Source organism: Shewanella sp. M-Br (assembly GCF_036245925.1).
GTDB lineage: Bacteria > Pseudomonadota > Gammaproteobacteria > Enterobacterales > Shewanellaceae > Shewanella > Shewanella oncorhynchi.
In genome coordinates this window covers 1-57298 of record NZ_BJBV01000028.1, presented here as the reverse complement: position 1 = coordinate 57298, position 57298 = coordinate 1, and the positions used below count along the sequence as shown (strand labels likewise).

The 57298-nt window shown below is 46.1% G+C and carries 60 protein-coding genes and 1 riboswitch (1 of these 61 cut by a window edge); of the genes, 29 read left to right on the top strand and 31 right to left on the bottom strand.

All coding sequences use genetic code 11. The features are described from left to right. The 4 genes from AAA952_RS19930 to AAA952_RS19915 all read left to right on the top strand — a co-directional run. On the top strand, positions 1-160 hold the final stretch of the coding sequence (locus AAA952_RS19930) for an anaerobic C4-dicarboxylate transporter (RefSeq protein ID WP_105251110.1). It extends 1184 nt beyond the left edge of the window; only the last 160 of its 1344 coding nucleotides appear in the window; the start codon falls outside the window, past its left edge; its stop codon occupies positions 158-160. Between the two features lie 234 nt (positions 161-394). Then, positions 395-1015, top strand: a complete 621-nt coding sequence (locus AAA952_RS19925) for a CHAP domain-containing protein (protein ID WP_445190391.1) — start codon at positions 395-397, stop codon at positions 1013-1015. A gap of 12 nt (positions 1016-1027) precedes the next feature. Next, positions 1028-1618: a hypothetical protein gene (locus AAA952_RS19920; RefSeq protein WP_338259075.1), complete on the top strand. Its 591-nt coding sequence runs from the start codon at positions 1028-1030 to the stop codon at positions 1616-1618. A gap of 37 nt (positions 1619-1655) precedes the next feature. Next, positions 1656-2168 carry a M23 family metallopeptidase gene (locus tag AAA952_RS19915; protein WP_168826445.1) on the top strand — a complete coding sequence of 171 codons (513 nt, stop codon included), beginning with the start codon at positions 1656-1658 and terminating at the stop codon, positions 2166-2168. Positions 2169-2187: 19 nt separating this feature from the next. Here AAA952_RS19915 and AAA952_RS19910 read toward each other — a convergent pair whose 3' ends face one another. Further along, positions 2188-2379, bottom strand: coding sequence for a DUF2986 domain-containing protein (locus tag AAA952_RS19910; RefSeq protein ID WP_113941341.1), 192 nt, complete (start codon positions 2377-2379; stop codon positions 2188-2190). Positions 2380-2803: 424 nt separating this feature from the next. On the opposite strand from AAA952_RS19910, the gene AAA952_RS19905 reads away from it, so the two are divergent. Then, positions 2804-4981: a TonB-dependent receptor gene (locus AAA952_RS19905; RefSeq protein ID WP_338259072.1), complete on the top strand. Its 2178-nt coding sequence runs from the start codon at positions 2804-2806 to the stop codon at positions 4979-4981. A gap of 72 nt (positions 4982-5053) precedes the next feature. Here the strand turns inward: AAA952_RS19905 and AAA952_RS19900 are convergent, their stop codons facing one another. Then, positions 5054-5221: a YqaE/Pmp3 family membrane protein gene (locus AAA952_RS19900; RefSeq protein WP_006079767.1), complete on the bottom strand. Its 168-nt coding sequence runs from the start codon at positions 5219-5221 to the stop codon at positions 5054-5056. A gap of 259 nt (positions 5222-5480) precedes the next feature. Here AAA952_RS19900 and AAA952_RS19895 point away from each other — a divergent pair, with 259 nt between their 5' ends. Next, positions 5481-6650, top strand: coding sequence for a GGDEF domain-containing protein (locus AAA952_RS19895; protein WP_338259066.1), 1170 nt, complete (start codon positions 5481-5483; stop codon positions 6648-6650). Positions 6651-6676: 26 nt separating this feature from the next. Here the strand turns inward: AAA952_RS19895 and AAA952_RS19890 are convergent, their stop codons facing one another. Genes AAA952_RS19890 through AAA952_RS19875 form a run of 4 tightly spaced genes read right to left on the bottom strand, consistent with a single transcriptional unit; the run spans position 6677 to position 9968 of the window. Further along, entirely contained in the window at positions 6677-7369 is a 693-nt protein-coding gene (locus AAA952_RS19890; protein WP_338259064.1) for a TIGR01621 family pseudouridine synthase, read from the bottom strand. 33 nt (positions 7370-7402) lie between these two features. Next, positions 7403-8659: a sensor histidine kinase gene (locus AAA952_RS19885; protein WP_105251097.1), complete on the bottom strand. Its 1257-nt coding sequence runs from the start codon at positions 8657-8659 to the stop codon at positions 7403-7405. Between the two features lie 49 nt (positions 8660-8708). Next, the gene (locus AAA952_RS19880) at positions 8709-9386 is read right to left on the bottom strand and encodes a response regulator transcription factor (RefSeq protein WP_006079763.1); all 678 of its coding nucleotides are present in this window, start codon (positions 9384-9386) and stop codon (positions 8709-8711) included. 60 nt (positions 9387-9446) lie between these two features. After that, a complete protein-coding gene (locus AAA952_RS19875) occupies positions 9447-9968 on the bottom strand; it encodes a hypothetical protein (RefSeq protein WP_131524044.1) in 522 nt (173 codons plus the stop codon). 484 nt (positions 9969-10452) lie between these two features. Here AAA952_RS19875 and AAA952_RS19870 point away from each other — a divergent pair, with 484 nt between their 5' ends. Continuing rightward, complete coding sequence (locus tag AAA952_RS19870) at positions 10453-10614, top strand: hypothetical protein (RefSeq protein WP_263147846.1); 162 nt, start codon at positions 10453-10455, stop codon at positions 10612-10614. Positions 10615-10628: 14 nt separating this feature from the next. Here the strand turns inward: AAA952_RS19870 and AAA952_RS19865 are convergent, their stop codons facing one another. The 7 genes from AAA952_RS19865 to moaA all read right to left on the bottom strand — a co-directional run bounded on the left by AAA952_RS19865 (position 10629) and on the right by moaA (position 15573). After that, positions 10629-11732, bottom strand: coding sequence for an ABC transporter ATP-binding protein (locus AAA952_RS19865; RefSeq protein WP_173497784.1), 1104 nt, complete (start codon positions 11730-11732; stop codon positions 10629-10631). Continuing rightward, positions 11713-12393 (bottom strand): molybdate ABC transporter permease subunit, encoded by a 681-nt coding sequence (modB, locus tag AAA952_RS19860; protein ID WP_105251087.1) that lies wholly within the window; start codon positions 12391-12393, stop codon positions 11713-11715. The genes AAA952_RS19865 and modB overlap by 20 nt, the downstream gene beginning before the upstream one ends. Next, the gene (gene modA, locus AAA952_RS19855; protein WP_338259060.1) at positions 12393-13196 is read right to left on the bottom strand and encodes a molybdate ABC transporter substrate-binding protein; all 804 of its coding nucleotides are present in this window, start codon (positions 13194-13196) and stop codon (positions 12393-12395) included. Before modA ends, modB begins: the two co-directional genes overlap by 1 nt. A 79-nt stretch (positions 13197-13275) precedes the next feature. Beyond that, the gene (gene moaE / locus AAA952_RS19850; protein ID WP_263186295.1) at positions 13276-13743 is read right to left on the bottom strand and encodes a molybdopterin synthase catalytic subunit MoaE; all 468 of its coding nucleotides are present in this window, start codon (positions 13741-13743) and stop codon (positions 13276-13278) included. A gap of 1 nt (position 13744) precedes the next feature. Then, entirely contained in the window at positions 13745-13996 is a 252-nt protein-coding gene (gene moaD, locus AAA952_RS19845) for a molybdopterin synthase sulfur carrier subunit (RefSeq protein ID WP_006079756.1), read from the bottom strand. Positions 13997-14019: 23 nt separating this feature from the next. Beyond that, a complete protein-coding gene (gene moaC / locus AAA952_RS19840; RefSeq protein WP_006079755.1) occupies positions 14020-14496 on the bottom strand; it encodes a cyclic pyranopterin monophosphate synthase MoaC in 477 nt (158 codons plus the stop codon). Between the two features lie 96 nt (positions 14497-14592). Then, complete coding sequence (moaA, locus tag AAA952_RS19835) at positions 14593-15573, bottom strand: GTP 3',8-cyclase MoaA (protein ID WP_105251082.1); 981 nt, start codon at positions 15571-15573, stop codon at positions 14593-14595. Continuing rightward, a riboswitch (molybdenum cofactor riboswitch) is annotated at positions 15561-15694 on the bottom strand. (Overlaps the previous gene by 13 nt.) Positions 15695-15941: 247 nt before the next feature. Between moaA and AAA952_RS19830 the strand changes: the two genes are divergently transcribed. Both AAA952_RS19830 and AAA952_RS19825 read left to right on the top strand, forming a co-directional pair. After that, positions 15942-17591, top strand: coding sequence for an electron transfer flavoprotein-ubiquinone oxidoreductase (locus AAA952_RS19830; RefSeq protein WP_105251081.1), 1650 nt, complete (start codon positions 15942-15944; stop codon positions 17589-17591). Positions 17592-17939: 348 nt separating this feature from the next. After that, complete coding sequence (locus tag AAA952_RS19825; RefSeq protein ID WP_168826417.1) at positions 17940-19856, top strand: methyl-accepting chemotaxis protein; 1917 nt, start codon at positions 17940-17942, stop codon at positions 19854-19856. Between the two features lie 76 nt (positions 19857-19932). Here the strand turns inward: AAA952_RS19825 and AAA952_RS19820 are convergent, their stop codons facing one another. The 4 genes from AAA952_RS19820 to AAA952_RS19805 all read right to left on the bottom strand — a co-directional run bounded on the left by AAA952_RS19820 (position 19933) and on the right by AAA952_RS19805 (position 23784). Next, complete coding sequence (locus tag AAA952_RS19820) at positions 19933-20289, bottom strand: DUF4870 domain-containing protein (RefSeq protein WP_338259047.1); 357 nt, start codon at positions 20287-20289, stop codon at positions 19933-19935. A gap of 36 nt (positions 20290-20325) precedes the next feature. Next, on the bottom strand, positions 20326-21021 hold the full coding sequence (locus AAA952_RS19815; protein WP_338259045.1) for an MOSC domain-containing protein: 696 nt from the start codon (positions 21019-21021) through the stop codon (positions 20326-20328). A gap of 135 nt (positions 21022-21156) precedes the next feature. Beyond that, positions 21157-22617 carry a sensor domain-containing diguanylate cyclase gene (locus AAA952_RS19810; protein WP_338259044.1) on the bottom strand — a complete coding sequence of 487 codons (1461 nt, stop codon included), beginning with the start codon at positions 22615-22617 and terminating at the stop codon, positions 21157-21159. A gap of 315 nt (positions 22618-22932) precedes the next feature. Next, entirely contained in the window at positions 22933-23784 is an 852-nt protein-coding gene (locus AAA952_RS19805; protein WP_338259042.1) for a PfkB family carbohydrate kinase, read from the bottom strand. 361 nt (positions 23785-24145) lie between these two features. Here AAA952_RS19805 and AAA952_RS19800 point away from each other — a divergent pair, with 361 nt between their 5' ends. Next, a complete protein-coding gene (locus AAA952_RS19800; RefSeq protein ID WP_105251075.1) occupies positions 24146-24328 on the top strand; it encodes a hypothetical protein in 183 nt (60 codons plus the stop codon). A 39-nt stretch (positions 24329-24367) separates the two neighbouring features. Here the strand turns inward: AAA952_RS19800 and AAA952_RS19795 are convergent, their stop codons facing one another. After that, the gene (locus AAA952_RS19795) at positions 24368-24763 is read right to left on the bottom strand and encodes a hypothetical protein (RefSeq protein ID WP_105251074.1); all 396 of its coding nucleotides are present in this window, start codon (positions 24761-24763) and stop codon (positions 24368-24370) included. A 365-nt stretch (positions 24764-25128) separates the two neighbouring features. On the opposite strand from AAA952_RS19795, the gene ovoA reads away from it, so the two are divergent. Continuing rightward, the gene (gene ovoA, locus AAA952_RS19790) at positions 25129-27243 is read left to right on the top strand and encodes a 5-histidylcysteine sulfoxide synthase (RefSeq protein ID WP_338259038.1); all 2115 of its coding nucleotides are present in this window, start codon (positions 25129-25131) and stop codon (positions 27241-27243) included. A 141-nt stretch (positions 27244-27384) separates the two neighbouring features. On the opposite strand, the gene AAA952_RS19785 is transcribed toward ovoA, so the two are convergent. Beyond that, positions 27385-29340 (bottom strand): methyl-accepting chemotaxis protein, encoded by a 1956-nt coding sequence (locus tag AAA952_RS19785; RefSeq protein ID WP_338259035.1) that lies wholly within the window; start codon positions 29338-29340, stop codon positions 27385-27387. A gap of 358 nt (positions 29341-29698) precedes the next feature. On the opposite strand from AAA952_RS19785, the gene ppnP reads away from it, so the two are divergent. The 8 genes from ppnP to glnG all read left to right on the top strand — a co-directional run bounded on the left by ppnP (position 29699) and on the right by glnG (position 37100). After that, positions 29699-30010 carry a pyrimidine/purine nucleoside phosphorylase gene (gene ppnP, locus AAA952_RS19780; protein WP_219254978.1) on the top strand — a complete coding sequence of 104 codons (312 nt, stop codon included), beginning with the start codon at positions 29699-29701 and terminating at the stop codon, positions 30008-30010. Positions 30011-30288: 278 nt separating this feature from the next. Next, positions 30289-30885, top strand: a complete 597-nt coding sequence (locus AAA952_RS19775; protein ID WP_338259030.1) for a TetR/AcrR family transcriptional regulator — start codon at positions 30289-30291, stop codon at positions 30883-30885. A 183-nt stretch (positions 30886-31068) separates the two neighbouring features. Further along, positions 31069-32226, top strand: coding sequence for an iron-containing alcohol dehydrogenase (locus AAA952_RS19770; RefSeq protein ID WP_338259028.1), 1158 nt, complete (start codon positions 31069-31071; stop codon positions 32224-32226). A 59-nt stretch (positions 32227-32285) separates the two neighbouring features. Further along, positions 32286-32978, top strand: a complete 693-nt coding sequence (locus AAA952_RS19765) for a type 1 glutamine amidotransferase domain-containing protein (RefSeq protein WP_219251319.1) — start codon at positions 32286-32288, stop codon at positions 32976-32978. A 133-nt stretch (positions 32979-33111) separates the two neighbouring features. After that, entirely contained in the window at positions 33112-33738 is a 627-nt protein-coding gene (locus tag AAA952_RS19760) for a glutathione S-transferase family protein (RefSeq protein ID WP_131525136.1), read from the top strand. Positions 33739-33942: 204 nt separating this feature from the next. Further along, the gene (locus AAA952_RS19755; RefSeq protein ID WP_338259024.1) at positions 33943-34449 is read left to right on the top strand and encodes a DUF4124 domain-containing protein; all 507 of its coding nucleotides are present in this window, start codon (positions 33943-33945) and stop codon (positions 34447-34449) included. A 153-nt stretch (positions 34450-34602) separates the two neighbouring features. Continuing rightward, complete coding sequence (gene glnL, locus AAA952_RS19750; protein ID WP_105251067.1) at positions 34603-35649, top strand: nitrogen regulation protein NR(II); 1047 nt, start codon at positions 34603-34605, stop codon at positions 35647-35649. A 38-nt stretch (positions 35650-35687) separates the two neighbouring features. Beyond that, positions 35688-37100 carry a nitrogen regulation protein NR(I) gene (glnG, locus tag AAA952_RS19745; protein WP_263164926.1) on the top strand — a complete coding sequence of 471 codons (1413 nt, stop codon included), beginning with the start codon at positions 35688-35690 and terminating at the stop codon, positions 37098-37100. A gap of 145 nt (positions 37101-37245) precedes the next feature. On the opposite strand, the gene AAA952_RS19740 is transcribed toward glnG, so the two are convergent. The 4 genes from AAA952_RS19740 to AAA952_RS19725 form a co-directional block, all read right to left on the bottom strand. Further along, positions 37246-37803 carry a porin family protein gene (locus tag AAA952_RS19740; protein WP_338259020.1) on the bottom strand — a complete coding sequence of 186 codons (558 nt, stop codon included), beginning with the start codon at positions 37801-37803 and terminating at the stop codon, positions 37246-37248. 209 nt (positions 37804-38012) lie between these two features. Then, complete coding sequence (locus AAA952_RS19735; RefSeq protein ID WP_338259017.1) at positions 38013-38465, bottom strand: hypothetical protein; 453 nt, start codon at positions 38463-38465, stop codon at positions 38013-38015. A 14-nt stretch (positions 38466-38479) separates the two neighbouring features. Continuing rightward, positions 38480-39370 carry a cation efflux pump FieF gene (gene fieF, locus AAA952_RS19730; protein WP_212600228.1) on the bottom strand — a complete coding sequence of 297 codons (891 nt, stop codon included), beginning with the start codon at positions 39368-39370 and terminating at the stop codon, positions 38480-38482. A gap of 51 nt (positions 39371-39421) precedes the next feature. Then, entirely contained in the window at positions 39422-39931 is a 510-nt protein-coding gene (locus AAA952_RS19725) for a Spy/CpxP family protein refolding chaperone (RefSeq protein WP_263183898.1), read from the bottom strand. A gap of 284 nt (positions 39932-40215) precedes the next feature. Between AAA952_RS19725 and AAA952_RS19720 the strand changes: the two genes are divergently transcribed. Both AAA952_RS19720 and AAA952_RS19715 read left to right on the top strand, forming a co-directional pair. Further along, the gene (locus AAA952_RS19720; RefSeq protein WP_105251061.1) at positions 40216-40902 is read left to right on the top strand and encodes a response regulator; all 687 of its coding nucleotides are present in this window, start codon (positions 40216-40218) and stop codon (positions 40900-40902) included. Further along, a complete protein-coding gene (locus AAA952_RS19715; RefSeq protein ID WP_445190390.1) occupies positions 40890-42266 on the top strand; it encodes an ATP-binding protein in 1377 nt (458 codons plus the stop codon). The genes AAA952_RS19720 and AAA952_RS19715 overlap by 13 nt, the downstream gene beginning before the upstream one ends. Positions 42267-42363: 97 nt before the next feature. On the opposite strand, the gene acuI is transcribed toward AAA952_RS19715, so the two are convergent. The 4 genes from acuI to AAA952_RS19695 form a co-directional block, all read right to left on the bottom strand. Continuing rightward, the gene (gene acuI / locus AAA952_RS19710) at positions 42364-43344 is read right to left on the bottom strand and encodes an acrylyl-CoA reductase (NADPH) (protein WP_338259012.1); all 981 of its coding nucleotides are present in this window, start codon (positions 43342-43344) and stop codon (positions 42364-42366) included. Between the two features lie 173 nt (positions 43345-43517). Beyond that, the gene (locus AAA952_RS19705) at positions 43518-44036 is read right to left on the bottom strand and encodes an ankyrin repeat domain-containing protein (RefSeq protein WP_105251059.1); all 519 of its coding nucleotides are present in this window, start codon (positions 44034-44036) and stop codon (positions 43518-43520) included. A 177-nt stretch (positions 44037-44213) separates the two neighbouring features. Beyond that, the gene (locus AAA952_RS19700) at positions 44214-45734 is read right to left on the bottom strand and encodes a catalase (RefSeq protein WP_338259009.1); all 1521 of its coding nucleotides are present in this window, start codon (positions 45732-45734) and stop codon (positions 44214-44216) included. Between the two features lie 282 nt (positions 45735-46016). After that, positions 46017-47918, bottom strand: a complete 1902-nt coding sequence (locus AAA952_RS19695) for a sigma-54-dependent Fis family transcriptional regulator (RefSeq protein WP_338259007.1) — start codon at positions 47916-47918, stop codon at positions 46017-46019. A 260-nt stretch (positions 47919-48178) separates the two neighbouring features. On the opposite strand from AAA952_RS19695, the gene exaC reads away from it, so the two are divergent. Then, complete coding sequence (exaC, locus tag AAA952_RS19690) at positions 48179-49699, top strand: acetaldehyde dehydrogenase ExaC (RefSeq protein WP_338259006.1); 1521 nt, start codon at positions 48179-48181, stop codon at positions 49697-49699. 165 nt (positions 49700-49864) lie between these two features. Here exaC and AAA952_RS19685 read toward each other — a convergent pair whose 3' ends face one another. Both AAA952_RS19685 and AAA952_RS19680 read right to left on the bottom strand, forming a co-directional pair. Continuing rightward, positions 49865-50368 (bottom strand): hypothetical protein, encoded by a 504-nt coding sequence (locus tag AAA952_RS19685; protein ID WP_338259004.1) that lies wholly within the window; start codon positions 50366-50368, stop codon positions 49865-49867. Positions 50369-50452: 84 nt separating this feature from the next. After that, on the bottom strand, positions 50453-50917 hold the full coding sequence (locus AAA952_RS19680) for a ribosomal maturation YjgA family protein (RefSeq protein ID WP_198572478.1): 465 nt from the start codon (positions 50915-50917) through the stop codon (positions 50453-50455). A 220-nt stretch (positions 50918-51137) separates the two neighbouring features. On the opposite strand from AAA952_RS19680, the gene AAA952_RS19675 reads away from it, so the two are divergent. The 7 genes from AAA952_RS19675 to AAA952_RS19645 all read left to right on the top strand — a co-directional run bounded on the left by AAA952_RS19675 (position 51138) and on the right by AAA952_RS19645 (position 55753). After that, positions 51138-51725 carry a cytochrome b/b6 domain-containing protein gene (locus AAA952_RS19675; protein WP_338259002.1) on the top strand — a complete coding sequence of 196 codons (588 nt, stop codon included), beginning with the start codon at positions 51138-51140 and terminating at the stop codon, positions 51723-51725. A 53-nt stretch (positions 51726-51778) separates the two neighbouring features. After that, positions 51779-52225: a DUF1924 domain-containing protein gene (locus tag AAA952_RS19670; RefSeq protein WP_338259000.1), complete on the top strand. Its 447-nt coding sequence runs from the start codon at positions 51779-51781 to the stop codon at positions 52223-52225. A 116-nt stretch (positions 52226-52341) separates the two neighbouring features. Further along, positions 52342-52905: a diheme cytochrome c gene (locus AAA952_RS19665; RefSeq protein ID WP_263186283.1), complete on the top strand. Its 564-nt coding sequence runs from the start codon at positions 52342-52344 to the stop codon at positions 52903-52905. Next, complete coding sequence (locus AAA952_RS19660; RefSeq protein WP_338258997.1) at positions 52898-53164, top strand: PepSY domain-containing protein; 267 nt, start codon at positions 52898-52900, stop codon at positions 53162-53164. Before AAA952_RS19665 ends, AAA952_RS19660 begins: the two co-directional genes overlap by 8 nt. Next, the gene (locus tag AAA952_RS19655) at positions 53164-53823 is read left to right on the top strand and encodes a response regulator transcription factor (RefSeq protein ID WP_338258995.1); all 660 of its coding nucleotides are present in this window, start codon (positions 53164-53166) and stop codon (positions 53821-53823) included. The genes AAA952_RS19660 and AAA952_RS19655 overlap by 1 nt, the downstream gene beginning before the upstream one ends. 4 nt (positions 53824-53827) lie before the next feature. Beyond that, positions 53828-55144: a sensor histidine kinase gene (locus AAA952_RS19650; protein ID WP_338258993.1), complete on the top strand. Its 1317-nt coding sequence runs from the start codon at positions 53828-53830 to the stop codon at positions 55142-55144. A 132-nt stretch (positions 55145-55276) separates the two neighbouring features. Beyond that, positions 55277-55753 carry a GNAT family N-acetyltransferase gene (locus tag AAA952_RS19645; RefSeq protein ID WP_338258992.1) on the top strand — a complete coding sequence of 159 codons (477 nt, stop codon included), beginning with the start codon at positions 55277-55279 and terminating at the stop codon, positions 55751-55753. 97 nt (positions 55754-55850) lie between these two features. Here the strand turns inward: AAA952_RS19645 and AAA952_RS19640 are convergent, their stop codons facing one another. Then, positions 55851-56060 carry a hypothetical protein gene (locus AAA952_RS19640; RefSeq protein ID WP_105251048.1) on the bottom strand — a complete coding sequence of 70 codons (210 nt, stop codon included), beginning with the start codon at positions 56058-56060 and terminating at the stop codon, positions 55851-55853. A gap of 409 nt (positions 56061-56469) precedes the next feature. Next, on the bottom strand, positions 56470-56982 hold the full coding sequence (locus AAA952_RS19635) for a DUF1993 domain-containing protein (RefSeq protein WP_063885021.1): 513 nt from the start codon (positions 56980-56982) through the stop codon (positions 56470-56472). Between the last annotated feature and the right edge of the window lie 316 nt (positions 56983-57298).

Genomic DNA, 57298 nt, shown 5'->3' with positions numbered 1-57298 from the left:
ACCAACCTATCCAAGTGATCTAGCCTGTATCGGCTTTGACCGTTCAGGTACGACTAAAATAGGTAAGTTCATTATTAACCACAGCTTTATCATTCCAGGCTTTATCGGTGTAGCGACAGCATCGGCTGTCGGTTATCTACTCGCAACCGCTTTACTCTAACCGCCAAAATAACAAAGGCCGCTGATGCGGCCTTTGTTTTAGATAGCCTTAGATCACACAAAAGTATTAACCTGTGCCAATATAAAACCCATACCCTAGACGCCCATATTCTTCAGAACATAAAATACGCAGCCCGAAAGTGAGATAAGTATCTTACTCAACAACTCTTTTTAGCTTGCCGTACTAAAGATGATTAGACGCTTATCCATTCTATTAGCATTTTTCACGATACTGATGGGGCTCGTATACTGTGCCTACAGTCTGATAACTCGGATTAACTTTAATTCCCACCATCAAGTAGGAGAAGTCATCGACACTCTAAACGGGGTTAATATCTATTATAACGGAGGAGTTAATACCCATTCAGGACGCAACCTATCTATAGATGGTTATAACTTAGGTATTCAATATCAATGTGTTGAATTTGTTAAGCGCTACTTTTACCAACGCTACCAGCATAAAATGCCTGACGCTTTAGGCCATGCTAGAGACTTTTTTGATAACAAGTTAAGCGATGGCATGTGGAATGAAAAACGCGCTATGCGGCAATACACTAATGCGAGTCAGACCAAACCTATGCAGGATGATCTACTCGTGTTTTCTCCATGGATATTTAACCCTTACGGTCACGTTGCAATCATTGCCTCAGTTACCGATAGCAGTATTGAAATTGCCCAGCAAAATCCCGGCCCCTTTGGCCCATCACGCGAACGGTTGGCATTAATTCAACAAAACGGCCTCTGGTATATTGATGCGCCTCGAGTAAAAGGTTGGTTAAGATGGCAGGCCCCGGAAATCACGGCATCCCAGATTGCAGAATCCGCAAATACGCCATTCCCCAGTAAGGTTCACTGAGAAATAACAATAATGTCAGTATTAACTTGGATTAAACAACGCCTTGCGCGCAACAGTGATAGCCTCGAGCAATCTAGGCCACAAACTGAGTTACACACTGTTTTTCATCAAACCCAGATGCCCAATATCAGCTTGCCAATCATACAAACCTATCCACTCGTTGTACCTATGGACAGAGCAGATATTTTTGCTTATCAATTGCATTGCTTGCTGACATACCAAGGGAAAGAGGCCTTAAACACTTTACTTAGCCAGGCAGGCTTTAACACATTGCCCGAGCAAACGGTCAACTTTAACGGTTTTATCGAACATCCAACCCAAGCGACCTGCGTATTACTGAACCAATATGACGATTTTGCGGGTGTGTGCATAACCTTAGTGACCAATGACAAACCCTTGCTAGAAGCATTAATCAGATTCAAATCTGCCCCGCCCAATCCATGGGAAAGCTTTCCTAATATCGATCCCGATACCCTCGGCAGTCTTCAAGGTAATATCGACTTTTGGTGCAGCTATTTTTGGCGCCCCTATTGGCTATCGCTTTCAGAAACCGAGCGCTTACAATATCCTGAAAGTTGGCGGGAATTTAGCGAGTTTCATTAAAACTTAAGGTATGCAAACACTTAATGCAGGATAAAAAATGAAATTGAAATATGTTGGATTAGCACTGACGTTACTGCTACTTGGTGGTTATCTGATCCCTGAGTCACCCGCGATCCCAGTAAAAGGTGCCAGCAGTAAAGATTGGAACAGCCAAACTTTTTGGTATGAACCTTGGGGTCCATCGGGCGTTCACAAGGGGATAGATATTTTCGCCGCCAAAAACACCGCAGTGATTGCGCCAACGCCTATGCTGATCTTGTATCGAGGTGACTTCTTCAAAGGAGGAAATGTGGTGGTTGGTTTAGGTCCGAAATGGCAAATTCATTACTTTGCCCATTTAGCCCAAATTGAATCAGCCACAGGATTGATTGCCTACCAAGGTGACACTTTGGGTACTGTCGGCGATACGGGTAATGCACAAGGTAAACCGCCCCATTTGCACTATTCCATTTTGAGCTTATTGCCTAAACCTTGGCTGATGGATACTTCAACCCAAGGTTATAAAAAGGCCTTTTATCAAAACCCTATCGAGTATTTAACTGCACTATAGGCTTAACGACTTACTTTAATCAGCTTATTGGCAGTGCAATATCAAGCTGAGGTTCTGCGGTTTTTGATGGGGTTTCATGCTCAACTGCCGCAGCTAATGCTTCTCTCTCTGCCTTCGCAATATATTTAGGTTTATTGCTAGATTGCAGTTTGGCATTGGCCTTTTTTGCTTTGCTCTTCAAGGTTTGATTAATCTTCTTTTTACGGTTCATCAGAGTACCAATGCGAGATACGGTATAAAGGGGTGCGATTATAGCCTTCCATCAACACGCCAGACAATCGAAAGCACTAAGGCAAACGCGTAGCCCAATCAAATAATCAAACCTGCGACTAAAGCATAGGTCTCCTAAATCAAAGACAAATGCCAAACAAGGTAATGCCTTACCGACATAAACTCGCACTATATGCATGGCCTTTACGGTAAAACCTCTCGATACCGAGTGCTGTGTCGCAATTTATTCATACTGTCGTCAAATCATGTAATTTCCTGTGTGGCGTGACTAGACAAGCTGTAATTCCTCCCCTAAAATCGCGAATAATAAAAATCGTTATCATTTGCAATACAATTTAATGGAATATTAACCTATGCCAAGGGAGCCGGTGTAACAAACTCATTCGCCCTTAGCAGGAAGTTATATGACATTCAAAACCTCGTTTGTTGCTTTAGCCGTATTCGCAGCGTTAACCCAATCCGCTGCGGCCCAAGATGCCACCGACAACAGTCCAAACAACAAAAATAAAGACATAGAAAAAATCACTGTCACCGCAAGTCGAATGGATAAATCTCCCAGCTCGATCCCCAATACTGTCACTATCATCGACCGCGCCCAATTAGAAGAACAGTTCCGCACCACTAAAGATTTATCGACGATTATCGGTAACTTAGCGCCTAGCTTTTCACCGAGCCGCCAGAAGATGAGTAACACAGGTGAAACCCTGCGTGGTCGTCCGCCATTGATTATGATCGACGGCGTGCCTCAATCGAACCCACTTCGCAGTGGTGGTAGAGAGGGACAAACTATAGATCCTGCCATGATTGAGCGCATCGAAATCATTCACGGCGCCAATGCCATGCACGGTCTCGGAGCCCAAGGCGGCATCATCAACTACATCACTAAAAAGCCAACAGGCGACAGCGAACAGGTTGCTAGTTTCGATGTCACAGTACCTGATTCAATGAAATCCAATGGCTTAAGCTTTGGTGCTAGCTATGCGTTTTCTGGCGAGTCAGAATTTATCGACATGATAGGTTCGGTTAGCTACCGCAATAATGGCGTCTATTACGATGCCAATCATAACGTAGTGGGTGTCGACACGACTCAAGGCGAGTCGATGGATAGTCAGAGTAAAGACTTCTTCATCAAGCTTGGCCATAACTTCGATGAGTCTCGCCTTGAATTAATGGTTAACCATTACAATGCAGACAACAATGGCGATTGGATGCCCGTTGCAGGTGACAAGCCCAATGGTGTACCCACAGGTGCAGTTAAAGAAACTCAGCCATGGGAAGCCGCCAACAACCAAGTGACCACCACAAGTTTGACTTACACCCACGCCAACATTGGTGGCCAGCAACTTAGCCTGCAACTCTTTAATCAAGATTTTAAAGCAGTTTATGGTGGTGGCTGTTTCGATAGCTTCTACGATCCATCCTTCGAAGGCAGCGACCAAGTCATCCAATGCGGTGTCGGCAGTAAAGGTGAAAGCTTGTACTACGAGCAATCGCGTAACTCTTCGGTTAAATGGGGTTTAAAAAGCGCCTTGATCGCTAAGGATATTGCCGGTTCAGGAATTGATGCGGCCTACGGTGTCGACCTTTTCCGCGACACTACTGAGCAAGATTTAGTAAAAACTGGCTTTTCATGGGTTCCCGAAAGTACCTATGACAACGTTGCGCCATACTTGCAGTTAGATTATGACTTAATTGAAAATTTAACCTTATCGACCGGTGTTCGTTACGAACATGCCGAGTTAAGTGTCGATGACTACAAAACCCTATGGGGTGCAGGCAATAAGCAAATTGCGGGCGGTTCAGCCACCTTCGATGAAACCTTATTTAACGTCGGTATCTCTTATAAAATCACTCCTGACATTCGCGTTTATACTAGCTATAACCAAGGTTTTGGCATGCCGGATATCGGCCGAATTCTGCGTGATGGTAAAAGCTTCCCCGGCGACAATCCCAGCATAGATGGCTCACTGGCGCTCACGCCGATCGTCACAGATAACGTTGAAGTCGGCGCCGATTACCAAGGTAAATACTTAAGCGCCAAGCTAGCTTACTATCGTTCCGCTACTGATTTTGGCTCACGTTTGGCCTTAAATAGTGATGGTTTCTACGACGTGAAGCGCGAAAAGAGTGTGATCGATGGTATTGAAGCCAATGTCACCGCCTACATTACCAGCAATGATGATCTCGGCATGAATATCGCCTTCCAGCAGGGGGAATACGATTCAAATGGTGATAGCCAAGTCGATACCGATCTCGATGGTGCAAATATTTCGCCAAATCGTATCAACCTGTTCTGGACCCATAGCTTCGATAATGAAATGTCGACCCGCGTTCAAGCCAATTACTACATGGACCGCGATTTTAAAAACGCGGCGGGCAATAAGTATGCAGAGTTTGATGGCTACACGACAGTCGATGCTTCCTTCTCAATGCCGCTTTACACTGGCACCCTGAGCCTAGGTTTGCAAAATCTATTTAATAAGGATTATTTCAATTATTACTCACAAACCATGGGTACAAATGATCGTTATTTCAAAGGGATGGGGCGTACTGCAACAATAGGCTACACCTTACCTTTCTAAGTGAAAGGCCCATTTTGAAACATAAAAAAGCGCAATTACATTGCGCTTTTTTATTGTGTGGAAGAAAGCAAATTATGCCTTGGTCACGACCCAGAGTGCGTGTAATAAACCAGGGAACCAGAACAGTAAACATAACACGATGTTTATTAGCAGATCTTTACCCGCTCCCGCCTTCAAAAATACAGCAACTGGGGGCAATAAAATCGCAATAATGACTAAAAGTAGTTTATTTGTATCCATAACAGAACATCCTCAAAACGGAGATTGTAGGCAAATCAACAAGATCTAACTTCGCAGGAAGACTCAGAATTTGCAAACCTTTTAGTTTGCAAGGCGTAAATAATCCCAGTAGCAGCCTAAATGAAGGCCCTTACCATTCCCTAAAATGAAAAAGGATATTCAACCCATTATCTGTCCAGAGTAGACTAAGATATCCAGTAAACTCCAACCGAAAATCCCTAAAAGCATCTATAGTTAAAGAAAAATATGAAGTAAAAGAATGATATTTGATCCCCAAGCCTTATTACTCATCAAGTTTATTTGCCTGCTTACTAGCACGGCTGCCGTCGCATGGGGACTCATTGCACAACCGTTAAAAATTGCCACTCAAGCCAGTATGCGCTTTTCTCTGGCGAACTTGTTCGTCCTCCTTGGCATCATACTCAACAGCCAACGCACCGAAGGCTCCAGTTACTTTTTTTGGTTCTGCTCGGATATGGCGATTTTGTTTGGATTCATTCTAGCGCGTTGGGGAACAAAGGCGCTTTTTAGACTCAAGCCCAGCGTAAAATCGGATCTTATTCTTTTAGCACTCACCGCTGGTGTGATGCTCTTGGTTCCACCTAATTTCAGCTCCGAACGCATTTTGGCCATCGTATTCTCAGCCTGCGCCGCGCTCATTTTCGCCATGTTAACTCGAGATAACTATCTTGCCATCAAACGCGATACGGGAAATCGAGTTGCCATCGCTATGGCCATGCCCTTAGTCGCCATGGTGGGTATTTTTATCATTCGTATCTTTATCGCCTTACTCTCTCCCGAAGAAAGTCCGATGTTTATCGCCATGCACACGCAAGAAGCCATACCTGTGCTTTGGTTCTATGTATTTCTGGCCCTATTGATCAATATCGTGATGATAGGTAATGCCATGACGCGGCTTGTCAGTAAAATCCGTATGTTAGCGGAGCGGGACCAACTCACAGGCCTGTGGAATCGCCGTGCTATGCATAAGTTTTTAAACAATATCCATCAACGCTGGCTGCGGGATAAAGTACCTTACAGTATGATTTTATTGGATCTTGATCATTTTAAAGATATCAACGATCAATACGGGCACGATGCGGGCGATCTCGCCCTGCTGACGGCGGCGAGACTGTTTGGGTCGGTATTGCGAGAAAATGACGCCCTATGTCGTCACGGTGGAGAGGAGTTTCTGGTGATTTTACCCGCGACTGATGCACCCGCGGCCAGAGTCGTCGCCGAGAAATTGCATCAAGTACTTAAGGACAATTCATTTATCTGGCAAGGTGTTACGATTAAAATCCATGCAAGTTTAGGTTACGCCACGATTTATCAAGGATGCCAACCTGACAAACTACTCATTCAAGCAGACCAAGCTATGTACCGCGCAAAATCTGAGGGCCGAGACCGTATTTGCCAAGCTTGCTAGGCTTTTGCAACATAACGCTGCAAAGATTAATCTCCTTTCGCCGGCCAAGCCAAAGTATCGGGCTCACGCCATGCAACTAGCGCCTCAGTGACACCTTCAGCACCAAAATGCTCACCTTGAGTCGGCAAATCCCGATAAGCGTAATCATGCCAACCTGTCACGTCATCACCATAGCGAAAATGCAGACAATAGGCATGCAGATAACACCGATCCGCGGCCTCTCCGCCGTATAAATCATCCCCTAAAATGGGTATACCTAAGCTCGCCAAGGCAACTCTTAATTGATGGGTTTTACCTGAGTGGGGTTTAAGCAAATATAAACGCAATCCCTCGCCAACACTCAAGGAGAAAAACTGCGTAATCGCTGGATTCTCTTTAGTCCGCAGTAACTTAAACATGCTACGACGCGACTTTGCCATGTCACCAATCACCCAGCCTTGCTTCTTCTTCGGCTTGCCTTTCGCGAGGGCGAGGTAATATTTCTGCACTTTATGGGCGGTAAACAGCTCAGTAAATTGCTTGGCGGCGACCGCGCTCTTAGCCAGAATCAACAGACCGGACGTGGGTGTATCGAGTCGATGAACAGCAAAAAGCTTAATCCCTAAATCTTGCTCAGCCTGCGCCACCACACCAGCAGTCCCATCCTGACTGTGGAAATGCACTTTGGCTGATTTGGAAATAACAATAAAATCAGCCTCATCGGCTATGATTCGATACATGGAGTACTCGGCGTTGTAATGCGGATCATCGACTTAAAACTGAATAGTGACGACTAAGCCTGGATGATTATCCGTGAGATTAATTTTGGCATTGTGCCGTGAGAGAATCGCTTTGACCATAGATAATCCTAAACCAGTGCCCTGTAAATGCCGGCTAGGGTCGAGGCGCACTAAACGTTCGAACACTCTTTCTTTACTCTCATCTGGAATACCAGGGCCATTATCACGGATCTGAATTTGTGGGCCTGACTGAATAATCTCAATCCGCGCACCTTGGCCAGAATACTTCATCGCATTATCGACAAGATTATATAAAGCTTGGAATAATAAGTATTTATCACCAAAAACCTTATGATCTGTCAGTAACGATAAACTCAAGGTTTGCTCGTTAGATTCAGCCACAGCATCGGCCATATCCAATAAGTCAGTACACAGTTGCGCTAGGCTTAACTCCTGCAAATCGAGTGTCTGCTGACCTTCTTCGATACGCGTGAGCGACAACATGGCATCAAACGTCGCTAAACAATGATCGAGCTCCTCGGTCAAAATGGCGCAACCTTCGCTAATCTCATTGCTCGGCTTACTCGCCAACTCTTCAATACCAATACGGATATGTGACAGTGGAGTACGTAAATCATGGGCGATATTATCGGTCGCACCACGCACTGCCATCAGGTTATTTTCGAGAATATCCAGCACATTATTAAACTGCAGCGCCAACATATCGAACTCATCCTGACGCCAACTCAAGGGTAAGCGGGTGTCATAGTGACCGCGTTCAATCTGTTCACTCAAGCGGTTGTATTGCACTAATCGACGTAAAATCGCCTTAGAAAACAGATAGCCGAGCGCTAAAGTCAACACTACGGTAAGCATGACAGCCGTCGCGGCGGCACTGATAAACTTATCAATTAACGTCGCTAAGTTATCGGTACGGGTCGCAATCAACACAGGGCCGTAGCGGGTCATCACCAGACCGCCAGTAAGAATATGCAGCTTATCTGGGCCACCGGTTAAGATAGGAAAATCCCGCGTTTGCGGCAGCATGGGCATGCCTTCGGGCATAAAGCTCAAGGCACCGACCATATCGTAGCTATTACGCCAAGCGATCAGGGCCGTTTGTGGATCAGCGGCGCGAATTTGAGCGGCAAAACTACGGCGATCAACCGTTAGGGCAAGTTGCTGATAACGTTGGGTCTCTGACTCTAAATATTGAGTCACTTGATACTGCTGCTCAATAATCAGCTGCCGATAGAGGGCAAATAGCAACGCCCCGATGATCACTATCACTAAGGTCGAAAAAACGATTGTGATGCGCCAGGCGCTGCTTTGGTAAGGCTTAATGCCTTTGTCGTAAGCGATAACCCGCTCCCCTCACGGTTTCGATAAGCTCGCCATGGCCTAACTCTTCAAATTTACGGCGTAATTTTGCGATATGCACATCGATGACGTTCGTGCGCGGGTCGAAGTGATAATCCCACACTGCTTCGAACAATAAGGTGCGGCTAATAACTTGATTAGCATGTTCCATGAGATACTTAAGTAACTGAAACTCTTTCGGCTGTAGCATCAACTCCTGCCCGTCTAAAGTGACATTACGGGTCAGTAGCTCCATCTTCAAACCACCAACAACGAGATCAGTTGTCACAGGCACAGATTGGCCACGGTGCATCAGTTTTTCAGCGCGGACTAATAACTCGGAGAAAGCAAACGGCTTAGTCATATAGTCGTCGCCACCTGCCCGCAAGCCTTTTACTCGCTCATCGACATGCGCTAAAGCGGATAAAATCAGCACTGGTGTTTGATTACCCGTTGCCCTTAAGGCGGCCAGCAATTTTAAACCATCGAGCTGAGGTAACATGCGGTCGAGGATCACGAGATCGTACTGACTACTCGTCGCGAGTGACAGACCTTGATGGCCATCGCTCGCCGTTTCGATATTGTGACCCTGCTCAAGAAATCCTTTGACGATGTAATCAATCGTCGTCGCATCATCTTCAACTAAAAGTATTTTCATCTGTATGTTGCGCTCCTCAATCTTAAGCACTCGTGTGAGCACTCGATTGACTTAGATATTTCAATCCCACTTGAGTAAAGGTAACGGTCGTAAATTTTCGACATCAAAGGCCAACTTAAACTTACCCGTATCGTCTAGCAGCTTAAGTTCTAAGTAACTGATACCTAAGTCGTGGTCTAACTTTGCTTCGGTTAAGAAGGCTTTATGATCTTTAGTGGCCTTAATGATTAGACCTGAAAAGGTTTGATCTTTTGCCGCGATCATACGCGTTGCCTCAACCTCACCCAGATCATCGGCGCTTACTTTACTCGCCTTTTGTTTCAGTAACTTACCATCACGGGCACGATATTCAAACCGCGTTATAGAGTTTGCTAAAGGATTAATCAACTCAAATTGATAGACTAATTCACCCTCTTGCTCTTCCATATGAAATTCGGCAATCACACCGGAGAACCCCTTTTCAATCTGCTGCATAACGCTCAACGGCGGTACATAGTCTCCACCCGCAAACATCGAATACATGCTCTGAGCCGCCGTTGCGACACCAGATACCAACATGAATCCTAGCAACCATAGTCTCATGGCCCCTCCATATAAATCAGCTAAGTTTGTATCTTATGAGACAATCAGTTAGAAGTCGATGGACCTATTGCGCCTGTATGCAATTCCAAGCTAATCCCTCACAATTTACCACTGGATATAGCATCACACTGTGTCAGCGTTAACTCAGGTTCGGCCATCAATTGATCTAAAATCCAACGTCAACAGAACCTAAATCGCTGATAAGCCAAACACTCAATCATTTTGTGGCTAATGTGTTAAGTCTACCTAATACCAGCTTAAACACCGATGGAAACAAGATTAAGCTTTGATCATCTGAGGATTTTTAAACATGACATTTTCAGTGATAACCCTCAATTTCGCCATTTAGAATCAAGAGGATTGAATTTTAGCGGGTATTTTAGTCTATCTGTGTCATTAAAAAGTGGGATTGGCAAATAAATCGCCCTCGACTAAAGTCAGATAACTTAGCATCAGGTAACGGTATTTTTAAATCGGAGTGAAAATGAAACCAGTCATGCGATGGATAAGCTTAAGCTTGTTATTAATAGCAGCATTAAGCGCTTATGCCTATGGCAGCGCCACCAGTGCATTGGTGTTCATCATCTTAGGCATGCTATTGGAAGGGACATTTTGGATTGGATTACTCGGTATAAAACGTTATTAAATTACGATATCACGCTATTCCAAAATATGAATTTGTTCGGATTTGAGTGCCACCGTAGTTTGCATCCCCTTAGTAAGAGCAAGCTTTTGGGCAAAATGCAGCGAGACTTCAGTGTTAAGTTGTAATGGGGTGCCAGTGACGTAGCAGATAAGCCGAACAGATTCGCCCATCACCAGCATAGCGTCGATCGTGACATCTAATTTATTAAAACTGCGGCATAAACGCCCTTTGGAAATCGAATTAAAACGAATACCTTGATTGGGGATAACCCAACGGACTCGACTTCCCACAGGGCGATCTTTGCCATAGTCGCAGGCAATTAGCTGCTCACCAAATTTAAGCCAAGTGAGATTTTTAGTGCTGTCTTGAAATACCACTTCACCATCAAAAATATTTCTTAGCCCCATCTGCCTAGCCACAGCTTCATTTCGTGGCCGCGATAACACCTCGAAAGGTGCACCTTGCTGTAGCATCTTGCCTTGGCTGATCAAAATCATCGAATCAGCCAGCAGTAAGGCTTCATTTAAGTCGTGGGTGACCATTATCACTGGGCAAAGTAACTGCTCTTTGAGGCGCGCAAGTTCAAGGTATAAACGCTCGCGAGTTTCCCTGTCCACCGCAGAAAAAGGCTCATCCAGCAACAAAACCGACGGTTCGCGGGCAAGCGCTCTGGCAAGCGCAACGCGCTGGCGCTGGCCGCCCGATAAATGCGCCGGTAATCTATCGGGTAATCCCTGTAGATTGACCCGTTCGAGCCAATCTTTCGCGCGCGGTATGCGCTCAGCCTTGGGAATATGATCAAGCCCAGCAACCACATTCTCTAGGGCGGTAAGGTTAGGAAATAGTCCAAAATGCTGTGGCATATAACCGATATGGCGTTGCTGCGGGCTTAAGGCGATGCGCGCTTTATCATCAAACCAAGGTCGATCGCCAAAGTGGATTTGTCCCGTATCGGGATGATTCAACCCAGCGATCATCCGTAGCAGCGTGGTTTTTCCACCGCCAGACGGCCCTACCACAGCAAGTACTTCACCCGCTTTACAGCGAAAATCGGCGTTGAGTTTAATGTGTTTATGATTTTGGATCTGACACTGCAGATCAGCGATGATTTGCGCCACGCTGACCTCCTAAACGCCGCGATAGACTGGTTGTTAGTGCTAACGCCGTCACGGCAAACAGCAATAAGACTAATGACATAGTGCCAGCAGCATTAAAATCGAATGATTGCACACTGTCATAAATTGCAATCGAAATCGTCTTAGTCTCGCCAGCAATATTGCCGCCCATCATCAGCACAACGCCAAACTCCCCAAGCACATGGGAGAAGCACAGAACTAATGCCGTTAGCACACCCGGCCACACCATAGGCAATTCAATTTTAAGTAGAATTTTAAGTCGACTCATGCCGCAACAAGCGGCTGCGTCGCGAACATCATTAGGTACAGTTTCAAAGGCGCGTTGTATCGGCTGCACTGCGAAGGGAATATTAACTAAAACGGAGGCGATAACCAGACCAGAAAAGTGAAACACGAGTTGCTGACCCATGACTTGCTCAATCCATTGTCCGAGCCAACTTTGACTGCCAAGCCCCACCAGCAAGTAATAACCAATCACAGTTGGCGGCAATACTAAGGGCACCATGATCAGCGCCTCGACCCAAGATTTGCCGACAAATTGACGATAGGCTAATGCCCGTCCAGCCAAAATAGCTAAAGGAATCAACACTAAAACTGTGATGCCACTCAGCTTGACCGATAACCAAAGTGCCTGCCAATCCATCATGGTTGCTCTGGCAATGAAAAACCATAATCGGCCAAAACACGACGAGCACTATCGGCTCTTAAATAATCGTAAAAATGCTGAGCTGTTTCACCCGCCTTGGCCATTAATGCCATACGCTGAAACAGTGGACTATGCATTTTTGCTGGCACTATGGCGTAATCACAATGTTTGGCAAAAGTAGGAGACATAGCTAAAGAGAGCGCAATAATCCCGCCCTGGGTTGAACCACTAATCGCAAACTGCCCTGCTTGGGACACATTTTCCCCGAGGATCAATTTAGGTTGAATCGCATCCCACAACTGCACAAACTGCAATGCTTCTTTGGCCTTTTCGCCATAGGGAGCGTGATCAGGATTAGCAATAGCAAAACGGGTAATTTTTCCTGCAGCGAGTGCGTCGGCTAACCCCTTAAGTTCAGGATCAACGGACAAACGACCTGTTTTAGGTACAACAATAGCGAGTTGCCCTTGGGCATAAAGAACGCCGGCATCGCGGGCAACGCCAGCACTATGCAATTGCTGAATATATTTTTCATCCGCAGATAAAAATAATTCATAGGGCGCACCGTTTTGGATTTGAGTAGCAAAATTGCCCGATGACCCATAGGATATTTTTACTTTTAGCCCAGTATCATTGGTAAATTTTTGGCTAATATCATCGAGGGCAAAACGTAAATCTGAGGCAGCGGCAATTGCGGGAATCGCTGTATTATCCGCCGCTCGACTGCTAGATGGCGCGACCGCCAAGCACCAGAGTAATGCAAAAACACAGGTATGGAAGAAACGGGTCAAACTCTGCATTGGGTCACCTTAGTGCAATATTCGCGCGGGACTTAAACTGGCAAGCTGCGTTGCGACTACGAGTATCTCTGCCACGCGACTAGTCTTTGTGTTGCCATAGCTTAGCCGCTTGTTCATCGGCATCTTTCGCTTCAACCCAACTTTTACCTTGCTCGCCCGCTTCTAATTTCCAGAATGGCGCTTTGGTTTTTAAAAAGTCGATTAAGAATTCACAAGCAGCAAAAGCGGCCTTGCGATGGGCGCTGGTTACGCCGATAAACACAATCTGCTCACCCAGAGCCATAGTACCGACACGGTGAATAACCGTCACTTTATTGAGCGGCCAACGGCTACGCGCCTCGGCAACGATTTGTTCTAGCACGGCTTCGGTCATGCCAGGATAGTGCTCTAAGGTTAGGTCTGTCACCGCGGCACCATCGTTAAAATCACGCACTTTGCCGACAAAAGTGACTACGGCACCATCGCTATCATCTTGAGCTAGCAGGCGATATTCGTCAGAAACACTAAAATCGACCTCTTGCACTCGAACTGCGGCTAATAAACGCATATTAACCTCCTGTAACCGGTGGGAAAAAGGCGACTTCATCACCATCGTTTACAGGTGTATCCCATTGGCTAATGGTCTGATTTACCGCCACCAGCAATTTGTCAGAGGTTAATACTTTAGCCCATTTGTCGTCGGTTGCCGCCAGCGTTGCCCGTAATGCTTCGGCAGTTTGTGTCTGCTCGCTCGCCTCTAGACTTAATTTAGCTGTGCCCAACAATTCTCGAACTTGAGCAAAAAACAACACGTTAATCATAGTCTTCTCTCGTTTTTGATACGCTAAACCTTAAAATGTCCCGACTTGCCGCCACGCTTTTCCAACAGACGGACTTGGGAGATAACCATATCTTTTTGCACAGCCTTGCACATGTCATAGATAGTTAACGCCGCCACTGAAGCTGCAGTTAACGCTTCCATTTCTACGCCCGTTTTGCCGGATAACTTGCACAGGCTAGTAATACGCACGCGGTTATGTTCAGGTTGTGCCTCTAAATCGACTTCAACTTTCGTTAGCATCAGCGGATGGCAGAGAGGGATAAGATCTGAGGTTTTTTTCGCAGCTTGAATGCCCGCAATACGCGCGGTCGCAAACACATCACCCTTGTGGTGGCTACCACTCATGATCATCTCGAGTGTCGTGCTCGCCATCTCGATAAAAGCTTCTGCACGGGCTTCGCGCTCGGTAACGGCTTTTTCAGTTACATCGACCATATGGGCATTGCCATCGGCATTAATATGGGTAAATACATTGCTCATTGGAGCGATCCTTTAATTGAGGTCAAAACAGGGTACAAGGGAAATTGAACTTATACTCGCGCTAAATTGGCTATGGCAACAGACCTAAAACTAGGTCTAGCCGCCAATAGAGGCAAGATGCTGAGTGACACCTGTGATGCCTTGATGCAAGTAATGGGTTTCTTTCTTCTGGGCTAATTGACCGTGCAGACGCTCAATTAATTCCGCTTGCTGGTTAGAATGCTGTAGCAGATCACGTAAATCGACACCGGATTCCGTAAAGAGGCACAAGTGCAATTTACCCTTAGCAGATACCCGTAAACGGTTACAGGTAGCACAAAAATTATTGGCATAGGGCATGATCAAGCCGATACGGCCCTGATAATCGCTGCGGCTGAAATTTTGGGCTGGACCATCGGAGGCACTTGGCGTATCTAATTGCCAGCCATCTGCCAGTAACTGTGCTTTGATGTCGGCGCCCGCGAGGTGATGGGCTTCAAAATACTCACGACCAAGACCCGTTTCCATCAGCTCGATAAAACGCAGGTCGATTGGCGTGTGTTTAATCCAGTGTAAAAAACGTGGCAAATCTTTATCGTTTAAACCTTTAAGCAGTACGGCGTTGATTTTTACTCGCTCGAAACCTGCCGACAAAGCGGCATCAATCCCCCGCATCACTTCGTCAAACTTATTTTCGCCGGTGATCTGGTAAAACATTTTGGGATCTAAACTATCCACGGACACATTGATACGACGCAAGCCAGCATCGAACCATTCTTTGGCATGCTTTTCGAGTCGATATCCATTAGTGGTCGTCGCAATAGTATGAATGCGCGGGTTATCAGCGACGACACGAATGATGTCGGTAAAGTCTTTACGCAGGGTAGGTTCACCGCCTGTAATGCGGATTTTTTGGGTGCCGACTTGGCTAAATGCGGAGACTAAATTTTCTATCTCATTGAGAGATAAGAATTTTGGTTTACCTTCAGGATGATAACCATCAGGAAGGCAGTAACTGCATTTGAAGTTACAAACGTCAGTGACTGACATCCGTAAATAGTGAAATTTTCGACCAAAGCTGTCTTGTAATTGAGACATGATCACCTTTCCAAGTGTGGGAGGTGAGAGCATTTCTTATCCCACCCCGGTGGCATTATTACCACGGCTACACCTCCATATCTTTCGACTTAGGCAGGCAAGCTCGGAGAACCGTCGTCGGTGATTATAGGCCGAAAGTACTCACTAGCTATACCCCTAAACAGGTATTTATTAACCTAGATCACGCTAGCGTGAATAATCTGTGACAGTCCTCACCTAAAGATTTGTATTGAATTAGACTAAACAGCAGCTTAATCCACTGTGACCTTATCTTATTTTCAGGTAAGGTGGTGCAAGCAATAAAACGCCCGTTTACAAACTACAACACTCGATAAAAATCGGGGAAACGTGAAGGAAGAGGTGAACTGATGGAACGCGAATCAATGGAATTCGATGTTGTTATCGTCGGTGCTGGTCCAGCTGGCTTGGCCACGGCATGTCGATTAATGCAAATATCACAGGATTCAGGTAAAGAAATTACCGTCTGTGTGGTAGAAAAAGGCTCAGAAGTGGGCGCGCATATTCTGTCAGGCGCAGTGTTCGAGACAAAAGTGCTAGACGAGCTATTCAGCGACTGGCGCGAAAAAGATGCCCCAATAAAAACCGCTGTCACCCACGACGAAATCTACCTACTCAGCTCAGCCACCGACGGCCGAGTCATGCCTAATGCTTTTGTGCCAAAAACCATGCACAACGACGGCAATTTTATTATCAGCGTCGGTAATCTGTCCCGCTGGCTTGCCAATCGCGCAGAAGAACTCGGTGTCGAAATATTCCCCGGCTTTGCCGCCAGTGAACTGCTATTTAACGCCGATAACAGCGTTAAAGGTATTTTAATTGGCGATATGGGAGTGGGTGCCGATGGCGAACCCAAAGACAGCTTTATGCCAGGCATGGAGTTGCATGCTAAATATACCGTTTTCTCCGAGGGTTGCCGCGGCCACTTAGGCAAGCAACTTATCGAAAAATACCATTTAGATAATGGTAAAACACCACAGCATTACGGTTTAGGCTTCAAAGAAATTTGGAAAGTCCCCGCCGAGCAACACGAACAAGGCAAAGTCGTTCACACAGGTGGCTGGCCATTAACCGAGGGCGCATCGGGTGGCGGCTTCCTTTATCACATGGAAGATAACCAAATTGCGGTCGGCCTTATTATTGATTTGAACTACAAAAATCCGCATCTGAGCCCATTTGACGAATTCCAGCGCTATAAAACCCACCCTGTGATTGCTAAGTATTTAACGGGTGGCGAACGCCTTAGTTATGGCGCCCGCGCGATTACTAAAGGCGGCTTAAACTCGCTACCTAAGATGAGTTTTCCTGGCGGTCTTATCATAGGCTGCAACGCGGGTACGTTGAACTTTGCTAAAATCAAAGGCACTCACACTGCGATGAAGAGCGGGATTGTTGCAGCAGAAACCTTAGGTAAAGCCATGATGGCAGGGGTTGAAGGCGGTAAAGATCTCGACTGTTACCAAACCCACCTTGAAGAAAGCTGGCTATACGAAGAATTGCATAAATCCCGCAACTTTGGTCCAGCGATGCACAAATTTGGTACCTATTTAGGCGGCGCATTCAACTATATAGATCAAAACTGGTTTGGCGGAAAGTTCCCTATCACACTGCGTGATGAGCACCCAGACTATGCGCAAATGGCACCTGTGAGCGCTTACAGCAAGATTGATTATCCAAAACCCGATGGCAAGCTTAGCTTCGATAAACTGTCCTCAGTGTATCTGTCGAGCACTTATCATGAGGAAGATCAGCCCTGCCATTTACGTCTCAAGGACAGCAGCATTCCACTGGGCATTAACTTGACTCAGTTTAATGAGCCAGCACAGCGTTACTGCCCAGCTGGCGTGTATGAAATCGTCGAAGAGGCGGGTCAACCCAAGTTTGTAATCAATGCGCAAAACTGCATTCATTGCAAAACCTGCGACATTAAAGATCCGAGCCAAAACATCACTTGGGTTACACCAGAAGGCGGTGGTGGTCCAAACTACCCCAACATGTAACATTTGAATGATAAATGTAAATAATGGCGCTCAGTGGAGCGCCTTTTTTTCACCTTTTACACGAATAGTTCACTTTTTTTGCTTGCCCTTACTCGCGACATTGGCCACAATTGCCACACAAAAAAGAGTTCGTTTTCAATCACCATCTCATTTCCATCTATACTCTACATAATTAGATCTACAGCAAGACCAACAGGTTAGGCCAAATAAGTGTTCTATACGCTGTTTTACTCGGCAACCGGCCTAGACTAAGGTTAACTTTTAACATTTCTGTCCGATAATCTTTTACCGTACAAGAGTGCGTTGACCGATAACTCAAAATAGTCCAACACAGGCATATTGATATTTATGATATTTAATAACCTCACCATTAAGCAGAAAATTCTGTTAACAGTGACATTTGCAGTACTGTTGTCGACCATACTCGTCGGCGTATTAAGCCAACGTAGCGCGAAAAATGTCGTACAACAAAGGATGTTAGGTTCGGAATTACCGAGCTTAATGATGCAAATTCGCAATAAGATCGATCTCGACATTTCCACTTTGATGAATGCTGCAGAGCAATTGGCCAGTAGCCGCATGTTACTGCAATGGCTAGAAGACGGTAGACCACAGGCCCAAGAACCCCAAGTCGTAGCCCAACTCAAAGACATCACTCGTCAGTATAAGCTAGCGCAAGCTTCCTACGCTGATAGACAAACTGCCGCCTACTACACTCAGGATGGTTTTCTGCGCGTGCTCACTCCTGCGCAGGATGGCTGGTTTTTTGGTTACCGAGACAGTGGCCAAGAACGTATGTTGAACGTATTTACTGAGGCCAACGGCGAAGTCAAACTCTTCATCAACTACCAACAACCCAATGGTCGCGGCTTAGTCGGGCTTGCTAAATCACTCGATGACATGGTGCGTTTGCTGAGCTCGTTTAAGATTGAAGAAACTGGTTTAGTCTACTTAGTGGATGCTAAAGGTGAGGTAAAACTCCACCCAGATACGAGCCAAATTGGTAAGAGCAGCCTAAGCAACTTATACAAGGATGCGAGTTCAAGCTCATTATTAAACCGCAGTGATTTCAATCTAATCAATACCAAAATCAATGGCGAAAACATGCTGGTTGCCAGTAGTTATATCGCATCTATGGATTGGTACTTAGTCGCACAGGTGCCAGAGGCCGAAGTATTCGCACTATTAACCGAAGCGGCTTATCAGATCTTAATCTGGACGCTAATAATTGCAGCGGGCTTTATTGTACTCGCCATCGTGGTGGCAGGTTCAGTGAGTCGTCCTATTGCCCAAGTTGCCGCCATGTTCCACGACATAGGCGAAGGTGAAGGTGACTTACGTCAACGTCTACCTGTCAATGGTGAAGATGAAATTGCGCAACTCGCCAAGGGATTTAACAGCTTTATCAGTAAGATCCAAGATTCGGTCATCGAAGTGGCACAAACCAGCGAACAGCTCGGTTTCTCGGCTAAGGATGTGTCGAATCAGGCACAGCAAACCTTAGAAGACAGCCACGAGCAGAAAGATCGCACTATGATGGTGGTAACGGCCATTAATGAAATGGGCGCGACGGTTAATGAAATTGCCAGTAATGCCGCCCAAGCTGCGGTTGCCGCCAGAGATGCAGATACTGAAGCCAGCAGCGGCCAAGTTGTGGTAACCCGTGCCCGCGATACCATTAACCAATTGTCGAAAGACGTTGGCCAAGTGGGTGAAGTGATTGAGTCCCTCGCGACCCACACTAAATCCATCGGTGGTATTTTAGATGTGATCCGCGCTATCTCTGAACAGACAAACTTGTTAGCCCTTAACGCGGCCATTGAAGCGGCACGTGCCGGTGAAGCTGGACGCGGTTTTGCTGTCGTCGCCGATGAAGTACGTAACTTAGCATCACGTACCGCAGCATCGACCAATGAAGTGCAAGGCATGATCGACAAGTTGCAATCAGAAGCCAGCCGCGCAGTTAATGCGATGGCTCAGAGTCGTACTCGCTCCCACGAGGGTGTTGTGGCCGTCGATGAAGCCAGCAAATCGTTGATTGGCATTAGCGATCGCATTGGTCTTATCAGCGACATGAACATCCAAGTTGCTGCGGCAACGGAAGAACAATCTACAGTTGTGGAGGACATCAACCGTAACGTCACTGAAATCAATGACATTACTCAACGTACTGCCAATACTGCACAAGCGGCGGCACAGGCGAGTTTAGCCTTGAATCAACTGTCACACCGCTTAGATACCTTAGTGGCTAAGTTTAAGGTGTAAAACCTTAAAACTTATGCCATAAAAAACGCCTTAGATGTTTCCATCTAAGGCGTTTTTCTTTAACTCGCAGAGGTAATTAATCCATAGCAATAAATTTAATCGTTAATGGATAGCGATACACTTTACCTTCGCTGGCCTTAATAATCGCCAGCACAGTGCACACCAAATCGAATATGCCGAGTATGGCTAAAAAGATGAAACCAATGCCGACCAAAGCTAATACGCCACTGATAATCACATAAATCAACAGGCTCAATTTAAAGTTCAAGCAACTACGGCCACATTGATCAACAAATGCGGACTCTTCACGCTTCATCAGCCAAATGATCAAAGGACCAAGAATAGAGCCCAACGGCACTAAGTATCCAATAAAACTTGAGGCGTATACCAGTAAGCCAAAATCTTTATCACTTTTTGTAACGGGGTCAATCATAGGTCATCCCTGTTTTATCATTTTGAATATAAAGCCTTATTTACCACTCGGCCCATATAAACGCATTTGCCAATCTTCTACTGTCTGTAATGCTAAGCGGCGTTGTAGGCTATTAACCCAACTCAGCGCTAATCCCTCGCAGGAAGCTAAACGATCATAGGCACAGGCATTAAACGTTGGCGAGAAATAGAGTGACATGGCCTCGGCAACACTGATATCAGTACGACGCTCAACTAATTCAATCTTATCGTTTAACTGAATAATCCCTGGGGTTAAGATTCTATAAAACCAACCACATAATTGGCTTTGCTGCATGGCGAGTGCGAATTCTCTGTGACCAAATTGCAGATTCAATTTAAAACAAGGTGAACGCGGCTGAGTCACTTGCACTTTTACTGCGCCAATTTGCAAGATATCGCCAATATTGACTTGAGTTTCGTTCAGTCCAACGGTGCTAATGTTCTCTCCCATGCTGGGTGCATCTTCGAGCTGGGTGATTAAGTCCCAACGACGATATTGGCCGTAGTGCTCGCGGGGGAAATGATGTAGCACGCGATCAAGGCCGCCATGGTGTTTTGGATCGGCCTGCACGTCCCCTTCAACATGGTCGATATGCACTAACAGTTGTTGAGCCGCTTGCTTACCATCAATCCCCGTAGCAACTCCGGACATTTCTTGAAGATGGGTTCCTAAGTACAATCCAGACAATTTATTAATCAACAACTTTGACATCAGCAACTCCAAATCAATGACCTATCGCGCATTACTGTCAGAGTGTAAACCGCGATACACCAATAATACAATCAACCCGCGCCATAACCCACAAAGGTAGGCTAAACATTGCTGCCAAGAAGAACCGAGTAGAGTCTATGAATGATTTAACACCACTTGATTTCGGCCCGCTTCTTTTGCCTGATACAAAGCCAGATCGGCACGTTTGATAAGGTCCTCTGCGGGCTCTTGCACTTGATGCTCAGCAACACCAATACTGGCAGTAATAGAAATGTGTAATCCATTCACTTTAATTTCCCGCTGGGAAATGAGGTCACGGATCTGTTCTGCCAGTTCTGCCGCTCGAGATAAATCCATCTCAGGAAGTAAAATTAAAAACTCCTCACCGCCCCAGCGACATAAAATATCCTGTTGTTGTAGTAAGCCACGCAGCATATTAGTCATGGTTTTTAATACTAAGTCACCAATCCCATGCCCATAACTGTCGTTCACTTTTTTAAAGTGGTCGATATCCAGCAAGAGTATTGAAATCGGCGATTGTGTCAGCTTAGCTTTATCTAACGCCTGCCTAAAGTACTCATCAAACACCTGACGGTTAGCGGCGCCAGTGAGCTTATCAGTAGACGCCATAATTTCTAGTTTGCGCTGATAACGACCTAAGGTCATGTTTGAGATGAATAAAATACCTAGAGTCACCATTAGGCTTAACGCCAAATTACCCCAAAACGTATTTAACAGTTCCCGCTCTTGTGACGCATCCTCCTGCTCAACAATCAAATACCACTTAAACTCAGGAACTAAGCGACTATTGAGATAAACCGTTTTCCCGTTTTTCTGATAGCTGAAGGCGGCACTTGGGCTGGTTAAAATACGCGTAGCCAAATTATCAAGCCCTACGTTCGTTTGCAGCGAATCCGTACCGTCATATTGATCGCCATGCAAAGTGACATTACCTTGCCGGTCGGTAAAGAACACTCGGCGGTTATAACGCTTTTGATATAACTCAATTAAGGCTTTAACCTTTTCAACCGCCAACCCCACACCGGTAACACCAATAAATTTTCCTTCAAAATCAAAAACTTTATAGTTAACAAATACGGTTGTCTTACTGCGGTCAGCCGTATCGGCATCAATATTGACCTCATAATGCTCAGATTCAGGTAAAGAACGCACTCGAAAATACCAAGCATCGTCAGGCTCTACATCTTGGATTTGTTTTAAAATGCCCGTGGAATGGTAATAATTTCGACTTTTCTCAGACACAAAAAAGCTAGTGACTGTACCGTATTTCTCTTGGATTTCCTTAAGGTAACGAATGAGTTTTTCGGGCTCTTGCTCATGACTTAAGGTCCAATCCCGAACAAAGGTATCCTGCGCCATCAGGGATGAAATAAAGATGGGTCGTAACAAATCCTGTTGAATTTCTGAATAAATATTGTCACTTGTGAGCGGTAAGGTATTGCTCTCTATTTGTTGGCTCAGTGAATCATGGGCCACTTTGTAACTGATACCGCTGGTCACTAAAAAGGCGACCAAAAGCAAAACAGACAGAAGCCAAATAAATTTATTTTTATCATTCCAAGCGTTATTGCCCATTCTCAACTCCAAAGACTACAGAACACCTTGAGTGGCTTATTATTTTAATTTAACGATAACTATTTTAGTTGAATAAATGTTAACGCAATTGCGCCATGGCCGCACAAGATTTCTGTCGTATTGGCGTTCTACGATGGAATAACTTTATTTTGAGCAAAAAAATGCCTCGTTGGGGAAACGAGGCAAAAACATACTAACCAATAAATGGGAGAAAAGCACAAGAAAACGTTAAGGGACAAGAGCTATGCGCCACAAGACATACTCTAGCAAGGGCGTATGACAGAAAGATGACTCAAACTGCTCGCCCGCAGATTTTCATGCGATTTGCTTCGCCTCTAAATACTGTTTTAGTGCCTCACCCGGAATAGAACTATCAGTTGCCACCGCAAATGCCGACCAAATCGCCCCTTCTGCCATGGCCTCAGTAATCGACTGGCCGATGCAGAGACTGTGGATCAACCCTGCCGCATAGGCATCACCCGCGCCTGTGGTATCAACAACTGTGGCAGGGATAGCAGCAACATGCTGCACTTGATCATGCGTGTAAACCTTAGCCCCATTGATACCATCGGTGACAATAAAGTAACGCAGACAATCGCCGCCAATGCTTTTGCCATATTCCCAAGATGCGCCATCACAACGCCCCTGAATATCACTCATAGAGGCCAATAAAATATGACAAGGTCTCTGTCTGTCGTCCTTGGCTAATTGCGCGACCACAAGACAATGTTCTAAAGCTGTTTTTGCCCAGCTGACAGAGCCTTCAGCGGAAGTATTAAAATACAGCGCGTCCCATGGCTGCCATTTCGGCGGTACAGATAATTCAAATATGGGTCTTTGTGGCCGAATAATGGTGCGCTCGCCGTCTGGCGTCATTACAAGCAGCATTTCGCATGTATTGCCGGTGCGGCGCTGCACTAAGCGACAATCGAGCCCTTGCGTACTGGCTTCTGCAATGAGCCAATCCCCCATGTCATCACGGCCCACTTGACTCACCAGCGCGACGCTATGCCCAGCCCAGACTAAACCTAATCCGGTATTTGCCCCACCGCCGCCGAGCCTTTGGCCGCCATCTTGATAATGGAAACGTCCACCTGTTTTTAAAGGTTTATCAAGCAGTAAGATCCGATCACAGTTGAGATTGGCAACTAACAGAATATTAGCCATTACAAGGCTCCAAAGGGCAAAAAAGCATCAAGGCCAGAAGATAAAAACAAAGAAATATCAATCTAGAGCAAAATGCTCACAGGCACAATCCAATCATCGAGATAGAAACACTATAAGGATATGGCAGCGCCTTGATGTAAGCATTTGTCCCGAAGAAGACGAGAAAAACAGTTATACACCCATACGGTATAACATAGCTGTTAACTCTAACACTTTGTTTAAAATCGATTTATAGAAAAGATAACGTCTCAGGACAAAATGAAGCGTAACCATTTTGAAGCCGACTCGATTAATTATCAGTAGACATAGTTAAAATGCATGCAGGATACATATATTAAATTTATGAATGGAATCAAACGCTATGCTAATGGAAATATGGGATACCGCCGAAGAAAAATCTGAGCAGCTACGCCGTTATCAGCTCTGTATAGAAGAATTTAATGAATTGAATTTTCACGATGTTTATATTGCAGAAATCAAACAAGAATACCAACAACTTGCTGAACAAGTAAAAGTGCAGTCAACCTCGGATCCCGAGCGCTAACTGCACTTTGCCATCTAGTTACTCACGATAAACCTTCAATTACTTTATTGGCGTCAATGGTGATAAAGACGCAAATTGTACTGCTAATGTCCAATCTGTAATGACCATATCTGAAGGCTGCCAACTGTCATCAACCCACTCATAAACCAAGCCAGGGTTTTCCTCTGCGTTGACTAACAAACGCCGTCCATCTTGCAACACAAGCGTATAATCGAGCCCCTGCGCATCGACACTTTCAATGTCCCCCAAGACATTGTGCTTAATGGCCGAAATAGTTCCGGTTGCCTTAACGGCATCGTTTTCCTTTGCACCGCTGTAAAACTTTAACGCCTCGTTTGCGGCAGTCTTGTGAAAAACAAACTCCTCAGTCACACCCACTACGATCGACGGATCAAGCTCATACCAGGCGGGTATCCATAATGCGTTAATTGTCATCCCGTTATATCCTGCATAATAATTTTACGGACGGGATCATTCTGCCTTAACCCCGACAGAGAAAATACTCTTCAGGGATAAAATAATTTTAATCCCTGTAAGGGATAGCATCACTAAATTGAGCGCATCACTTTCTTTGTAAGATAATTCCAAACCAGAGGGTCATACCTGAGATGCTTTAAGCTCCAGCACTGATGTTGGACTCAATTGGTCTTTCTGTTAGTTTGTAAAACACTTTGCCTCAAACCGACACATTAAGCTGACAAAGTGATCCTGAGCTCAGTAATCGCGTATAGAGTCACACACGATAGATTAATCTTCCCATGCTTGCACCGCAGGCCGATAAATACGGAGTTTACTTGTCTATGGATAAGCCCATAATGCAACCCCCTCAAACCCTTAAGCTCATTGGTGAAACTGAGGCCGGAAAGCGTCAAGAGCTTAAGCAATACTTTAATCAGACATGGGCTTTATACGAGTCTCTGTATGATTTGATCCAAGAAGATAGCGCCTATTACCTCAAAGCCGAGCCGCTGCGCCATCCGTTAATCTTTTACTTTGGCCATACGGCCACTTTCTATATCAACAAACTCAAACTCGGTAAATTTCTCGATGAACGAGTAAACGACAACTTCGAATCCATGTTCGCCATTGGTGTCGATGAGATGTCTTGGGATGATTTGAACGAAAAACATTATCCGTGGCCGGATGTGGCAGAGGTGCGAAGCTATCGCCAACAAGTTAATGCTGTCATCAATCGTGTTATCGATGAAATGCCTCTAGCGTTACCTATCACTCAAAATAGTCCAGCTTGGATCATTTTGATGGGCATTGAACATGAGCGTATTCATTTAGAAACCTCATCGGTGATCATCCGCCAACTGCCACTGGAATATGTCGCGCCCAACCACCTCTGGCCTGCGTGCCAAGACACCGCCCCTGCCGAGACCAACAGTTTATTGGCTGTAAAAGGGCAAAAAGTGACCTTAGGCAAAACTGAACAAGACCAAACCTACGGTTGGGACAATGAATACGGCCATAAAATATTTAACGTTAACGACTTTAAGGCTGCTAAATTCTTAGTCTCGAATCAAGAATATCTCGCATTCGTCGAGGCTGGCGGCTATCGCTCACACCAATTTTGGAATGAAGAAGGCCAAGCTTGGCTTGCCTATACCCAAGCACAAATGCCGCGTTTTTGGCGCTTAAGACAAGATAAATGGTGGCAACGTAACTTAGTGGAAGAAATTCCGCTGCCATTAAACTGGCCTGTTGAAGTGAATCAACTCGAAGCTAAGGCCTTCTGTAATTGGAAAGCCGAACAAAAGCAAAGCAATATACGTCTATTAACTGAAGCTGAGTGGTACATCTTACGCGAGAATGTGCCCGCCGATGCGCCCGATTGGCATGAAGTGCCGGGCAATATTGCTTTGGCTTATTACGCCTCTTCTTGCCCAGTGAATCGCTTCGAACATAATGGCTTTTTCGATATTGTCGGTAATGTTTGGCAATGGACAGAAACCGCAATCGACGGTTTTGACGGCTTCGCCGTACACCCACTTTACGATGATTTCTCCACCCCAACCTTCGATGGCAAACATAATCTCATCAAAGGTGGCTCGTGGATCTCTACGGGTAATGAGGCAATTGCTTCATCACGCTATGCGTTTCGTCGACATTTTTATCAACACGCGGGCTTTCGCTATGTGGAATCCCCCCAAAATCCAGCTCAAATGGCCGAGGTCAATGTGTACGAAACGGATGAACTGATTTCCCAATACCTTGAATTCCACTATGGCGCCGAATATTTCGGGGTTGCTAACTTCTGCGTCAATGGTGTGCAGCAAGCGCTGAGTGAAATTCAATTGACTCATACAGCTAAAGCCCTCGATATCGGCTGCTCCGTTGGTCGCGCGAGTTTCGAACTGGCAAAAGTGTTTGATCATGTTGATGGTATCGACTTCTCGGCGCGCTTTATTCAACAGGCCTATGCGCTGACAGAACAAGGTGAAAAACGTTACACCATACGCACCGAAGGCGACTTACAGGAATTTAAGAGTGCGAGTCTCGCAAAACTGGGATATGAGCTTGAGACGAAAAAGGTCAACTTTATGCAAGGTGATGCCTGTAATTTAAAGCCCATCTACACAGGTTATGATTTGGTTTATGCCTCAAATCTTATCGACAGGTTAAACGAGCCTAAGCACTTTTTAACCAGTATTGCCCAGCGGATTAATCAAGGTGGATACCTTGTGATAGCCTCGCCATACACTTGGCTTGAGGATTATACGCCCAAGGATAAATGGTTAGGTGGCGTTAAAGTCAAAGGAGAGAACTTCACCACCTTAGATGGTTTGACCGAAACCTTGATCGGCCAATTTGAGCTGGTCGCAGTGAAGGAAATCCCCTTCGTGATCCGCGAGACTAAACGTAAATTCCAACATTCCATCTCAGAAATGACAATTTGGCGTAAACGTTAATGCTCACTCATCGGATAACCAACTGAAGTCCTGATAAAAATATCCGCCAGAAATCCATTTCTGGCGGATGTGTAACATCCAGCTCAGTCACATTTACAGCACCAACGAAGGTGAGAACACTGTAAATGCAGCGAAAAATATCTACACCTTAAACTGTGCCGTTGTTAAACCAAGCTGATTTGCTAACCCCAACAGACTCCGCGTACTCGCTGCTACTTGACTGATAGCCGCACTATTTTCCTCCGCCGCCACGCTTAAGCCCGCAATCCCCTGCGCAATCGTCGCCGAAACCGTTGTTTGTTCTTCCGCAGCGGTTGCAGTTTGAATCATTAATGCCTTTAAGGTTTCTAAGCGCAAAGCAATATCATCCACCGCGGTCTGCATTCCATCCGCATCTTCTGCGGTTTTAGAGGCTTCAGTGGAACAAGTCACACTATGCAACGCCAGCACACCTGACTGTTGCTGAATACCTTTTAACACTTGCCCAATATCCTGAGTTGCTAATTGAACCTTCACCGCTAACTGGCGAACCTCATCCGCAACCACAGCAAATCCACGACCATGCTCGCCAGCTCTCGCAGCTTCAATCGCCGCATTAAGTGACAGCAGATTCGTTTGTTCGGCTATGGCATTAATCACAGCCAATACCGAACCGATTTTCTGACTGTCGGCCTCAAGGCTGCCCACCTGTTGATGTATGGTCGCAAAACTGCTCAAGGTCACTTTCAAGCTTTTACGTGTACTGGCTAAATTTTGCGAAAGAATTTCACTCGAATGGGTACAGGCTGACACTTCATCGGAGGATTTAAGCGTATTCGTGCTGATTTCCGCGGCGGCATAACTCATTTCTTCGACCGCGGTTGCTAACATATCGGTTTCTTTCGCCTGCATCTGAATACTGCAATCGGCTTGGGTCATAGCGGCAGAATTTTGTTCAGCGGCGGATTCGAGTTCATGTCCAACGCCCACCAGCTGACTGATGATTTCTTTGAGCTTAGTTTGCATCCGCGCCAACCAACTCATCAGGTGATTATCCGTTTGAACATGCGGTAAATTATGAGTTAAATCGCCAGAGGCGATCATACTGGTCAAGTTACACATGTCCTCAGGCTCACCGCCGAGCGGCTTTAATACAAACCCTGTAACTAACTTAGCGGCAGCGAACGCCAACACTAAGGCTGCTGCACAAACAGATAAGCCGATAAACATCATACGGTAGGCGGGAGCTGCTATTTCACTCACATCAATTTCAGCCATCAAACCCCAACGTAAACCGAGCTCAACGACAGGAGAATAAGCGGATAAAACGGGATTATTGTTATAGTCATTCACTTGCATCACACCCGATTTACCAGCCAGCGCCTCCTTTACCGCCAGCGTATCAACACCATTCTGAGCTACCGTTCCCGCAAACGAAGCCGTAACAGTGCGATTAATGGGGTCAAGAAAAGAATCAGAACGCATGCGATTATTTGGGCCAATGAGATAAGTTTCACCACTTTGCCCCATACCCTCACGAATTTGCATAACTCTGTTAATGCGATCGATTGATACTTGAGCCGCCACCACCAATCTTTGTTGATTAAACTGAATCGACTGGCCAATAAATGCCGCCGGTTGACCATTTGAAGGCGCGTATGCGGAAAAATCTTGTAGTAATACTGTGCCCGCCGATCCCAATGCCTTATTGAATAACTGTGCTAATCCCGAATCATGGAAGGGTCCAGTACGCAAATTGGTACCGAAATCAGACTCCTTCGCCACTGTATATAAAACGGTGCCATCGTCACTAATAATAAATAGGTCATAAAAACCGAGGGATTTATTTAATGACTGCAAGGTTTGATCTATGTCAGTAAGAGTATCGAGACTTTTTTGGCTGGCAATTACGGCGCTGACGGCCTGCAGGTTATCGGAAAAGTCCTGAAACATGCCAACAATCTGCCGTTGCTTGATCTCACGCACAGCCACTAAACGAGACTGAGCCTCGGCAAACAATTCATCGCGAGCAATGTAAGTCACTACTGCGGTGGCAAATATGAGGGGTAATAGGACAATCAATAAACTGATAAGCTGAATTTTACGAGTAAAACCCATGGTGAGACTCCTTGTCGCGCGTCGAATTCCATTCCTTCAATCTTTGCAGAATCAAACCTGCCTTAAAACTATAGGAGAAGAATCTCAGCTAAACAAAGCGGTGCCGACTATTTTCATCAAAAGTTCACTAAAATTCCGACAACTCATTATTTTTAAGTAGAAAAATGATTAATAACTTTAAATGACAGCCACGCCATACCGACCATTTCAAACAAAATGATATAGTGGGAAATAAGCAATAAACCGAACGTTAGCATCAACTTATATTGAATGCGCACATCCATGCGACAAATGATGCATTGAAATTTATTAAATATGCATATAAATTCATCTAAAGCCAATTTATAGAGGATTAATAATGAGTTTACTTGAGCAAGTGTCAGTATCTAAAAAAGCCAACATCTACTTTGATGGCAAAGTGGCTAGCCGTAGCGTATTTTTTGCCGATGGCAGCAAGCAGACCTTAGGTGTTGTATTACCAGGGGAATATGAGTTCTCAACCTCCCAAGGCGAAATAATGGAAGTCACCAGTGGCCGTTTTGAGGTGTTGTTACCGGAGAGCTCTGTATGGCAGGAGTTTAGCGAAGGCACTCAATTTGAGCTGGCTGCGAATGTTAGCTTTAAAATCCGCAATACTGCCATTGCCGAATATTGCTGTAGCTACCTCTAATCATCTCGATTGAGTGGCAGTACGATTAATATTTCACATCAATCGTGAATCGAATGCTCACAGTGACGGTTTATCTCAGCACTGTGAGTATGTTGTCCTACCGACCATTTCACCATCAGAATGCCTTATCCGTCTAACATTTATCAATTTGGCAATTTTATTAACCTGGCTCAAGGCAGCGCAAAAGTCACAATGCAAAGCATACTAAATCGAATGCGTTGATATCGCCGAAAAAACAACACTAGACGACCGGTCTAATTTGATTTATCCTAACCCACATGAAAATTGAAACTCAATCCACTCGCCAGCACATTCTCGATATCGGCTACAAGCTGATCGTACGCAAAGGCTTCTCCAGCGTCGGCTTATCCCTACTGCTGCAGGTGGCCGAAGTGCCAAAAGGCTCGTTTTATCACTACTTCAAATCCAAAGAACAATTTGGCGAAGCGCTCATAACTGATTATTTCGAGAAATATCAGTCAGATTTAGACGCATTATTCAATAACTCAACACTGACAGGCTATCAGCGCTTGATGCAGTACTGGCAACAATGGTTGCACGTACAAGCTGACGGCTGCGTAGATCAAAAATGCCTCGTCGTGAAACTCAGTGCCGAAGTGGCCGATTTATCCGAAGCCATGCGAGTTGCCTTACTTAAAGGTTCCGCCAGCATCATAGACAGGTTAACCACCTGTGTTCAAGTTGGCATAAACGACAGTTCAATCGCCGAGCAAGATCCGCAATCGACCGCTGAAATGTTGTATCACATGTGGTTAGGTGCCAGCTTAATGAACAAGTTAGGCCACAGCCCCGCGGCACTCGAACGTGCGATCGTGACGACTAAAGCTATTTTAACGCCTAAAACGGCCCTTTAACTTAATACCAATTCAAAACCAATATTTGCTGATATCAGTCAGCCTAGATTTTTAAAGAATACATTTTCATGCCACGAAATTAGACGACTGGTCTACTAATTTAACGGGCGATTAATTAACGCAGCGCATTTAACACTGCTAATTTAAAGTAGCTCACTTAAAGTAATAAGGGATAAATCATCCATGCTAAATTTTAACTATTACAACCCAACCCGTATCCGTTTTGGTAAAGACACTATCGCCGAAATTGATTCTCTAGTACCGAGCGATGCTAAAGTGATGATCCTCTTTGGCGGCAGCAGTGCTAGAAAAACAGGCACGTTAGACGAAGTTAAACAATCATTGGGCAATCGTTTCGTCGTCGAGTTCGATGGCATTGAGCCAAACCCAACCTATGAAACCTTAATGAAAGCCGTCGCCCAAGTGCGTGAGCAGAATATCGACTTCCTCCTCGCGGTTGGCGGTGGTTCGGTTATCGATGGCACTAAATTTGTTGCCGCTGCAGCGGTATTTGAAGGTGAACCTTGGGACATTCTCACTAGCTGGGGCGCCAATGTGACTCAAGCTATGCCTTTTGGCTCAGTCTTAACCTTACCTGCGACGGGTTCCGAAATGAACAACGCCAGCGTAGTGACCCGTAAATCACTACAGGCTAAACTGCCATTCCGTAATGATTTGGTTTATCCACAATTCTCAATACTCGATCCGACTAAAACCTTCACCCTACCAGAGCGCCAAGTGGCCAACGGTGTTGTCGATGCTTTTGTACATATCACAGAGCAATACCTCACTTACCCCGTTAACGCCGCTGTGCAGGACAGATTTGCCGAAGGTCTTTTACAAACCTTGATTGAGCTTGGTCCACAAGTGCTAGTTCAACCAGAAGATTACGACATTCGCGCGAACTTAATGTGGGTTGCCACTATGGCACTCAACGGCACAATTGGCGTCGGCGTTCCCCACGACTGGGCAACCCATATGATTGGCCATGAACTAACTGCACTTTACGATATCGACCATGCGCGCACATTGGCAATCATACTGCCTGCCCTGCTGCAATGTACAAAAGAGGCTAAACGCGACAAGTTACTCCAGTACGCCGACCGTGTGTGGCACATCAACACAGGTACAGATGACGAGCGTATCGACGCCGCTATCGCAAAAACCAAGGCTTTCTTCGAAGCCATGGGCATACCGACACATTTATCTGCCTATGATCTCGATGCCAGCCACGTTGATGCTGTAGTGAAACAGCTTGAACTGCACGGCATGGTGGCACTAGGCGAACATGGCAATATTGACCCAGCCATGAGCCGTAACATTTTGACCTTAGCCCTATAACGTCAAATGAACTAAACCCAAAGCTCACACGTATTGATGTGAGCAACTTAGGTAAAGGTATGAAAATGAATATATTAATGGTACTCACGTCGTATGATAAACTCGGTGATACCGGTTTAAAAACAGGCTTTTGGCTAGAAGAATTCGCCTCACCTTTTTATGTTTTTAAAGATAAAGGTTTTGACATTACCTTAGCCTCGCCACTGGGCGGTCAACCACCACTCGATCCAAAAAGTGATGAGCCAGACTTTCAGACCGAAGCCACTGCGCGCTTTAGCAAAGATCCTGAGGCTCAAGCACTGCTAGCGAATACCACTCGCTTAAGTGAAATCAATGCAGCCGATTATGATGCGGTTTTCTATCCGGGCGGCCACGGCCCACTGTGGGATCTTGCCGAAGATAAGCATTCTATCGCCTTAATTGAACAGTTTTATCAAGCCAATAAACCCCTAGGGCTCGTATGTCATGCGCCTGCTGCATTGCTGCACCCTAAAACCAGTGATGGCAAGCCATTGGTCAGCGGCAAGCGTGTTACCGGTTTCAGCAACTCTGAAGAAGAAGCCGTGCAACTCACTCATGTCGTGCCATTTTTGGTTGAAGACATGCTGCAGAAAAATGGTGGCAATTATGTCAAAGGTGATGACTGGACAAGCTTTGTCGTCGCAGATGGCCATTTGATCACAGGCCAAAATCCGGGATCATCCGAAGCCGTAGCCGAAACCATAGTTGCGCAATTGAACGCGAGAGGCTAAGCGATAAATACGCGACGCTCAGCTTGAAATGAACAAAGACAGGCGCACAAGTGTGCTAAATGCGTTAAAAAGAGCTGTCGCACCATAATAGTGCGACAGCCAAAATGTACTCTCACTGTCCAAAGGAAAGCCCATGATCACCTTGCACCATCTCAATAAATCACGCTCTAAACGTATCATCTGGTTGCTAGAGGAACTCGGTCAACCCTATGAAATTAAGAGTTATCAACGTGATAGCCAGACTTTTCTCGCGCCACCCGAACTTAAGCAAATTCATCCGTTAGGCAAATCACCCGTTATCGAAATGGACGGTCAAGTGATAGCAGAATCGGGTGCGATCACCGAATATCTGATTGAAAAATATGCGGCGGATACCTTAGCCCCCGCCAGAGACAGCGCAGACTATGTCAGTTATCTGCAATGGCTACACTTTGCCGAAAGCTCAGCCATGCTGCCTTTGTTACTGCGTATGTTCGTGCAAAAGGACGGTTGTAAAACCAATTTCCTTGAAGGTTATGCCGCGACGGAAGTCAGTAAGATTAGTCATTACTTCAATGATATGTTGGCTGATAAAACCTATCTTGTTGCAGACAAGCTCACGGGTGCGGATATCATGATGTCCTTCGTGGTGGAGCTACTGGCTAACAGTGGCGATCTCGCGAAATTTGAACACATTGAACGCTATGCCACTCAATTATCCCAACATGCCGCTTGGGTCAAAGCGAGTGAGATCGAGAAACAACTCGATGCAAGCCTGTAATTGATGGATCGAATTCGGGCACATGTTAGTGCCCGAGCTTAACCCACTTTAACTAACCCCTGTTTCTGCCTCCCCATTTTCTGTCGACTTTATACCTTCTCAGTGGTGACGTCCTTAACCACTTAGCGCAACAAACACCATGATTTTTGATGTAAAAGAGACTAATCTTGATTAACTCTATCTCAAGGCTACAGGGACTTTAGCATGCGTTCACTCACACTCATCGGCTTAGTGCTATTTAGCATGTTAGCGCAAGCGACTGTTTATAAATGGGTCGATAAAGATGGCAAAGTCCATTACTCCGATGAGCCGCAGCCAAATGCCCAAGTCGTTGAGCTAAAAGATAAGACCTTAAATCAAATTGCCCTTCCTCTGCCCAAAACAGACTTAAACAGCTCAAATCAAGCAATTGAATCTATTAAATATCAAGTCAATATTACCTCTCCGACCGAAGAGGAAACCGTCAGAGATAACAATGGCGATTTCGACGTCGTTGCGACTATCACCCCAGAGCTAAAAAGTCAGTATTTGATGGCCCTCAAGCTCGATGGCAACCCCGTCGGTCAGCCGCAAATTGGCGGTACCTTCAAACTCAAAAACATCGACCGAGGTGAACATACCTTAGTCGTTGACGCTTTGACTCAAAACGGCAAAGTCTTTGCATCAAGTTCACCAAGAAAGATATTTCTTCATCAAGCAGCTAAGCGTTAATGTCACTATTTGTATAGTAAAAGTTAGTATAAAAACTTTAAATACATGAAGTTAGATTAACTCCTCCTGACTAAACCGTTTGATGAAGACAAGTTGCAGCTTGCACCAGATTGGTGCACCATAGTGGTGCAACCCTATTTCTAGGAACGGTCGATGGATAAAGAGACACTGCTCAATCATTTAGTTACCGCTGTACTTGTCATAGATAAGGATCTCAAGCCTTGTTATGCCAACGCAGCAGCAGAGCAATTATTAGGTGTTGGTAGCCATAGACTCGTAGAACAAACTTTGCCTGAGCACTATCAAATCCTCGGTGTCGACGCCAAGCTATTAATGGATGCAGTAACAGCCGGCCAAGGCTTAACGGTCAATACGGCAGCACTAGTCACGCTCGATGGCCAACATCATACCGTTGATTTAACCCTTATTCCCCTCGATGACGAGGCTGAACTCAGCCTGCTCGAACTGCGCCAAGTTGACCAACAAAGACGCATTCATCAGCAACTGAGTCAAGATGCACAGCAACAAGCGGCGCAGTTTTTGGTGCGCAACTTAGCCCATGAAATCAAGAATCCTTTAGGCGGCCTTCGCGGTGCGGCACAGCTATTATCGCGGGAGCTGGATGATCCGGCGCTGAAGGAATTCACTACGCTCATCATAGAGCAGGCCGATCGGCTGCGTAATTTAGTGGACCGTCTGCTCGGCCCCCAAAGGCCGACACAGCACAGTCTGCACAACATCCATCAAGTGGTGCAAAAGGTCTATAAGTTAGTTGAAATGGCGCTGCCCGCTAACATCCAGCTCAAACGGGATTACGATCCATCCATTCCCGATATCGAGATGGATCCTGACCAAATGCAGCAAGCTGTGCTGAACATTTTACAAAATGCGGTGCAGGCGCTTGAACATACGGGCGGCGAAATTTTGATCCGCACTCGCACTCAACACCAAGTCACCATAGGCTCACAGCGCCACAAGCTAGTGTTAACCCTATCGATTATCGACAACGGCCCCGGTATACCGCCTGAGCTAATGGACACATTATTTTATCCCATGGTGACAAGCCGTGAGCAAGGTTCAGGTTTAGGCCTCTCGATTGCTCATAATATTGCCCGTTTACACTCGGGAAGGATCGATTGCCTCTCCAGCGCAGGGCACACAGAATTTATCATTTCATTACCAATTTTAAGCGCTAAATAATTTCGACAGTACCTACCCATACCGTATGAGGAAGCAAGATGCGAATTAGTGAACAAGTGTGGATCCTCGACGATGACAGCTCGATACGCTGGGTACTCGAAAAGGCACTGCAAGGTGCTAAGCTCAGCACCGCCAGCTTTGCCGCCGCCGAATCCCTGTGGCAGGCATTAGAAATATCGCAACCGCACGTGATAGTGTCGGACATCCGTATGCCCGGCACGGATGGTTTAAGCCTGCTCGAACGATTGCAGGTGCATTATCCCCATATTCCCGTGATCATTATGACAGCGCACTCAGACTTAGACAGTGCAGTGAGTGCCTATCAAGCGGGCGCATTTGAGTATCTGCCTAAACCCTTCGACATCGATGAGGCGATCTCTCTGGTTGAGCGCGCACTTACCCATGCCACTGAACAGAGCCCTGCACCCGCGCAAGAAACCCAAGTCAAAACACCCGAAATCATAGGTGAAGCGCCAGCGATGCAGGAAGTGTTTCGCGCCATAGGCAGACTTTCACGCTCATCGATCAGCGTGCTGATCAATGGTCAATCGGGAACGGGTAAAGAGTTAGTGGCTGGCGCGTTACACAAACACAGCCCACGTAAAGACAAGCCATTTATCGCGCTGAACATGGCAGCGATCCCCAAGGATTTAATCGAATCTGAGCTATTCGGCCACGAAAAAGGAGCCTTCACAGGCGCAGCCAATGTGCGCCAAGGTCGCTTCGAACAAGCAAACGGTGGCACGCTCTTTTTAGATGAAATCGGCGATATGCCGTTAGACGTACAAACACGGTTACTCAGAGTGCTCGCCGATGGCCAATTCTACCGCGTCGGAGGTCATAATGCGGTACAAGTCGATGTGCGTATCATAGCAGCGACCCACCAAGATCTTGAATTATTAGTACAAAAAGGTGGCTTTAGAGAGGACTTGTTCCATCGCCTCAACGTGATCCGCGTGCACTTGCCGCCACTATCACAAAGACGAGAAGACATTCCCCAGCTCGCTACCCATTTTCTCGCCTCGGCAGCGAAGGAAATTGGTGTAGAAACTAAAATAATGACCAAGGAAACCGCGGTAAAACTCTCCCAATTACCTTGGCCAGGTAATGTCCGACAACTCGAAAACACCTGCCGTTGGTTAACCGTAATGGCATCGGGGCAAGAAATTTTACCCCAAGACTTACCGCCAGAATTACTGAAAGACCCTGTGAGTGTCACCCACACGGCGAAAGGCAGCCAAGATTGGCAATCGGCACTGACTGAGTGGATAGACAAAAAACTCTCGGAAGGAAACAGCGATCTGTTAACTGAGGTGCAGCCCGCATTCGAACGCATACTGCTAGAAACTGCGCTGCGCCATACCCAAGGCCATAAACAGGAAGCGGCGAAACGTTTAGGCTGGGGACGAAATACCTTAACGCGGAAATTAAAAGAACTGTCGATGGATTGAGTAGATAAAATAACGTTACTACTCGTTATATCAATACAAGCTTATTCATAATCAAACAATAAAAAGGGATATCTTCACATCCCTTTTTATTTGAAATTCATTTCATTTTCATTGGCATGAATTAAATATGCCAAATCTAAAAAAATTAGAATTGATAATGCATACCTACAGCGAATTGCTTAATATCAGTGTCAATATCTTTTAATCCTAAATAGCTACGGTCTGCATCTAAATCACCCGTAGTGACATCATAGCTTACACGGATATTTAAGTGTTCTGTTACGGCGGCATTAACACCTACACCATAAGTCCAACCAAAACCAGTAAAGTCTTCATCGTAACCATAGCCATCAACATTCGCCGCCATAGATGCAATACCCACTTTGGCATAGGCAGAAAAAATATCATTAATTTGTGCAGTAAATTTAGGTGTGAAGCTTAATGCACCTGCACTAATATCAACATCCTTATCGCCTAAGTCACCAGTGGCAAACAGGTTGGCTTCTAAACCAAACCATTCATTGAAGTTATAGCCACCGTATACGCCTACACCAGTACCGGTTTCTGAACCATCAAAAGCATCAGCTGTGACTCTATTTAATGCACCACCCACATAAAAGCCAGTAGTGTCGGTTGCAGCAGAGACTTGAGTCGCCACAAATGCAGACAATAAAGCAGCGGCAACAATTGATAATTTTTTCATCATAATTCCCTAATGATTTAACGAAAGTATTAAACGGCGTGGATATTACAATAAGCAGATCTGGGGTGTCATCGTTTAAATGAGCAAAACACTAGCCGTACAGCATTTATTCAGCTTGAGTCAAAAACGAAAGCTATAGCTGATATTTATAGAGGGAAATCATACTCACTTTAGACATTATCTTTTTATATCTAAAATCATTAACGGATTTAACTTAGCACCCGCAACAATCCTATAAAACTTGCATATAGCCAACGGATGAGGGAACGACGCCTTCTCACATCCAAACATTCGGATACGACCACTCTGCCAGACGCCACACAAGTAATACGTGTACGCCAAAGAAATAATGGCCAGACATGGACTCGATAAGCTTGGTTAGATATTTCGAAATCAATTTTCTGCGGTAAGTAATAAAGATGTTTACGCAGGACTAACTGACTCCAAGCCCCCACTATCACAGGAGATACGGTACTATCTGCTTGATTTACTATCGAATGTTGCTGTTCCATTAGGAGCGTGATTTCTGCATTCACAGGAATGCTAACGTCAGAAATCACAGATTCGGCTATCAACTCAAAGCGAGTCGATAGCCTATGATAGCGGCATATCAATCGAGTGGAATGATCCCATCTGTGACTTTGCTTCTGCATCCATGCCATAGCTTGCCCTTAATTTATGTTTCGTTTACATCAGGTTTAACCGGATCTTGGTGAATAATCACCTCAGCATCTTCGAAGGCGGCTTTGACTCTTATCCCTGTCGTGTCGGCAATACTGTGGGCTTCATTCAAACTCAAATTGCCATCGAGTTCTAAATGAAATTGAATAAAAACAGTTTTGCCTGCTTGACGAGTGCGTAAATCATGCAGCCCTTGCACCCGTGGATCTTCCATCGCGATTTGCGTGATTTGCTGGCGAGTTTCTTCGTCTAGCTCTCTGTCTAACAAGGCTTGAATTGAGCGATAACCTAAGCCAAAGGCTTGATGACCAATATAAAATGCAATCATTACCGCAAATAAACCGTCAGCCCACCACCAACCGTATTGCGCTAATACTAGTGCCAACAATACCGCACCATTAAGGAATAAATCTGATTTATAGTGCAGCGAATCAGCTTCAACCACAGTACTTTTTGTCGCCGCTAATGCGCGTTTCTGCAACATGACTAAAGCTAACGTCATCACAATCGCTATGATAGAAACAACTACACCTATGGTGGCATTTTCAACCGGAACAGGTGTTAATAGACGCTCGCCACCATAGAAAAGTAATAAAAATGCGGAGCCCATAATAAAGGCGGATTGCGCTAGAGACGCTAACGGCTCAGCCTTACCATGGCCATATCTGTGGTCATGATCCGGCGGCACAAGCGCGTAACGAATGGCAATAAAATTGATAATAGAAGCGAGAGCATCGGCAAAGGAATCCGTCAAAGATGCCAACATACTGGCAGAGCCGGAATAAAGCCAAGCGAACATCTTGATAAGAATAAGGATCAAAGCGGTAGCCACGGAAGCGCGGCTAGCCAGTTTGACCCAAAAATCGTATTGGGAAGTTTGAGTCATAAGGGATCTATCTTGGGAAGCTATGACCCTATTGTATATCAGCTAAGACGCTTAACCGCGAGGTTCTTTACCAGCTTGTGCTTCAAATCGCGCTTTAAACTTAGCTTGCTGCTCTGGTGTCAGCAGATTAAATATTTGATTATGCAGCTTCATACGTTCAATGGCTTGAGTTTGACGCTGCTCTTGCTGCGCACTCATCAGTGCCTTTGCTTGTGTTTCATCAAAACTAGGCGCGCTAATTAAGGCCTGCATCTCAGTGCGATGTGCCAAACGTTCCTCTTTCGTTGGACGATTATCAGCGCGCGTGGCTTTCTGATCGGCAAACAACTTTTTGACGTCAGCTTTCTGGGCATCCGTTAAATCGAGCCCTTCAAACATACGATGCATGCCACCGTGGTCCATATGTCGGCCGCCATGTTCCATGCGGTCGCCTTTATGGAATTCAGATTTAGAGAAGTCGCAGCCAGCATCCTTAGGTGCTGCATTAACTGCCGTCGCGAAAACCGCAGAACTCGCTAGAATGGCAAACAGGCTCGCTTTCAAAGGTGATAATGTTTTCATAGTGTTAACCTCGATGGTTCAACTTTAATATGGCAAGTAATAAGACACAGTGACGACCCTTTTAAGCCGAGTCACTTTCGACCCTTCCAGTCTAACCCCCTATATGTAAGTGAGGACGTTGCCTGAGTAAATCACTGTAAAGTTGCGGCAATAACTCTATTCTTTACTTTGGCTTACATTGCTACACAGCAATTGACATCAAAACAGGTATACTCAGCCAAAGCGCTAAAAGTGCCTATGATAAACAGGCACATGAGGCCACATTACTGAGATTAAGGAACAGTATGAGTCGGATATTATTAATCGATGACGATCTGGGGTTATCTGAGCTACTAGGGCAACTGCTCGAGTTAGAAGGGTTTCAATTAACCTTGGCCTACGATGGTAAACAAGGTTTAGATCTGGCACTGACCGCAGATTACGATCTGATCCTACTCGATGTCATGCTACCTAAATTAAACGGTTTTGAAGTGCTACGCGCACTGCGCCAACATAAACAAACCCCAGTATTAATGTTGACCGCCCGTGGCGATGAAATCGATCGCGTGGTTGGGCTTGAGATAGGCGCCGACGATTACCTGCCAAAACCATTTAATGACAGAGAATTAATTGCCCGTATCCGCGCCATTATTCGTCGTTCGAACTTAACAACCCAAGAAATCCATGCCGCGCCCGCCCAAGAGTTTGGCGATCTGCGCTTAGATCCATCGCGCCAAGAAGCTTACTGTAATGAGCAATTAATCATACTCACAGGCACCGAATTCACTCTGCTGCACACCCTAGCACTGCACGCTGGAGAGTTGATGAACAAGGAAGAGTTAAACGAGAAAGTGCTCGGTAAAAAACTCATGCCCTTCGATCGCAGCTTAGACATGCATTTATCGAATCTACGTAAAAAACTCCCCGAGCGTAGCGATGGTCGGCCAAGGGTGAAAACCATCCGTGGCAAAGGTTATATTTGGCTTCCATAACGGCGGTATCGACTGTGCCTAATCGTTTATTTATCAAATTATTGCTCGGATTTTGGCTTTGCAGCTCGCTAATCATTGCCTTAGTGGGTCTGCTACCATTGCTGCAACAAAATCACGACCGTGCGCCACTGCCACCTCACCTTGAAAAAGTCCTATCGACGATAGCTAAGCGCATTCAAGAAAACCCCGCCTTACTGGAATCCGATTTTCTTCGGCGCTGGGAAAGACACAGAGACATGGAAGGCAAACCTCTGCGGGTCTATCTTGTCAACAGCCAAGGCCAAGTGATCAACACCCACAGGGTGAGTCGCGGTGTGCGCAGCTTTATGCTGATGGCAGATGAAGAAAAACAACCGATTAGCCATCAGTTTAAAGATGAGTTGGTGTTTGGTCCCTATCAATTTAATCTGGGCGCTGAAACCTATTCACTTTATGGTCGCCTACCAGATAACCATCCACGGCCTTGGTTTTTCTTCTTCGCCGAAAATAAGTTATTAACCTTAAGCCTAGCGATTTTCCTTTCGGGATTATTATGTGGCTTGCTCGCGTGGCATTTAGGTAAAGCATTAAATTCACTAAAAAAAAGTGCGAATGCCCTCGCCGAAGGTGACTTAAGTCACCGTGTCGATAAGTCCACCACTCAGCGCAACGATGAAATTGGTCAGCTCGCCACGGCTTTTAACAGCATGGCCGACTCCATCGAAGCTATGGTGAATAATCAGCAGCGGCTCATGGGGGATATTTCCCATGAACTACGCACCCCATTGACGCGGCTACAGTTATCCCTAGCCCTCGCCCGTAAAAAAGGTCAGCAGACCACCGAAACGGAACGCATAGGTTATGAAGCTGAGCAACTCGAAAAGCTTATCAGTGAATTGTTAGAGCTCTCGCGGGTCAAGCTCAGCACTAACGAAACTAAGGTACATTTAGGCTTGGCAGAATCCCTGAGCCAAGTTTTAGACGATGCGGAATTTGAAGCAGAACAGCAAGGTAAAAGCATTACTATCGATATCGATGAAGAAATTGAGTTAGCGCATTTTCCTAAATCACTTTCCCGCGCGATTGAAAACCTGCTGCGTAACGCGATCCGTTATGCCGCAAGCGACATTCACCTGCAGGCGAGTGCGACAGCTGATCAAGTACAAATTACCATAAAAGACGATGGACCTGGCATAGATGCCGCCGAACTCGATGCCATTTTTAAACCTTTCTACCGTCCCGACTCGGCACGACAAAGAGAAAGTGGTGGCTGGGGACTTGGGCTGGCAATCACTGAAGCGGCGATTACCGCCCACAAAGGTAAGATTAAAGCCGAGAACCTTATACCAACAGGCCTTAAAGTGACGATTACACTGCCGAAATAGCCGATATGAAGAACAAGTACAGGAGGCAGAACTAATGGTTTAGTCGTAATTGGCAACACCTCAGTGTTGCCATCGTGTTAAAACGTAGGAAACGGGATTACAGCTTAACTAATACACGTCCGGTGACTTGACCTTGGATAATTTTATTCGCGAAATCAGGCACCTCTGCCAGTGATATCTGCTGACAAGCTTGCTGATAAAAATGTTCGGGTAGTGCTTTAATCACAGCTTCCCACGCCGCTTTTCGCTTCTTAAATGGACAAGAAACGGAGTCGATTCCCAGTAGGCTAACACCCCGTAAAATAAACGGCATAACGGTTGTTGGTAATGCAAAACCACCCGCTAAACCACAGATAGCGGCGGCGCCACCGTATTGCATTTGCGCTAATGCTTTGGCGAGGATCTTGTTGCCAACGGTATCGACCACACCCGCCCAGCGCTGCGCCTCAAGCGGCTTAGCATCCTGTTCAAGTTCACTGCGATCAATCACTTCTGAGGCGCCAAGCTCCTTCAATAAAGGCGCATTCTGTTCAACTCGACCACTGCAGGCGACCACACGATAGCCAGCATTGGCGAGCAAAGTCACCGCCACAGAACCCACACCACCACTGGCACCTGTGACAAGAATATCCCCACTTTGCGGTGTTATCCCAGCCTGTTGCAGCGCTTGCACGCACAACATCGCCGTAAGCCCAGCAGTGCCTATCATCATGGATTTAGCGGCATCACAACCTTGCGGCATGGGCACCAGCCAGTCGGCTTTAACTCGCGCTTTTTGCGCCATACCACCCCAGTGGTTTTCGCCCACGCCCCAGCCCGTCAAAATCACCTGATCGCCAACTTGGTATCTCGCATCAGTCGATTCGCGCACCACGCCCGCAAAATCGATGCCTGGTACCATAGGAAACTGGCGAATGATTTTGCCAGCACCCGTCACAGCTAAACCATCTTTATAATTCAGCGAGGAATAGGCGACATCAACCAAGACTTCCCCTTCTGGCAAATCAGCTTCTGTGATTTGTGAAACTTGAGCAAACGTACGTTTATCTTCTTGCGTCAGTAGTAAGGCATCAAACATAAATCGCTCTCCGAAGGCCAAACCGTATTAAACGATATTCAAAAAGTTACCATAAAAGGCATAGACATCATTAACAAGCAGACTTATTGCTAATAGTAAATGCTGAGATCTAAACAGATTAAAGATAATGACCCAGAGTGATCGAGCGCAAGAGATGGCAAGATCTAGCGTCTTTATTGCTTTAAACTCGCCTGCTGTAAAGCGCCGCTTTGACCCCAGTAGCGGGCAAACTCAGTCAAGGTCATTCCGGCATTATTCGTTAGGTTCGCATCGCATTCTTTCGCGTATAGCCGCTTTACGATAGTGAATTCGGCCTTAATCACTGCGCCCATCATTGCCGTATTACCACGCTTATCTTGCAAACAAGCATTAGCACCATGCTCAAGCAATAAATCCGTTGCAGCCTCTTGGCCGTTATAGGCCGCCACCATTAGCGCGGTATAGGTTTGACTATTTCTCTGGTCAATAGGGAAGCCCGCATCGAGAAAATGCTCAAGCACTGTGATATCGCCGGTACGCGCTGCAGCAAAAAAGTAGTCCACCAGCAATTGTACTTGTGCGGTATCGGGCTCGTCCGTTTGACTGACAGTTGCGGGTGTAACCAATGGCGCTTGAAGCGAACCCGCCCCCATTGCCACCGACATACTCAGGGCCACAATAATCAATAATAAGATAGCAATAGTGTGTTTCATCAATGGCTCCCAGCACAGCTAAAATAGAGATTTAAACAATGAGACGTGACGAAATGCCCGCAAGACGCTCTCTTAAACTGGGCAGAAAAGAGCTTGTTTACGTCTTGCGGGACTTACTGGATTCGGACAGTTAACGCGCAAATCTCTGCGACCAAAACAGTCCTAAAAATAACGACATCAGATTGAACGCTGTTTAACCTCGGCCAGATCACCCTTTACGGCCTTGGTTAAACGCTCACCAAACTCTGGGTCTGCACGATAAAAGTGACTGAGCATCTGATGTTTCACATTGGTATCGTTCACTTTGCCTAAGTCACCGGCCAAGTTAGTGATCAGATCTGCTCTATCTTGCTTGCTCAAGCTGCGATAAAAGACGCCCGCTTGGCTAAAGTTATCCTGCTTGCTAATAGCCGTTTGTTGCACAGTCCCCGTCAGCACAGTTGTTACCGCACGATAACGATTATCTTCGGCCAAGGCTAAATGTACGCTCGGTTGATAGTTCACATCGGACTGGGTATGCCCCATATTGCCCGCACCTTCTTGGTTGTGGTTTGCCACCGCCACTAAGGGTTTATTAATCGGCAATTGCGACAAATTCGCGCCGAGTCGATACAGCTGAGTATCGGCGTAGGAGAACATGCGGCCTTGCAGTAATCTGTCTTCCGAAGGCTCAATCCCAGGGATCAAATTCGATGGCGCAAATGCCGCTTGCTCAGTCTCTTGGAAGAAGTTTGCAGGCATGCGGTTCAGCGTCATAGTGCCCACTTTTTGTTCTGGCACATCTAGCCACACCTTAGTGGCGTCTAACGGGTTGTAATCAAACTTATTAAGCTCAGTCGGGTCGAGTAATTGAACGTACAGATCCCACTTAGGATAGTTACCCTTGTTGATCTCACTATAAAGATCATCAGTTAAATGGTTAAAGTTTTGCCCTTGGACTTTAACCACTTCATCGGGTCGTAAGCCTTTAACACCTTGCAGACTCTTCCAGTTAAATTTCACGTATTTAACTTGGTTATCTCGATTCACAAATTTGTACGCATGCACACCGAAACCGTCCATTTCACGATAACTGGCAGGTACACCTAAGTTACTGTAAACCTGAGTCAACATATGGGTTGAACCCGCTTCGTGACTGAAAAAATCGAAGAAACGATTCGGATCTTGCATATTGGTCACTGGCGATGGTTTGAGTGAATGCACCATGTCAGGAAACTTGATCGCATCGCGAATGAAGAATACGGGTAAGTTATTACCCACTAAGTCCCAGTTACCTTGGTCCGAATAAAATTTGGTCGCAAACCCTCGGGGATCACGCAGCGTTTCTGGCGAACCTTTCGAGTGAATCACGGTAGAAAAGCGCACAAATACGGGCGTCACTTTACCTTTTTGTGCAAAGGGTGCAGCTTGGGTTAGGTTACTAAAATCGCCACTCGATACAAACTCACCATGGACACCTGTGCCTCTGGCGTGGACGACACGCTCAGGAATACGTTCACGGGCAAAGCGTTGTAGCTTCTGGATAAGCTGCACATCTTGCAATAACACGCTGCCATTACTGCCCGCTGTGGTCGAGTTTTGGTTATCACCCACAGGTGCACCATTGTCACGTGTCAGGGTATTTGTTGGTAAAGTTTGAGCCTGTACATTCAATGTCAGACCCATAGAAATAATTAAAAGGCTTTTAGTAAGATGCATAACAGTTCCTCTTCTATGCATAACGCCAAGCTCTTTTCTGCCTGCCCGCAGTATAGTTCTGAATTTGTGATTAGAAGAAGCGATCTTTATCGATTATATCAATCAATAAAACCTATTAGACATAAATTGGCAACAACAAAAAGTCACATTGTCAGATACTGAAGCTAGAGATTGTAGACTAAAACCTCTCGGTTTTAGTCTATTGCGAAGTGGATAAACATGGGGTGGTTAGGAGATATTTGGCGATTAATTGAGCTTCGTAACAAGAGCCGTAAGCTAGCATTAATCCTTAAGCCCCATCTGTTTTAATCGACGGTACAAGGCATTACGGCTGATCCCTAAACGCTTAGCGCATTGGCTCACATTGCCATTACAGGCTTGGTATGCCTGCAGCACATTGCTATAAATCGCCTCATTTAGGGAATCCGATTGAACTTTTGTGACATTCGGCTCTACAGCGAACTTACCACTTGGCAGGGGTGATGCAGAAGGTTGACCACTTACCTCCTTAAATTCATCACATAAAGATTCAGCTTGTAACAGGTCTCCTTTTAACGGCTCGCATGTGAGTTTGGCCGCCAGATAATCGGGTAAATGTTGCCAATTGAGGGTATTGTCTCCTTCTGCCATCAAGCAAGCGACTTGCATGAGGTTATCCAGCTCACGCAAATTCCCCGGCCAGTCGTATTGCATCATTTTCCCTAACAGTTCTGGGCAGATATCCTGCGCGGCGATACGATGTTTACGATGCAATTTATGGATAATACGCTCGATATCCAGCCGCTCCCGCAGCGCAGGCAAACGCACTTGTAGACCATTTAATCGATAGAATAAATCCTGTCGAAACAGCCCTTGAGTCACCTGTTGTTCTAAATCCATATGGGTCGCGGCAATGATTTGAATATCAACTTTAAAACTTTGATTACTGCCAACGGGTACCACTTCGCGCTCCTGCAGTACCCTCAGTAAACGACTCTGGGCCGCCAGCGGCATTTCACCGATCTCATCTAAAAATAAAAAGCCGCCGTGAGCTTGGCGAATTTTACCGATAAATCCAGTGCGGTTTGCCCCAGTAAAAGCGCCTGCCTGATAACCAAAAAGTTCAGATTCGACTAATTCGGCGGGCAATGCGGCGCAGTTCACTGCCACTAAAGGCTCGGTGCGACGCGCACTCTGGGCATGGAGCTTTTTAACAAACTGCTCTTTACCGACGCCCGTTTCTCCGAGCACTAGCAGCGGAATTTGCTTGGTGATAACCTTATTGGCATGTTGCCAAGCGCGTTCTAATAGAGGATCGCGAAACCGAACCCCCAATTGATTGAGCGATTTATTGCTAATCGCAACTCGACCCTTGGCGCTGGGAATATTTAAGGATTGAGTCTGTAAATGCAAAGCTAAATGTTGATTAAAGCCACCCGCACGGCTCCAATTATCGCCTAAGTACTGTTCGACGGCATCGCCCACCTTGGCATGATTAAGCAATTGTTTCGCCATGGGATTACAACCCACGATGCGACCATCACTATCGGCAATCACTATGCCCTGCCAACCCGAATTCAACAGATTTGGCTGCGCCGCTAAATCGATTCGATAATGACTATCGGGCAGATGGCACAAAAGCGCGATCTCGACCTGCTGCGCCAAACTGGACACTAACATCAGCGTCTGCTGGGTGTGCCTTTGCTGCTCGCTGGTGATATCAATCACCCCGAGCATCTCACCTTGGGGGGAAAATATCGGGCAAGCAGTGCAACTCATAAAACGGTTCTGGCGAATAAAATGTTGCTCACCCACCACAGATACTGCTTGTTTGGCGGTAAGTGCCGTCCCTATCGCATTGGTGCCCTTGTGCTGCTCAAGCCAATTCACCCCGATATCCAAAGCCACGTCCGCCAATTTTGTGGAGTAGCGGCTCACGCCCCAGTGCCTAAGCACATAACCCTCGGCATCGCTGAGCAAGAGTCGGCTATTAGAATGCGCCATCAACTGATTGAACAAAGGCAAGGCATGGGATTGCACTAATGCGATGAGCATTTGATATTGCTCATGTTTCTGCTTTAGTTCACTGGCATCGAGCCTAAGCTCTTGGGGTAACTGAAACTCAGACAAGCCAGCGCCAATGCTGCGCTGCCACGAATCGGCCAACCACGCCTGTGTCGATGGTAAATGCGGTTTAACTGTCATAGCCGTGCGCCCCCGAGCTGTGTTCCGTTTCGGCACACTTGAGTGTACCGATCGATGACAAAGTGACCACAGGACACACCTCACTCCCTGAGTGCCCATACTTTTTCAAATCTGCAAAATTAGCTTTTCATCATACTGTTAGCACAACAAGTGTACAACTCTTGCCAGTTTGGCACTCTCCTTGCGATGCACCTTAGGTATGCAAGTCTCAAGTGTTACGTTAGAGAACACTAAGCTAATCAACAAGAAGGAATGATTCTATGATTTATGCTCAACCCGGAACCGCAGGCGCAATCGTTAACTTCAAAGAAAAATACGCTAACTTTATCGGCGGAAAATGGGTCGCCCCAGTCAATGGCAAATACTTCGACAATCGCTCCCCCGTGAATGGCCAAAACTTTTGCCAAATCCCACGCTCCGATGCCCAAGATATTGAATTAGCATTAGATGCCGCCCACGCAGCCAAAGAAGCATGGGGTAAGACCTCAGTCACCGAGCGTTCAAACCTGTTACTGCGCATTGCCGATCGGGTCGAGCAAAACCTCGAATATTTAGCCGTCGCCGAAACCTGGGAAAACGGTAAAGCGGTGCGTGAAACCTTAAATGCCGACTTGCCCTTATTCGTCGATCACTTCCGCTACTTTGCGGGTTGCATCCGTGCACAGGAAGGCAGCGCCGCCGATATCGACGGCAACACAGTCAGCTATCACTTCCCAGAACCGCTGGGCGTGGTCGGGCAGATCATTCCTTGGAACTTCCCGCTCTTGATGGCGGCATGGAAAATCGCCCCTGCGCTGGCGGCGGGTAACTGTGTGGTACTCAAACCTGCGGAGCAAACACCAGTCTCGATTCTGGTCTTGCTCGAACTGATTGAAGACCTATTACCTGCGGGTATTCTTAACGTAGTCAACGGCTTTGGCGCGGAGGCGGGACAAGCATTGGCCACCAGCAAACGCATCGCTAAATTGGCATTTACGGGCTCCACCGAAATTGGCTATCACATTTTAAAATGCGCCGCCGAATCCTTAATTCCATCGACCGTTGAGCTTGGCGGCAAGTCGCCCAACGTGTTTTTTGCCGATGTGATGGACCATGAAGACGAATATTTAAATAAGGCCGTCGAAGGTATGTTGCTGGCCTTCTTTAACCAAGGCGAAGTCTGTACTTGCCCATCACGGGTGTTAGTCCAAGAGTCGATTTTCGATCGCTTTATCGAGAAAGTACTCGCCCGTGCGCAAACCATTAAGCAAGGCGATCCATTAGATACCGACACTCAAGTTGGCGCTCAAGCCTCTAAAGAACAGTTCGATAAAATCTTAAGTTACTTAGCCATAGGTAAGGCTGAAGGTGCGCAGGTGCTACTGGGCGGCACACTTTGCCAACTCGATGGCGGCCAAAGCGAAGGTTATTACATCAGCCCGACGATTATGAAAGGCCACAATAAGATGCGTATCTTCCAAGAGGAGATCTTCGGCCCCGTCATTTCAGTCACCACCTTTAAAGATGAAGCCGAAGCCTTAGCGATCGCCAACGATACTGAGTACGGCCTAGGCGCTGGTGTGTGGACACGGGACATGAACAGGGCTCAACGTATGGGACGCGGTATTCAAGCGGGCCGCGTTTGGATTAACTGTTACCACGCCTATCCTGCCCATGCCGCCTTTGGTGGATACAAAAAATCCGGTATTGGCCGCGAAACCCATAAGATGATGCTCAACCACTATCAAAATACTAAGAATCTCTTGGTGAGTTACGATGTGAATCCTTTAGGTTTCTTCTAAGGTTTTGGTGCTCAAACAAGCTGATGTGAGGAAGCTTTTATTAGGTTTTTAAACGTCTTTGTAAGCAAGCTTATAAAACTTTCCGCATGAGTAATAGATACAAGTGATAAACATGAAAGGGCGAATAGCCCTTTCTTTTTTAACTGAATTTAATTCAAACCTCACTCAGTTTATATTATCAATCCGCGCTAAACGCTGAGCTAATTCAGCAAGAGATGAGGCTGTTTGTGGATCGCTTTGGGGATCGACAACTTCAACCAGTTTAAGTTTTGGCTGAAAAGGTAACCAAGAACTGCCCGTTGTCATCACTAAATCCAGCACAAACTGACCGTAATAGTGCAACCTCAGTCGGTTATCCGTCATAGGCCAATGGGCATAAAGCAGAAAAGAATCGTACATTTGCGCCAAAGAGGTTGTCGCAATGAGCTTAAACCCTTCATCAAGCAGACTAAACTCGGTCGATTCTTCGAAGGGACAATCAAAAGAAGTGATGACCAAATACCCCGAGGTTTTATTGGGTAAAACGCAGCGATATTGACCTTCAATCACTAGCCCTGCAATAAAGGAGTGAGTAGGTTGGCTATTGAAATACAAAGGTATTTTCAGTGGATTAAGCTCAAAGCCATCAGTACGTGCTGTTAGCAGTGAAAATGCCGTTATCGGCTGCATCTCTTACCCCACTTATCTCGCCTACCTATTTCGCCTACCTATCCGCGAAAACACACGTCACGCGGCTCTTGCAAATTCAAATCACTAGGACTGACGGCTTTTCCAATAACAGCCCAGTAAGATCAAATAGCCGACAAAATACGCCACGAGATCGAGTGGATCAAAATGGCTACCTATCACTATTCGCGCCAAACGATTTCCGCCCAAGCCCAGCTTATCGACTAAGCCCCAATATTGGCCAAACTCGATAGCAAAGGCAAACAGCAATACCGAAAACGCCAACCAAGGAGTTTGAAAAAAACGCTTCATGCCCTCGCCTGTGTTTTGTGCTAGGGACTTTTCTGCTGGGCTGTCAACCGGAACGACAGCCCGCACCATACAAAACAGTAAGATCACCACCAATACATCACCCACAAAACCACGAATAAAACCCGCAGGTGCATATAAAGCGATTAAGACTTCAGTCAAAAATAATAAAACGGCATAAATACAAAAGGATTTACGACTCGGATTGCGGCTGATAAAAGCGCGAATAACGGCGGTAGACATAAATAAGTTAATCCCTAACTTCACTCGATTGAGGTGGAAGAATCTACCGTAATACCAATAGGTTAACAAGTGAGTTCTCGTTGACATTTAAGGCTCACCACCCGAGCAAGCGCGCCACTCAAACCCATCAATTCGACAAATGTTCGCGCCTCAAAATTTAAGCGAGGTTTAAGTTTGGGTTAAGTAGCCTACACCTAAACCCACTTAGGAGCGTCACACCATGTCATCAAACACACTGCAAACCATCAAAGTCTGGGACCTGTTGATCCGCATATTCCATTGGTCACTCGTCGGCTTTTTTACCTTAGCCTACCTCACTGAAGGCGAAGACGAATGGATGACCATCCACAGTTACGCAGGTTATAGCATCTTAATTTTACTGGTGTTTCGCCTGCTGTGGGGCGTGATGGGTACCCACAATGCGCGCTTTAGCAACTTTATCACTCGCCCTAAAGAAGTGCTGGTGTACATCAAAGGACTCGTCACGGGCAAAGCCAAAGACTACATAGGCCATAACCCCGCTGGGGCAATGATGATAGTGGCCTTGATTGCCAGCATAGCCATCACGGGATTCTCAGGCATGGCTCTGTACGCAACCGACGGACACGGCCCATTAGCTACGAGCTTTTTCGCCACTTGGCCCGAAGGCGCCATAAAAGAAGTCCATGAATTCTTTGCCAACTTCACCGTGTTCCTTGTGGTCATCCATGTTGGCGGCGTCATCGTCAGCAGCCTGTTACACAAAGAAAACTTAGTCAGAGCCATGGTCACGGGCAAGAAACAACGCCCTGTGGAACAAAAAGATTAATCCATTAGCCATTTTGCTTAGCAATAAGATATCCAGCCCAAAAGGAATGCCCTATGAACAGATTAACCAAACACACGAATAAAAGTCGCCTTGCTATCGTCGCGATTTCCACCTTGCTGCTGACTAGCCTTAGCGTTAGCGCCGCCAACAGTAAAGTGCAAAGCCTGCCTCTTAGCGCCGAGCGTATTGGCACTCAACTGCAACGCTATCAAGCCCAAGGCGCAGGACCCTTTAGCGCCGCCGCAGGACAAAAGCTTTGGCTACAGGACATGGACGGTCGCAGCTGCGCCAGTTGCCATACCGCCAAAGTCACCGACATGGGCATGCACCAAAATACCCGTAAACCCATTGACCCTATGGCGCCGTCGATTACCGCAGATCGGTTAACCGACTCAGCCAAAATCGAGAAATGGTTTACCCGTAACTGTAACTGGACCTTTAAACGCGACTGCACGCCGCAGGAAAAAGGCGATGCCTTACTCTGGTTAAGCCTGCAATAACCGCCAAATGTCGACCGTATCACTCATTCAATTAGCTCATTTAATTAGCTCATTTAATTAGATCAATTAATTTCAATACCTTCCACAGAAGGTAACGGCACAAAAAGGAAGATGTCATGACTCAACAAGCACACCCTATTAGCTGGCTCCTCGGCTCATCACTCACAGCCGCGGCATTAGCCATTGGCGTTATCGGCATCAGCCTAACCTTAACTGGCACAGGCTATGCGGACGATGGCCGCGAGCTCAGCCGCGCCATTCCACAGAATGCGGAATACACGGCGGAATGTGGTAGCTGCCACATGGCTTATCCCGCAAACTTACTCCCCGCCGACAAGTGGCGCGCCATTACCGCAAATCTTGATAATCACTTTGGTGACAACGCCAGTCTAGAACCTCAAGTCACTGCCAGAATTGAGGAATATCTGGTTCAACATGCAGCGCAAAATGGTAAGGTGATGAAAAACAGCACGCCGCTGCTCGTAGGTTCTGGGCCGCAGAAGATCACAGAACAGGCATTTTTTATTCGCAAACACGATGAGATCCCAAGACGTATGGTGCAAGATAACCCCAAAGTCGGCTCATTCAGTCAATGCAGCAATTGTCACAACCTCGCAGAGAAGGGCATATTCGATGAAGATACCGTTAATATTCCTGGCTTTGGCCGTTGGGATGATTAGCAGCCCCAGCTGCAATGCCCACGACGATGATCTTTCCAGCAAGGTGGTCGAGTGGGTTAAGGAGGGCAAAGTTTTGCCCTTCGACACCATAATGCAACGCTATGAATCACGGCTAAAGGGACGGTTACTCGATCTCGAAGTCGAGCAGAAACATGGTCGTATCATCTACGAGCTCGAAATCCTCCGCGAGGATGGCATAGTGTATGAAATCAAGATTGACGCCAAAACCGGCGAGTGGCTAAAGGAAAAGGTCGACTGATGCGTTTGCTATTGATTGAAGATGATACCGATCTGGTCGCGCGCCTCATTCCCGCCCTTAACAAGGCGGGTTATACCGTCGAGCACGCCGATAACGGTATTGATGGCGCCTTTTTAGGCGAAGAAGAAAACTTCGAAGCCGTGATCCTCGATCTCGGTTTACCCGGCAAACCCGGTTTACAAGTCCTCGGCCAATGGCGACAAAAAGGCTTAGCCATGCCAGTGCTGATCCTCACCGCACGTGATGCGTGGCACGAGCGGGTCGACGGCCTCAAGGCGGGTGCGGATGATTACCTCGGTAAGCCTTTTCACATTGAAGAACTACTCGCAAGGCTCGAAGTGTTGATCCGCCGCCACTTTGGCCGTGCCGACAATATGTTGCAGCATGCAGGCGTCTCCCTCGATGTCGACAAACAAGCCGTCACCAATGTTGATGGTGAAGTGATAGAACTGACTAAGATTGAATATCGTCTGCTGCATTACTTAATGGTCAATCCCAGCAAGATCGTCTCTAAGTCAGAGCTCAGTGAACGCATTTACGAAGAAGATCAAATCAAAGACAGCAATGTCATCGAAGTGTACGTCAACCGCCTGCGCCAACGCTTAGGCAAGGATTATATCGAAACCCGCCGCGGCCAAGGTTATCGACTCAAGGAGTAAAGGCGTGTATTCACTCAAGGGTTATCTGACGCGCAATCTGCTGATCACGCTCACCTTTGCCATGGTGCTGTTATTGTATTTTCTATACCAAGGCATCCAAATATTAACCCAAGACTTTGTCGCTTCGCGTCTACAACACGATGCCGACAGTCTGATCTCCGCCCTGAATCATAATCCCGATGGCACATGGGCGCTCACCACCGATCGCTTGCCCAATGTGTACCACAGGGTTAATTCTGGGCATTATTTTGCAATTCAAATCGGCGAGCAAACCCTGCGTTCACGATCCCTTTTCGACCATAACGTGAACATGCCAAAACTGACCGCTGGTGAGCAACACCAAGCCACTGAGTTTGTCAGCAAAGAACACTGGCTGATGTTCAGTCAGGCCGTTATCAAAGATGATCAATTAGTTACTCTGTGGGTGACAGAAGATATTAGCTCGCTTGAACAAACCCAAGTGCAGTTTTTAGCCTTTGCCAGCGCAGCCGTGTTGCTCACGATTGTTATTCTATTAATAGCACAGTATCAATTACTTAAACGCGGTTTTAAACCTTTAGAGCAGATGCCAGAAGCTATCCGGCAAATGCGCACCCAAGGGCAAGAAATCAATCCTGACCAAGTGCCAAGCGAGATAGTCCCACTGATCGAAGAGATAGATCGTTTAGTCAATCAATTGGGCCAGCGAGTACAACGCTCCCGTAATGCCTTGGGTAACTTAGCCCACGAAATGAAACGTCCGTTACAAGGGCTGCAGTCCTACCTAGAAAGCCTTCCACCTGAACAGCAAAGTGAGGGCGGCAAGGTGCTCGCAAACCTGCACCACATCATCGAGAGAGAGCTTAAGCGCACTAAGATTGTCGGCCTGTCCACTCCAGGGCGTTATACCGTGCTCGATGACGATCTTGCGCCGCTAATCAAAGTAATGCAGCGTATTTACCCAGACCGCATTATTCACAGCGATTACGCGAGCGGTTTAGTGATGCCGTTTGATCGGGATGACTTACTCGAACTCTTAGGCAACTTGCTGGATAATGCCTGCAAGCATGGCCGCAAGAACATTGAGATCCGTATTAGTCAGCAGAACGTGCCAACCACAGGCTATGGGATAGAAGTGAGTGATGATGGCGAAGGCGTCTCCGATGCCGCGCTGTCAGTTATCATTGAGCGCGGCATTCGACTAGATGAAAGCATCCAAGGCCATGGTTTAGGATTGTCTATCTGCAAAGATATCGTCGACAGTTATCAGGGCGAACTCAGTTTTAGCCACGCGAAACAGGGTGGACTCGAAGCCAGCATATTTCTGCCGATCCCAAGTTAAGCGGTATACTCAGCCAAACCGTGCTTAATTAATCCTGTCGCCAAATCATTCAGACCAGCGAACGGACTTAAGTATTCGCGCCATAATGTCGCACCATGAAGCCCTTTGCATAACACAAGCCCAGAGATTTATATGAAAGTTATCGACCTAAAATCTGCCCCGCAACACATTCCACAATTGGCGGAGTGGCATCATCAAGCATGGGCACATTTGAGTTCTGCGGATGCTTCAGTCACTACGTTGATTGAGGAAATGAACGAGTATTTAACTGACGCCGCCATCCCCAAGATGTTTATCTGCGAACAGGCAAATCAAGTGATGGGATCATCTTCATTAATCATCGCAGATATGGACAGCCGAACTGACTTAAGCCCGTGGCTCGCCAATGTGTATGTGAATGCAGACCATCGAAATAAAGGATTAGGTAAGTTGCTAGTCAATGCCGTCGTTGAGCATGCTAGAGCGATTGGTTTACAGAAAATCTATTTGTTTACTGCAGATAAAGCCGATTTTTATCGAACGCTGGGTTGGTCAATGATTTCACTGGAAGATTATAAAGGCGAGATGGTCACGATTATGGAGTATAAATTGAGTCAGCAAAGTTGCTAAGTTAAGAGAGCAAGCTCCACGACGGACGTCGTGAAGCTGTACATGCGGGCTAAATATCTAAATGTGATATCCAATACTTAGCGACAAGCCGATGGCTTTAGTCAATTTCAATATCCACACCGAAACGATTGGATAGTTGGCGTTGCTCGTGCAGAATTTCAATTCGGCGGCGAGTGTCTTGGGTCAACTTGTCTTTGAGACGCAAACCACTGGTAATGGCGGCTTTTTTGGCTTTCTTGCTCTTCATCGGTAAATCAGTTGTCGTTGCATCCGTAGGACTCTCGACGGCTTGAGATTCGATAGACATAGCTAACTCCTTTAATTAGAACCTTAAATAGGCTCTTCCAGTAAATCCCTGCTCTAGACGAAAAAACAGGTCATCTATAATGAGTCAATTCGCCATTCACTATTTAAGTAACAGATAATTTGGCGACTCATAAACTTACGGTCCATATCATTCATCTAAGCCAACAAGATTAAATACATGCTGATAGGATGAAGATGATCGAGACATAAGGTCGAAATGAAAAACTGAGTATTGATTGACTTCATCGACGCAACAGAACCCTAACGAGTCCTAAATTTCACGGCGACAAAGCGGCATAACATAGGTAGAGAAAGAACAGGTAGTAATGCAGAAAGGTTGGTAAGCTCGAGCGGCAAAGCGCTGCTGCGCAACAATTAGGCTACGCAACAGTACTACATCTAGCCTAGATTTACGACTTATATGGCATAGCGCCGAGGTAATCTTTCTTGCCAATTTCAACACCGTTGTGGCGCAAAATCGCGTAGGCTGTTGTTACATGGAAGTAAATGTTCGGAATAGCATGCTCAATGGCAAACTCATAACCTGTAAGATATTTTCCTTCCCATCGTGGTTGTGAGACATGGATCGTGGCCGCATTAGCAAAATCATCCGCTTTAAACGTTGCTAAATAATCCAAAACTGAGCTAATACGCGCTTGCAACTCAGCCAGCGTCGTCTCACTATCATCATGCTTTGGCACTGTATCTAAGTTATCAGTCAAACGTGCTACGCCAATTTTGGCAGTATCACAGGCAATTTGAACTTGGCGAATAAGATTGAATTGATCCGGCGCTAAACGTGAGTTTAATAGCACCGCCATATCAACTTTCTTGAGGTTTGCGAAGCATTCGCCTTTTTCAAGAATAACGCTTAAATTTTTCAGCATCTTGCTAAATTGTACAACCGTTAAATCATAAAGCATGGCATAGACCTCATTGATGGACGCTACAAAACTGCAGCACTTAAGACGATCTTGGGGCAAATTACTCAATTTCAATCATTCTTGGAATTTAAGTATCTGCTTAATAATAAATACTTCAATATAAACGATATTAAGTCAATTAGGACGAGAAAAAGATAGACGTTACCAGTAGGGATAGGGCGTCAGCTACAAGCCAAGAGATTAAAATTATCTCGGACTGATCCGAATAACAATAACGTACACTCGTAGGAATTGGGATGGCCGGCTATGACGATAACCATTTGAGCGATAGCATCACTGGGACGGATTATCCACA

Bases quoted from the DNA above. Each gene is read 5' to 3' on its own strand.
- AAA952_RS19925 (WP_445190391.1), top strand. From the start codon at position 395: ATGGGGCTCGTATACTGTGCCTACAGTCTGATAACTCGGATTAACTTT.
- AAA952_RS19920 (WP_338259075.1), top strand. From the start codon at position 1,028: ATGTCAGTATTAACTTGGATTAAACAACGCCTTGCGCGCAACAGTGAT.
- AAA952_RS19915 (WP_168826445.1), top strand. From the start codon at position 1,656: ATGAAATTGAAATATGTTGGATTAGCACTGACGTTACTGCTACTTGGT.
- AAA952_RS19910 (WP_113941341.1), bottom strand. From the start codon at position 2,379: ATGAACCGTAAAAAGAAGATTAATCAAACCTTGAAGAGCAAAGCAAAA.
- AAA952_RS19905 (WP_338259072.1), top strand. From the start codon at position 2,804: ATGACATTCAAAACCTCGTTTGTTGCTTTAGCCGTATTCGCAGCGTTA.
- AAA952_RS19900 (WP_006079767.1), bottom strand. From the start codon at position 5,221: ATGGATACAAATAAACTACTTTTAGTCATTATTGCGATTTTATTGCCC.
- AAA952_RS19895 (WP_338259066.1), top strand. From the start codon at position 5,481: ATGATATTTGATCCCCAAGCCTTATTACTCATCAAGTTTATTTGCCTG.
- AAA952_RS19890 (WP_338259064.1), bottom strand. From the start codon at position 7,369: ATGTATCGAATCATAGCCGATGAGGCTGATTTTATTGTTATTTCCAAA.
- AAA952_RS19880 (WP_006079763.1), bottom strand. From the start codon at position 9,386: ATGAAAATACTTTTAGTTGAAGATGATGCGACGACGATTGATTACATC.
- AAA952_RS19875 (WP_131524044.1), bottom strand. From the start codon at position 9,968: ATGAGACTATGGTTGCTAGGATTCATGTTGGTATCTGGTGTCGCAACG.
- AAA952_RS19870 (WP_263147846.1), top strand. From the start codon at position 10,453: ATGAAACCAGTCATGCGATGGATAAGCTTAAGCTTGTTATTAATAGCA.
- modB (WP_105251087.1), bottom strand. From the start codon at position 12,393: ATGGATTGGCAGGCACTTTGGTTATCGGTCAAGCTGAGTGGCATCACA.
- modA (WP_338259060.1), bottom strand. From the start codon at position 13,196: ATGCAGAGTTTGACCCGTTTCTTCCATACCTGTGTTTTTGCATTACTC.
- moaE (WP_263186295.1), bottom strand. From the start codon at position 13,743: ATGCGTTTATTAGCCGCAGTTCGAGTGCAAGAGGTCGATTTTAGTGTT.
- moaD (WP_006079756.1), bottom strand. From the start codon at position 13,996: ATGATTAACGTGTTGTTTTTTGCTCAAGTTCGAGAATTGTTGGGCACA.
- moaC (WP_006079755.1), bottom strand. From the start codon at position 14,496: ATGAGCAATGTATTTACCCATATTAATGCCGATGGCAATGCCCATATG.
- moaA (WP_105251082.1), bottom strand. From the start codon at position 15,573: ATGTCTCAATTACAAGACAGCTTTGGTCGAAAATTTCACTATTTACGG.
- AAA952_RS19830 (WP_105251081.1), top strand. From the start codon at position 15,942: ATGGAACGCGAATCAATGGAATTCGATGTTGTTATCGTCGGTGCTGGT.
- AAA952_RS19825 (WP_168826417.1), top strand. From the start codon at position 17,940: ATGATATTTAATAACCTCACCATTAAGCAGAAAATTCTGTTAACAGTG.
- AAA952_RS19820 (WP_338259047.1), bottom strand. From the start codon at position 20,289: ATGATTGACCCCGTTACAAAAAGTGATAAAGATTTTGGCTTACTGGTA.
- AAA952_RS19815 (WP_338259045.1), bottom strand. From the start codon at position 21,021: ATGTCAAAGTTGTTGATTAATAAATTGTCTGGATTGTACTTAGGAACC.
- AAA952_RS19810 (WP_338259044.1), bottom strand. From the start codon at position 22,617: ATGGGCAATAACGCTTGGAATGATAAAAATAAATTTATTTGGCTTCTG.
- AAA952_RS19805 (WP_338259042.1), bottom strand. From the start codon at position 23,784: ATGGCTAATATTCTGTTAGTTGCCAATCTCAACTGTGATCGGATCTTA.
- AAA952_RS19800 (WP_105251075.1), top strand. From the start codon at position 24,146: ATGCTAATGGAAATATGGGATACCGCCGAAGAAAAATCTGAGCAGCTA.
- AAA952_RS19795 (WP_105251074.1), bottom strand. From the start codon at position 24,763: ATGACAATTAACGCATTATGGATACCCGCCTGGTATGAGCTTGATCCG.
- ovoA (WP_338259038.1), top strand. From the start codon at position 25,129: ATGGATAAGCCCATAATGCAACCCCCTCAAACCCTTAAGCTCATTGGT.
- AAA952_RS19785 (WP_338259035.1), bottom strand. From the start codon at position 29,340: ATGGGTTTTACTCGTAAAATTCAGCTTATCAGTTTATTGATTGTCCTA.
- ppnP (WP_219254978.1), top strand. From the start codon at position 29,699: ATGAGTTTACTTGAGCAAGTGTCAGTATCTAAAAAAGCCAACATCTAC.
- AAA952_RS19775 (WP_338259030.1), top strand. From the start codon at position 30,289: ATGAAAATTGAAACTCAATCCACTCGCCAGCACATTCTCGATATCGGC.
- AAA952_RS19770 (WP_338259028.1), top strand. From the start codon at position 31,069: ATGCTAAATTTTAACTATTACAACCCAACCCGTATCCGTTTTGGTAAA.
- AAA952_RS19765 (WP_219251319.1), top strand. From the start codon at position 32,286: ATGAAAATGAATATATTAATGGTACTCACGTCGTATGATAAACTCGGT.
- AAA952_RS19760 (WP_131525136.1), top strand. From the start codon at position 33,112: ATGATCACCTTGCACCATCTCAATAAATCACGCTCTAAACGTATCATC.
- AAA952_RS19755 (WP_338259024.1), top strand. From the start codon at position 33,943: ATGCGTTCACTCACACTCATCGGCTTAGTGCTATTTAGCATGTTAGCG.
- glnL (WP_105251067.1), top strand. From the start codon at position 34,603: ATGGATAAAGAGACACTGCTCAATCATTTAGTTACCGCTGTACTTGTC.
- glnG (WP_263164926.1), top strand. From the start codon at position 35,688: ATGCGAATTAGTGAACAAGTGTGGATCCTCGACGATGACAGCTCGATA.
- AAA952_RS19740 (WP_338259020.1), bottom strand. From the start codon at position 37,803: ATGAAAAAATTATCAATTGTTGCCGCTGCTTTATTGTCTGCATTTGTG.
- AAA952_RS19735 (WP_338259017.1), bottom strand. From the start codon at position 38,465: ATGGCATGGATGCAGAAGCAAAGTCACAGATGGGATCATTCCACTCGA.
- fieF (WP_212600228.1), bottom strand. From the start codon at position 39,370: ATGACTCAAACTTCCCAATACGATTTTTGGGTCAAACTGGCTAGCCGC.
- AAA952_RS19725 (WP_263183898.1), bottom strand. From the start codon at position 39,931: ATGAAAACATTATCACCTTTGAAAGCGAGCCTGTTTGCCATTCTAGCG.
- AAA952_RS19720 (WP_105251061.1), top strand. From the start codon at position 40,216: ATGAGTCGGATATTATTAATCGATGACGATCTGGGGTTATCTGAGCTA.
- acuI (WP_338259012.1), bottom strand. From the start codon at position 43,344: ATGTTTGATGCCTTACTACTGACGCAAGAAGATAAACGTACGTTTGCT.
- AAA952_RS19705 (WP_105251059.1), bottom strand. From the start codon at position 44,036: ATGAAACACACTATTGCTATCTTATTATTGATTATTGTGGCCCTGAGT.
- AAA952_RS19700 (WP_338259009.1), bottom strand. From the start codon at position 45,734: ATGCATCTTACTAAAAGCCTTTTAATTATTTCTATGGGTCTGACATTG.
- AAA952_RS19695 (WP_338259007.1), bottom strand. From the start codon at position 47,918: ATGACAGTTAAACCGCATTTACCATCGACACAGGCGTGGTTGGCCGAT.
- exaC (WP_338259006.1), top strand. From the start codon at position 48,179: ATGATTTATGCTCAACCCGGAACCGCAGGCGCAATCGTTAACTTCAAA.
- AAA952_RS19685 (WP_338259004.1), bottom strand. From the start codon at position 50,368: ATGCAGCCGATAACGGCATTTTCACTGCTAACAGCACGTACTGATGGC.
- AAA952_RS19680 (WP_198572478.1), bottom strand. From the start codon at position 50,917: ATGTCTACCGCCGTTATTCGCGCTTTTATCAGCCGCAATCCGAGTCGT.
- AAA952_RS19675 (WP_338259002.1), top strand. From the start codon at position 51,138: ATGTCATCAAACACACTGCAAACCATCAAAGTCTGGGACCTGTTGATC.
- AAA952_RS19670 (WP_338259000.1), top strand. From the start codon at position 51,779: ATGAACAGATTAACCAAACACACGAATAAAAGTCGCCTTGCTATCGTC.
- AAA952_RS19665 (WP_263186283.1), top strand. From the start codon at position 52,342: ATGACTCAACAAGCACACCCTATTAGCTGGCTCCTCGGCTCATCACTC.
- AAA952_RS19660 (WP_338258997.1), top strand. From the start codon at position 52,898: ATGATTAGCAGCCCCAGCTGCAATGCCCACGACGATGATCTTTCCAGC.
- AAA952_RS19655 (WP_338258995.1), top strand. From the start codon at position 53,164: ATGCGTTTGCTATTGATTGAAGATGATACCGATCTGGTCGCGCGCCTC.
- AAA952_RS19645 (WP_338258992.1), top strand. From the start codon at position 55,277: ATGAAAGTTATCGACCTAAAATCTGCCCCGCAACACATTCCACAATTG.
- AAA952_RS19640 (WP_105251048.1), bottom strand. From the start codon at position 56,060: ATGTCTATCGAATCTCAAGCCGTCGAGAGTCCTACGGATGCAACGACA.
- AAA952_RS19635 (WP_063885021.1), bottom strand. From the start codon at position 56,982: ATGCTTTATGATTTAACGGTTGTACAATTTAGCAAGATGCTGAAAAAT.